At 37.6% G+C, this 57,671-nt stretch carries 39 protein-coding genes (1 of these 39 running past the window's edge); 34 read left to right on the top strand and 5 right to left on the bottom strand.

Features of this window, described 5'->3' with window-relative positions; all coding sequences use genetic code 11:
- A protein-coding gene (locus J4051_RS15610) for a CHAT domain-containing protein (RefSeq protein ID WP_208234814.1) crosses the window boundary here: on the top strand, nt 1-1,447 show its 3' portion. Its footprint begins 1,793 nt before the window's first position; the window shows 1,447 of its 3,240 coding nt (coding positions 1,794-3,240); its start codon lies off the left edge, out of view; it ends in the stop codon at nt 1,445-1,447.
- A 164-nt stretch (nt 1,448-1,611) separates the two neighbouring features.
- Here J4051_RS15610 and J4051_RS15605 read toward each other — a convergent pair whose 3' ends face one another.
- Both J4051_RS15605 and J4051_RS15600 read right to left on the bottom strand, forming a co-directional pair.
- Complete coding sequence (locus J4051_RS15605; protein ID WP_208234813.1) at nt 1,612-5,145, bottom strand: T9SS type A sorting domain-containing protein; 3,534 nt, start codon at nt 5,143-5,145, stop codon at nt 1,612-1,614.
- A 289-nt stretch (nt 5,146-5,434) separates the two neighbouring features.
- The gene (locus tag J4051_RS15600) at nt 5,435-9,106 is read right to left on the bottom strand and encodes a fibronectin type III domain-containing protein (protein WP_208234812.1); all 3,672 of its coding nucleotides are present in this window, start codon (nt 9,104-9,106) and stop codon (nt 5,435-5,437) included.
- A gap of 1,089 nt (nt 9,107-10,195) precedes the next feature.
- On the opposite strand from J4051_RS15600, the gene J4051_RS15595 reads away from it, so the two are divergent.
- Together J4051_RS15595 and J4051_RS15590 are read left to right on the top strand one after the other, a co-directional pair.
- Nucleotides 10,196-10,657 carry a ferritin-like domain-containing protein gene (locus J4051_RS15595; RefSeq protein WP_208234811.1) on the top strand — a complete coding sequence of 154 codons (462 nt, stop codon included), beginning with the start codon at nt 10,196-10,198 and terminating at the stop codon, nt 10,655-10,657.
- A 348-nt stretch (nt 10,658-11,005) separates the two neighbouring features.
- The gene (locus J4051_RS15590) at nt 11,006-11,479 is read left to right on the top strand and encodes a ferritin-like domain-containing protein (protein WP_208234810.1); all 474 of its coding nucleotides are present in this window, start codon (nt 11,006-11,008) and stop codon (nt 11,477-11,479) included.
- Nucleotides 11,480-11,562: 83 nt separating this feature from the next.
- Here the strand turns inward: J4051_RS15590 and J4051_RS15585 are convergent, their stop codons facing one another.
- A complete protein-coding gene (locus J4051_RS15585) occupies nt 11,563-13,260 on the bottom strand; it encodes a DUF2207 domain-containing protein (protein WP_208234809.1) in 1,698 nt (565 codons plus the stop codon).
- An 85-nt stretch (nt 13,261-13,345) separates the two neighbouring features.
- Nucleotides 13,346-13,900 carry a LemA family protein gene (locus J4051_RS15580; RefSeq protein ID WP_208234808.1) on the bottom strand — a complete coding sequence of 185 codons (555 nt, stop codon included), beginning with the start codon at nt 13,898-13,900 and terminating at the stop codon, nt 13,346-13,348.
- A gap of 387 nt (nt 13,901-14,287) precedes the next feature.
- Here J4051_RS15580 and J4051_RS15575 point away from each other — a divergent pair, with 387 nt between their 5' ends.
- The 31 genes from J4051_RS15575 (at nt 14,288) to J4051_RS15430 (ending at nt 56,713) form a co-directional block, all read left to right on the top strand.
- Complete coding sequence (locus J4051_RS15575; RefSeq protein ID WP_208234807.1) at nt 14,288-14,734, top strand: response regulator; 447 nt, start codon at nt 14,288-14,290, stop codon at nt 14,732-14,734.
- Between the two features lie 8 nt (nt 14,735-14,742).
- A complete protein-coding gene (locus J4051_RS15570) occupies nt 14,743-18,330 on the top strand; it encodes a PAS domain-containing sensor histidine kinase (RefSeq protein ID WP_208234806.1) in 3,588 nt (1,195 codons plus the stop codon).
- A 188-nt stretch (nt 18,331-18,518) separates the two neighbouring features.
- A complete protein-coding gene (locus J4051_RS15565) occupies nt 18,519-19,082 on the top strand; it encodes a helix-turn-helix domain-containing protein (protein ID WP_208234805.1) in 564 nt (187 codons plus the stop codon).
- Between the two features lie 11 nt (nt 19,083-19,093).
- Nucleotides 19,094-19,540: a response regulator gene (locus tag J4051_RS15560; protein WP_208234804.1), complete on the top strand. Its 447-nt coding sequence runs from the start codon at nt 19,094-19,096 to the stop codon at nt 19,538-19,540.
- Between the two features lie 31 nt (nt 19,541-19,571).
- The gene (locus J4051_RS15555) at nt 19,572-21,362 is read left to right on the top strand and encodes a CHASE3 domain-containing protein (RefSeq protein ID WP_208234803.1); all 1,791 of its coding nucleotides are present in this window, start codon (nt 19,572-19,574) and stop codon (nt 21,360-21,362) included.
- 373 nt (nt 21,363-21,735) lie between these two features.
- Nucleotides 21,736-21,861 (top strand): hypothetical protein, encoded by a 126-nt coding sequence (locus J4051_RS19165; RefSeq protein ID WP_262897805.1) that lies wholly within the window; start codon nt 21,736-21,738, stop codon nt 21,859-21,861.
- 42 nt (nt 21,862-21,903) lie between these two features.
- Nucleotides 21,904-22,935, top strand: coding sequence for a helix-turn-helix transcriptional regulator (locus J4051_RS15550; RefSeq protein WP_208234802.1), 1,032 nt, complete (start codon nt 21,904-21,906; stop codon nt 22,933-22,935).
- 561 nt (nt 22,936-23,496) lie between these two features.
- On the top strand, nt 23,497-24,078 hold the full coding sequence (locus J4051_RS15545; RefSeq protein WP_208234801.1) for an RNA polymerase sigma factor: 582 nt from the start codon (nt 23,497-23,499) through the stop codon (nt 24,076-24,078).
- A gap of 100 nt (nt 24,079-24,178) precedes the next feature.
- Nucleotides 24,179-25,357, top strand: coding sequence for a FecR family protein (locus tag J4051_RS15540; RefSeq protein WP_208234800.1), 1,179 nt, complete (start codon nt 24,179-24,181; stop codon nt 25,355-25,357).
- 182 nt (nt 25,358-25,539) lie between these two features.
- Nucleotides 25,540-28,935, top strand: a complete 3,396-nt coding sequence (locus tag J4051_RS15535) for a TonB-dependent receptor (RefSeq protein WP_317192729.1) — start codon at nt 25,540-25,542, stop codon at nt 28,933-28,935.
- 17 nt (nt 28,936-28,952) lie between these two features.
- Nucleotides 28,953-30,347 carry a RagB/SusD family nutrient uptake outer membrane protein gene (locus J4051_RS15530; protein WP_208234798.1) on the top strand — a complete coding sequence of 465 codons (1,395 nt, stop codon included), beginning with the start codon at nt 28,953-28,955 and terminating at the stop codon, nt 30,345-30,347.
- An 80-nt stretch (nt 30,348-30,427) separates the two neighbouring features.
- Entirely contained in the window at nt 30,428-31,321 is an 894-nt protein-coding gene (locus tag J4051_RS15525; RefSeq protein ID WP_236027534.1) for a PIG-L deacetylase family protein, read from the top strand.
- 11 nt (nt 31,322-31,332) lie between these two features.
- Entirely contained in the window at nt 31,333-32,223 is an 891-nt protein-coding gene (locus tag J4051_RS15520) for a PIG-L deacetylase family protein (protein ID WP_208234797.1), read from the top strand.
- A 47-nt stretch (nt 32,224-32,270) separates the two neighbouring features.
- Nucleotides 32,271-33,533, top strand: a complete 1,263-nt coding sequence (locus J4051_RS15515; RefSeq protein WP_208234796.1) for an MFS transporter — start codon at nt 32,271-32,273, stop codon at nt 33,531-33,533.
- Between the two features lie 10 nt (nt 33,534-33,543).
- Nucleotides 33,544-34,407 (top strand): ROK family protein, encoded by an 864-nt coding sequence (locus J4051_RS15510; protein ID WP_208234795.1) that lies wholly within the window; start codon nt 33,544-33,546, stop codon nt 34,405-34,407.
- The gene (locus J4051_RS15505) at nt 34,404-37,022 is read left to right on the top strand and encodes an exo-rhamnogalacturonan lyase family protein (protein ID WP_208234794.1); all 2,619 of its coding nucleotides are present in this window, start codon (nt 34,404-34,406) and stop codon (nt 37,020-37,022) included. The genes J4051_RS15510 and J4051_RS15505 overlap by 4 nt, the downstream gene beginning before the upstream one ends.
- 110 nt (nt 37,023-37,132) lie before the next feature.
- Complete coding sequence (locus tag J4051_RS15500) at nt 37,133-38,572, top strand: SLC13 family permease (RefSeq protein ID WP_208234793.1); 1,440 nt, start codon at nt 37,133-37,135, stop codon at nt 38,570-38,572.
- A gap of 349 nt (nt 38,573-38,921) precedes the next feature.
- On the top strand, nt 38,922-40,880 hold the full coding sequence (locus J4051_RS15495) for a histidine kinase (protein WP_236027532.1): 1,959 nt from the start codon (nt 38,922-38,924) through the stop codon (nt 40,878-40,880).
- Between the two features lie 3 nt (nt 40,881-40,883).
- Complete coding sequence (locus J4051_RS15490) at nt 40,884-41,642, top strand: LytR/AlgR family response regulator transcription factor (protein WP_208234791.1); 759 nt, start codon at nt 40,884-40,886, stop codon at nt 41,640-41,642.
- A gap of 816 nt (nt 41,643-42,458) precedes the next feature.
- Entirely contained in the window at nt 42,459-43,448 is a 990-nt protein-coding gene (locus J4051_RS15485) for a hypothetical protein (RefSeq protein ID WP_208234790.1), read from the top strand.
- A gap of 75 nt (nt 43,449-43,523) precedes the next feature.
- Nucleotides 43,524-44,855: a right-handed parallel beta-helix repeat-containing protein gene (locus J4051_RS15480; RefSeq protein ID WP_208234789.1), complete on the top strand. Its 1,332-nt coding sequence runs from the start codon at nt 43,524-43,526 to the stop codon at nt 44,853-44,855.
- Between the two features lie 179 nt (nt 44,856-45,034).
- Nucleotides 45,035-45,565, top strand: a complete 531-nt coding sequence (locus J4051_RS15475) for a hypothetical protein (protein ID WP_208234788.1) — start codon at nt 45,035-45,037, stop codon at nt 45,563-45,565.
- Nucleotides 45,566-45,787: 222 nt separating this feature from the next.
- The gene (locus J4051_RS15470; protein ID WP_208234787.1) at nt 45,788-46,717 is read left to right on the top strand and encodes a hypothetical protein; all 930 of its coding nucleotides are present in this window, start codon (nt 45,788-45,790) and stop codon (nt 46,715-46,717) included.
- Between the two features lie 746 nt (nt 46,718-47,463).
- Nucleotides 47,464-47,997, top strand: a complete 534-nt coding sequence (locus J4051_RS15465; protein ID WP_208234786.1) for a hypothetical protein — start codon at nt 47,464-47,466, stop codon at nt 47,995-47,997.
- A 75-nt stretch (nt 47,998-48,072) separates the two neighbouring features.
- Nucleotides 48,073-49,689 carry a T9SS type A sorting domain-containing protein gene (locus J4051_RS15460; protein ID WP_208234785.1) on the top strand — a complete coding sequence of 539 codons (1,617 nt, stop codon included), beginning with the start codon at nt 48,073-48,075 and terminating at the stop codon, nt 49,687-49,689.
- Between the two features lie 14 nt (nt 49,690-49,703).
- The gene (locus J4051_RS15455; RefSeq protein WP_208234784.1) at nt 49,704-50,321 is read left to right on the top strand and encodes a hypothetical protein; all 618 of its coding nucleotides are present in this window, start codon (nt 49,704-49,706) and stop codon (nt 50,319-50,321) included.
- Between the two features lie 25 nt (nt 50,322-50,346).
- Nucleotides 50,347-50,841, top strand: a complete 495-nt coding sequence (locus tag J4051_RS15450; RefSeq protein ID WP_208234783.1) for a hypothetical protein — start codon at nt 50,347-50,349, stop codon at nt 50,839-50,841.
- A gap of 159 nt (nt 50,842-51,000) precedes the next feature.
- Complete coding sequence (locus tag J4051_RS15445; protein ID WP_208234782.1) at nt 51,001-52,251, top strand: hypothetical protein; 1,251 nt, start codon at nt 51,001-51,003, stop codon at nt 52,249-52,251.
- A 155-nt stretch (nt 52,252-52,406) separates the two neighbouring features.
- The gene (locus tag J4051_RS15440; RefSeq protein ID WP_208234781.1) at nt 52,407-54,032 is read left to right on the top strand and encodes a hypothetical protein; all 1,626 of its coding nucleotides are present in this window, start codon (nt 52,407-52,409) and stop codon (nt 54,030-54,032) included.
- 442 nt (nt 54,033-54,474) lie between these two features.
- A complete protein-coding gene (locus J4051_RS15435; protein WP_236027530.1) occupies nt 54,475-55,902 on the top strand; it encodes a phage tail sheath family protein in 1,428 nt (475 codons plus the stop codon).
- Nucleotides 55,903-56,077: 175 nt separating this feature from the next.
- Entirely contained in the window at nt 56,078-56,713 is a 636-nt protein-coding gene (locus J4051_RS15430; protein WP_208234779.1) for a hypothetical protein, read from the top strand.
- Between the two features lie 241 nt (nt 56,714-56,954).
- Here J4051_RS15430 and J4051_RS15425 read toward each other — a convergent pair.
- A partial coding sequence (locus tag J4051_RS15425; protein ID WP_208234778.1) for a hypothetical protein occupies nt 56,955-57,671 on the bottom strand: 717 nt, incomplete at its 5' end.

The following is a 57,671-nucleotide window of genomic DNA, read 5'->3' as shown; positions in this document are numbered from 1 at the left end:
CATTCGCTCTCGTTTGAATTTAAAGAGCAATCTCACCTTCACCAATGTGCCGCAACAAATTACTGAAAGGGAAAAAACCTTAAAAACCAACCTCAGCAACTCCTTAAACAATTCAGAGGACATCGAAACGTTTTTGACTGCTGAAAATAATTGGAAGTATTTTTTGGATAGTTTAAAGGTCGATCATCCAAAATATTTTAAAATGCGCTACGCAACTATTGAACAGCCTATTGACAATTTGCAGAGCAGAATTCCAGACCACACTACACTAATTCGTTATTTATTTATTGATGACACGCTATACGCCTTCATCATTACAAAAACTGAAAAGAACCTCGTAAAATTAATTACCGAAAATTTAGACGATAACATTCTTAAATTGAATACCTATTCATTTAACGATCATGAAACGAGCTCCTATTCTGTTTCGCTTTATAACCAATTATGGAAACCTTTGGAAGATCTGGTTAAGACAAAACACGTCATCATTATTCCTGATAGGCAATTGTTCAATTTAAGTTTTGAAATGCTAACCCCTTTCAAGATTGATAATTATTCTGAAATGGCCACCAATAGTCTGTTATCAAAATACATCATATCCTACAATTACAGCTCATTATTGACCAATAAACCCAGTGAAACCAAAGAATATCACAACAATTTTGTCGCCTTTGTACCAGAGTTCAACGACCAAATGAAACGCGATTACCAGATTGCCATCAAAGACTCCCTTGAGTTGGACAAAACCTATCTGACACTCTTGCCACAACCGTTTACAAAGGACTTGGCCCATACGTCCACAAGACTATTTAAAGGGACGTCGTTCTTAAATGAAAGATCCACCAAAACATTATTCATGCACAGCGCCAAAGAGCACAAAATCATCCATATTGGCACGCATGCCGAATCGAATAATATCTCGCCAGAACTATCGCGATTGGTTTTTGCAAAATCGATGGACTCCACCTCCACGGGTACTAATTACCTGTACACCTACGAAATTTACAATACAAACTTATCGTCAAACCTCGCCATTTTAACCGCTTGCGAAACCGGAAAACCAAGTTATCAAGCTGGAGAAGGCATGATCTCCTTGGCACACGCCTTCAATTATGCAGGCAGCGAAAGCATATTGACCAGTCTTTGGAAAATAGATGAACAATCGAGTGCCAAGATTATTGAATATTTTTATGATTATCTCAAAAAAGGCTGGACTAAGGACAAAGCTTTACAACAAGCGAAACTGGATTATATTTCTACTGCCGACGGACGTACGGCACATCCTCAATATTGGGCGGGATTGGTTCTTATTGGAGATACGAGTCCCATTCAGCTACAATCCTCATCAAATCTCATCTACTGGGTATTGGGCGGCTTGTGTATCGTCATTATCATTGTCTTTTTAAGTAGACATCGGAAGACTAAAAAAAAGAGCCATTATTTCTAATGACTCCATAATTTACAATAAACCAAAAAAACAATCCCCTGAATTAATAGCATTTGGCTTATTACGCTATCATCGCAAAATTCAAAAATTGTCAGCATAAAAAAGCCACCAACCGAAATTGATGGCCTTTCTCAAAAACCTAAAAAACAAAATCTAATTCAATATTATTCTTTGACAATGCGTTTGGTCAAAACACCGGTCTTTCCTTTTATTTTCACGAAATACATCCCACTGGCGAAATTTTCCAAGGAAATCTCTTTGGACAGTCCCATTTGTTGGAGGTTGATAATGTTCATGGTCTTACCAGTAATATCAACTATGTCAGCGCTCAATAGTTCTAAATGTCCAACATTTTTAATGGTTAATATATGATGAACTGGATTAGGAAATAACAGCACATCGCTGTCACTTAATTCATAATCATCAATGCCCAATGAAAGATCATTGACCGTCAGATCAAAATTACAGGTGGCAACATTACCTGCTGCATCTGTAACAGCAAAAGTAATATTGTGGATACCATGGGTCAATTTGGTTCCTGCCACTGGCGATTGGACCACTGTAAAACTACAATTATCTGAAACCGTCAAGTCGCCTGTTCCAAAATAATCAGGAAGTGTATACTCAACGGCATTCACATCAACGGTCTGATCTGCCGGGCAGGTAACGATTGGCGCGGTGACGTCCTCTACGGTTATGGTGGCGGGAGCACTGGCTGAGTTTCCTGCTTCATCCGTTACGGTCAAAGTTACCGTATTACTGCCCAGATTACTACAATTGAAACTGGTCTTACTCAAGGTGTAAACTAAGTTGGCATTGGACGTTCCATTGTCACTTGAGCCGTTATTTACTTGAGAAGCGATAAGCGTCGCAGTTCCAGAGGCATTCAATTGCAAAGTGACATCCTGTGTAACTACTGTTGGTGGCTGGATATCCACTCGTGATGAAATAGTTAATCTTACTGCTTTATCATTCGGATAGGTGACATTAAAGGTATATCTAAAACCGTTATAATCGGCAGTTAAAGGTGTGGTCAAGCTTTTTGTGGCAATAGTTCCAGAAACTGTTGCAATGGTAAATGAATTTCCGACGGCGGCATCAAAGCCCATGGTTACATTAACATCACCATCAAACACCACATTGGTTCCGGTAATGGCCAAAAGGTCATATTCTGTGCCTTGGACCAAACCATTTAACTCTACATCCAATACAGAAGTGGCTGACGACTTATAATTTCCAACAACAGTTAACACACCTGGAGATCCGCCTGGGGCAAAAATACCGTTGTTGGTAAAGTTTGCCGCAGAAGGTAGATTTATGGTTGCTATTCCTTTTATAATAGCATCCAATTGATTATCCAAGGTACTTGAAAAACTTAAAGTTCCCGTATTGGCATCAATGATGCCCTTATTTGTCACTTCAATGCCAATATTAGATTTGTCAGAAACGATATCATTTGTAAAGGCTGTTTTGAGTAATCCTTCATTATTCAAAATCCTTGGGCTTCCACCACTTCCGGAAAAACCTGAACCGTCGCCAATAAATTGAATGACACCTGACGTCATATTATTCACCACACTATTGGTAGCGATATAAATGTCTCCTGATCCCATGAGGTTGACCTCACCTGTGTTGGTCAACACCGCACCCGAATTGACAGTAACATTATTAGTTTGAATGGCAATGATACTTTGGTTAATCAGTTCTCCACCGCTCAAATAACCACTTGTCCAATTAACAGTTTTATTCCCTGAAAAATTATAGGTCGCTGTTCCAGAAGGTATAATGGCAACTGTATTTTTCCAATTGATTGTGCCATCAACCACTCCTGTTAATGTCCCTGATAGCGTTACAGTCGAACTCCAATCTAAGACTCCGTTTGAAAAGACATTGTAAACTCCGCCGTTCAATTCTATACCAGAACTTGTCAAATCAAGTGTACCATTTTCAACCTGTATGACGCCCCCATTATTCCTTAATTCAATTCCAATAACTGCTTTATCAGTACTGTCAGCAAAACTGGTTTTTATTGTACCCTGATTGTTCAGAATTCGTGGCGCGGCACCACTACCCGAAAACCCGGCAGCATTTCCGCTAAAATCTATAATACCTGTTGCGGTGTTATTTAAGCTGGCACCTGTTGCCATATAGACATCTCCAGAGCCTACCAAATTAATTTGCCCATTATTGTTTAATGTCACACCAACAGCCATGGTGACATTATTGTTCTGCACCTTGATAATGCTATTATTGGTAAGTGCGGAACTTCCTGCCAACGTACCTGACAACCAATTTACCGTTTTATTACCTGTAAAGTTAAAGGCAGCTGGCTGATCAACAAGGACTTGAGATTTCCAGTTAAAGTTGCCATTAATAAGTCCAGATAAGGTGCCAGCCAAGGCGACCGTAGAACTCCACTCTAAGGTTGCACCCGAATACACATTATAGGTACCATCTGTCAATGTGGTGCCTGAGCTGGTCAAATCAAGTGTTCCACTCTCCACTTGAATCGTTCCATTATCGTTTCTCAATTCTACTGCAATAATAGCTTTAGCACTTATATCATTAAAGGAAGTTTTGATAAGACCTTTATTATTTAAAATTCTTGGCATTCCACCGCTGGCTGAAAAACCAGAACCATCCCCTTTAAAATCGATAATTCCGTTGGTATTATTATTAAGTGTGGCATTTGTGGAAATGTATATATCCCCAGTCCCAACTAAGATTATTTGTCCATTATTTGTTAGGGTGGTGACATTTTCTATAGTAACATTACTATTTTGTATTTCAATTTCACTTTGATTGTTGAGCGTTCCGCCCCCTGTTAAACGACCACTAACCCATTTTACTGTTTTATTTCCCGAAAAGTTAAAAGTCGCCGAATTCAATACGTTAACCAAACTTCTCCAAATTAAATCTCCTTGAACATTACCGGTTAAGGTACCAGATAAACTTACCGTGGCAGCCCAATCTAACGTTGCGCCAGATACCACGTTGTAGACACCACCTTCCAGCTCGATTCCAGCACTTGTAAAATTAAGCGTTCCGTTATTGACCTGAATTGTGCCACCATTATTAACCATCTCAACCCCAATGGAAGATTTATGCGTCGCATCGGAAAAAGATGTTCTGATAAGTCCTTGATTGTTTATAATTCTCGGTGCCGCCCCACTTCCAGCAAAACCAGAATTATCTCCTTGGAAATCTATAATGCCAGATGCAGTATTGTTGATAACACCGTTAGTTGAGATATAAATATCTCCTGAACTAGTCAATTTAATAGTTCCGTTGTTAGTTAAAATGGTGGAAGAGGCGAGGGTTACATTATTTGAGGAGACGTTGATGGACCCCATGTTATTCAAAACGCTGCCGTTTCCCGTGATCGTGCTAGTGTTCCAGTTAATTGTAGTATTGGCCTCAAACGATGATGCATTTAGATAACTTAAATTGTTGGAAATATTCAAGGTAGCGTTTCCTTGTACCACAATCGATTTGGTGGTTGCCACAACATTAATGTCAACGGTAAATCCTGTAGGGATCACCACATCATTTGCTGTTGTTGGCACGGCATTCAAACTCCAATTGGCAACCGTGTTCCAATTGGTGTTGGCTCCAGCACCCGTCCAAGTGTTGGTTTGCGCGTTCACTGTCATGTAAGAGGCACAAAACAATGAAAAAATCAGTAAAATTTGTCTCATGATTAATAGCATTTATATGGTTAAATAATTACATCGGAGCAATTTTAAAATGTGAGCATAAAAAAATGCTAATTCGAAGATTTCTTGAAAATTTCAAAGATCTATAAACTATAATGGTCTAAAAATCGGATTGTTCAGCTTTAAGATCGCATTCTCATATAGGTTTACGTGGATGCGTATAGGCCAACAATTATCCCCATCTACACAGATCGTGCGGATGGGGATAAATTAGTATTAACTTCCTTTCAAAATATATTTTAAAGTTTTACCCAGAATATTTCGAAATAGGCTACTTCTTCACAATTCTGAAGGTTTTTTGACTTCCATCGATAGAAACCTTCATCAAATAAACTGCGGATTGTAGTTGGTTAGTGTCCAAATGCACTTCCAATGTATTAGGCATGACTTCAATTACTTTTTGGCCCAGTAAGTTGTACACTTCAACGTTTTCAATCAGAACTCCCGATTGCAGCGTCAACTGATTTTTAACAGGGTTTGGATAGTAAGTGAAGTTTGGAAACACAGGATCATCCATTCCCAAAGTCATCTCAGCGACCTCTGTCCAGGCACTATTGGTACTTCCACAGGTTGAACGTACTTTAATGCTGTATCCTTGTCCTGTTGTCAGGTCGAGGATCGTCTCCGGGGTATTGCTGACCATTGCCGAACCACTATCAGTGGCATCATTGGTGTTCAGATAAGAGAGCTCCCATTGGGTTTCATTGCCACCAGGCGTCCAAGATACTGGAAGATGGGCTCCGTCTCCATCAAAAGTAACCGTTCCCAAGGTTAAGTTAGTTGGGGTTGGGCAATCTACAGGATCCACACCTGAACTGACCTTAACGGTGTAAGCCTCTACTTGTCCCAAAGATCTAGGTAATTCACAGGCATTGGGAACATATTCAGAGTTTTGATCCTCACCCCTACACATCACCCGCATTCGCGTCATTCCATTAACTGCTTCTTCTGGGACTTGAATATCCATTGAAATGACCTTATCGTCAAAACCATTAGATCTGTAAATAGTGCCTACCTCATAACGTTCATCATCATTATTGAACTCACCATCTTGATTCCAATCGATAAACACAGTAAAGGAGTTTCTATATTCTATCGTATTGCCTTCGATATTAATGGTATAGGTATCCCCAGCATTGACTTCTGCTACCATGCTGGTAAAATCTTGAAAACCAGGCCCCGAACTACCGCCAAGTTGAAGATTTTTAATAGTGGCAAATTCAACATTCGTAATCGGATGGACATTTTCGGGATACACCATGCAATAACCACCTTCTAACTCCGTAATAAATCTGGCCATAGCAGAAGACGGAATCGAACTCCGATCATCTTCAGCACATACAGCCACCACATATACCTGATATTCTTCTGCAGGGTTGAGACCTGTCAAGATGACTTCGGGGTTGCCTTGCACAGTGACCGATTCTCCTTCTCCTTTTTCAGGATCAAAACTAATTAGTCTTTCATTTTCAGGATCATAACGAATAACACCCCCATAATAGACAATCCATTCGTTTTCATTGCTTCCCGCTTCCCAAGATATTTTAGCGCTGTCGTGGCTGACGTCATCTATCTGTATATTCGTTGGACGAGGACAGCTGATTTGGGTTTTAAAAGTTTGGGGACCGACCCAATAACTTTCATCCTCAACAGCACAGACAGTTCTTAGGTACACATCATAGGAGGTCTCTGAAATTAAATTTACAAGGGTAGTATTTGAACTTCCTTGAACAGTAACGGATGTTCCATCTTCCAAATGGTTAAACCCAGATTCCCCATATAGCACTTCCCATTGATCTTGACCTGTGGAAGTCCAACTTACTTGCGCTTGACGGGTTTCTATATTATCAACCACTACTTCAGAAGGGACCGGACAGGTTCGAACCACATCAATAAAAATATCGTCCAAGTATATCCAAAACTTATCTTCATCAGAATGCGACTGAAATCCAAAATAATAAACGCCATCGTTATCTACGCTAAATACAATTTCATTTTTATGCGCATCTTTTATGCTAAACTCATGATCTGCCAATTCTTCAGTCATTGCTGAAGAATTTGCGGCGGTCCCATAAGCTACTTTTAATTTTTCTATACGTTCATAGCTATTGTTAGCATATACATAAGAAATCAAATAGTCTACTCCAGCTTCTAAATTAATGCCTTGGGTAAAATACCATGAATCAACAGGACCATCACCAACATTGGTGTTTTTATGCCTCAAAACATTACCCTTGAAACCAAAAGTGTTAAGTGAATAAGTAACCCATCCGTCACCATTGTTTGCTTCCAAAGATCCACAGTTAGGGATGTTTGGCACTGTAACACTTTCAAAGTTTTGAAGGAAAGGAGTGTCGGTAGCTGTACATCTTGTAATAAATTTCACCGGACCAGTCCATGCGCTAACCCCGTCTTCTGCGCCACAATTTACCCTCACATAGGCGTCATACGATGTATTGGATGTCAGTTGATCTAATGTTAGGGGAGAATTCACATTGCTTGCAGTAGGGGTAGTGTTTTCATTCGGAGCAGCGCCGCCAGCTTCAGCAAAATATACGTCGCTGTGATCGGTATCCGTTTCCCAACTGAAGACGGCGCTGTTCGTTGTGATGTTGGCAATAGTTGCATTGGTTGGTTCAGGACAAGGGGGAATTAGATTGACTTCAAAATCATCTAAGTGATAATCATAATAAGCAGAATTCGAATTATGCCGTAATGCGATATAGTTTCCTGAACCTGAAAGCGACACTTGATTTAGATCAAAGTAGTACTCAGTAAAATCGTTATTATCAGGATCAATGGTTGCTACAAGTTCAAAAGTACTGATATCGTTGGCATCACTCATCACGCCAACATCTATAGTTCCCGAACGTACTTCCTCTCGTTTCAAGGTGAATTTGACACGCAAATTGGAGATATCTTCTGCAAATGATGGCGATACGACGTAGGTAGGTGTGCCAGTCTGAGAATAAAATCGTAAAGTATTCGGAAAGCTTGAAGTTTGATAATGTCCACTAATTGATGGGAACATGTTAATGGCAGTACTGTTATTTACTACCGGTCTCTCCCAACATTGAGGAAACCAATAAGCTCCTGTTCCAAAGACATCAAAGTTTTCTGTATAGGGTATAGAAACAGGGTCGCATGTCGTGGAAAACCTTATTGGATCTGACCATTCACTCACCCCGTCTTGCTCACCACAATTAGCACGTAAGTAAGCATGATATTCTATTCCGGGAGTTAAATTATCTACAGTTAATGGAGCGCTTGCGTCTGAGTGAGTTGGTATACTGCTTACAGTTGGCGCTGGTTTATAGGACCTCACAAGATATATATCACCCAGATCAGCATCTGAAGCCCAGCTGAGCTCTGCACTGGTAGGCATGACGTTATCCACCACTAAATTAGTTGGTCTTTTACAAGAGGTTATATTTAAGGTATAAGGCGTCTTTTGTGGATAACGGTCAGTAGAAATTACAATATAATAGGTGACGCCTGATGTCACAGGAAGCTGGTACACATTTAAATTTTCAATATTTTGGCTCGAATCGCCACCAACAGTGCTCTCAAAGGGGCAACCAGTGAATATGAATACACCAGTATTTTCCCTCTGTTTAGTCACGGAAATATCAATAGTGTTATCTTCGGAAGGCGTGAATGCATAAACCACATCATCTCCTCTTAAAAAACTTGAAGAAGGATCACCAATCGCACCGTCGGCACGAGGCGGTTTATCTGATGAGCCATAGTGGTCTCCATAATCTCCAGTGTTTCCACTGTGTGTAAAAGGCAAGCTGGAGATTACTATTGGGTTTTCACAAACTTCACCTGCTATTTGTGCATTCGCCGTGGTAAAGGCGAAGGTAAAAACCAAAACGGTGACCAACAGTACTTTCAAAACAACCCCATGCCAAGGGAGGCCATTTCTGGTTAAATTTTTCATTGTCGAGTTTTTCATGGTATCATTTTTTGAAGATTATAAATTAGATTTTGCTCACATTACAAATACCGAGGATCAACAGTAAATTTGGGTCACATTACAACTTGCCGTTTGTACAGCGTTCAAACTCTAATTGACTATGGTATTGCTGTTGGTGTAGGCACCATCACCTGTCCTGATGTTAGCATGCGCATTGACTGTCACACAAATAGCACAGAACAGTGAGAGAATTAGTAAAATTTGACTCATGATAAATCGCAATTATTAGCCTAAATAACTACATCGGAGCAATTTTAAAATGTGAGCAGCTTTTTTCTAAAAAAATTTAAACCACTTTTATCCGTGGGACGATAGGTCTAATTTGAGATAAAAAATTGCACGTTATTATTAAGTTTGACCATTCCTAAATTAATTTGGATGCAGCAAGTTGTTAAAAGGTCATGCTCAGATAACAACAAACAGGTAGGATAAGATGGGATTCTTGCGGGAGGGATTATCCCGATAGAGCTATCGGGACAACCAACATTTTCCAATGCGCTTTCGGCTTTTGGAAAATGGGTTTAGATCCCGCACAAAAGCGGGATTAGTTCAACCAACATTTTCCAACGCGCCTTCGGCTTTTGGAAAATGGGTTTCACTAACAAAAGGCTGCCATTTCTGGCAACCTTTCACCTTAAATAAACCTTAAATTTCCCTAGCTGATCAATAGCATTATGAGGTTTACTTTAGCACATCGATGGACTTTAGAAATGACAGCAGGTATTTTTGAATAAATTTCTGTTTTAACTAAAAAATCGCCTAATATGGGGCTTCATCATACAATTACCCGATTGCTGCCAAGAATTCTCAAGACTTAAAATGGAGAGATTAAAGCATAAAGAAAGTGCAGAAGTTTTAAATCTTTCTACAAAAACTGTGGAGTCACAAATGCGGATGGTTTTTATAAAACAGCAATACTATGGTCTTCAAAATCTTAATTTAGAATTTTTATAAGCAGGACTGCAATCGTTAACCCTTTCCCAAATGTGAATTTTTTAAGAGAATTAGGGATATAATTCCTTATGTTATCCTTTAACCTAAAAATTACTAATAGTGAGAACAACCCTAGAAAAAGCTAGACAAAAAACAAATGAAAATAATATTGACGTTCTACAAGCAATTATAGAAAAGAACTATGACGCGCTTAAAGGCTACAGAAAAGCGATGATGGATGTACAGGATCCTGAATTAAAAAGCTTTATGCAAGACCAAGCACGTCAACGCAGTAAATTTACAAATGAAATTGATCAGGAAATCCGAAATTTAGGTGACACTCCGATAGAGAACGGTAGTATGGCGGCAACCTTACATCGTACCTGGATTGATATTAAAAGTCGCGTTGCAAGCAATGCTGACGAAACTATTATTGAAGAGGTGATTCGCGGAGAGAAAGCTAAAGTCAAAGAGTATAAAGGAGCTTTAAAAAATAATTTATTGGCACCAGAAACTCATAATCTTTTGCAATCTCAATTAAAAGCGATCAAAAACACCCTAAAGGAAGTAAAACAGCTTTAATAACAATTGAACATTTTAAGGTACAACTTCCAAATTGGAGGTTTTTTTATGCTTAAATGCTACTGTTAAGACCTATACATAAGGATATGAACCGGGATTTTTTTATAAAATCAGCCGCCGTTCCTGAACTTGAAAAGAAGTAAAATACCCATGTTCACAAAATATTATATGCTATAAATTTGATTAATAACAGCAATGCAGTCTTCCGGAGGGAGGTGATTAGAAGCGCTTTAACACTCTTTAAGAAAATCAATTCTCAATGTTAATCCTATCCCAAATAAGATTTCTTTAAGATAATTACACGTCTGATATTTGTAATTTAGTGATGAACTTAAAAATTATATACTCATGAAAACCTCATTAGAAGAAGCAAGAGAACAAACACATAAAGATACTGTCAATGTTTTACAAGGTATCATAGAAAAGAATTACGACGCCGAAAAAGGCTACAAAAAAGCGATGCAGGATGCTAAAAATCCAGCGTTGAAAAACTTTTTAAAACAACAAGCATTACAGCGAAGTACATTTGCCACGGCAATCGACAAGGAGTTGCGTGATTTGGGTGAAGCTCCAAAAGAAAGTGGAAGTGTCACAGGAACCTTACATCGTGCATGGATTGACATTAAAAGCTCTGTAGCTGGAAACGACGATGAAGCTGTATTGGAAGAGGTGATTCGCGGAGAAAAAGCAAGTGTTGATGAATATGAAGATGTGATGAAGAAAAACACATTAGCTCCGAAAATCCAAAACGTCCTACAATCACAATTAAGAGACATTCAAGGAACGCTCAATCGTGTAAAAACGCTTGAAGATATTGCATAATTGCAAACTGAATTAGATTATTGAAAGACCTCCTTTTAGGGAGGTTTTTTATGTTTATAAACCAATTCTTAAAAGTAAATCAACTACCAGCTCCCACCGCCACCGCCACCAAATCCCCCGCCTGAAGAACCTCCACCACCCGAAGATCCGCTACTACTTGGTGAACTGACCATGGTCGATTTGGCAGACGACATCGTGTTGGCAAAAGAATTGGAAAAACTGTTCATAGTTAAAGGCACTGTTGATGTTGAACTATACCATTGTGGTGGTGGTATATTTAAGGCATCAAATTTATTGGCCCATTTATCAAACAGTCCAAATGCCAGTGCGTAACCCATGGTCGTTTCAAAATAGGAAGGATCTTCTGCAATCAGCATTTTCAACTTATTAAGTTCAGCTATTTTTATAAATTGTTTAAATCCTTTCAGTTCAGAAAACGTAGCATTTCCCTTCGCATTCTTTTTTATCATATACTTATTCATGAAGAGCAAGAATAAGGTCAAAATGATAACGGCAAACATGGCAATAAAACCCCACACAAACAAAAGCAAAGGTGCCAACGCCAAAGCCAGTAAAACAAGCACTACATAGGTGATGATCTGCACTCGCTTCGCACCTCCATCATAATATGGTTTTGCCGCCTTCTTTAAAGTACTGCGTGCACTGCCCATTGTGGTGTAAAATTTATTTTTTAAACTACTGATGAGTACTTCTGTATCATTGGGAACGATGGAAGTTCCAAACAGCCCATCAAAAATGGTTCTTTCATAACTCGTGGCCTCATCAGGCAAAGGCTTTAAAGCAATTAATTTGGTATCGGAAGATGAAAACCAGCCTTTTTTCGGAATCTCCTCAATTCTTAAAATCCCTTTGGACCCCCAATAGGGAATCAAGGCAATCAGATCAGAAATGTCATCAGCATCGTTGATCAGAAATCCGGCCATGGCAGGATCCATCCCATCAGGCGGGAAATAACTGGTGATGCTCACCACTTTATCGTCCTTACCAAATCGCAACCAAGTCATATAAAAACCGCCAAGCAATGTAGCCAATACCAACACCCAACCGTAATCTGTCCAAAAAGGCCACAATGGTTTAATTTCTGCAATGGCGTTTGGAGGTAGATTGATCAATATAGTTACACTTTGACCTTGATAGGAAATAAAATCAGGTTTGCTTTTACCATCTATTGAGTTATTGGCAACGGTGAAATCAATCTCTTTGCTATCGGTTGTTTCACCTAAATATCCGGAATATACAAACACATCATTTGAGGCTATTGAAACTGAAGGCGGTAGATGGATGTTAAATTCAATAGTCTTAAAAATTGACGACCAATCGCTGGGTTTTAAATTCCAATAGAATTTAATGCCATCGGTTTCATGGAGAAAAGCATTGTGAACCCGGTATCTAATTTCATAGTGTTGCGGCCCCACAACGGTCTTGTTGGCGTCACCAATTTTAATTTGATAATTCGTCGACAGTTTCTGTTCAAATCCTGATGGCGCTTCAAAGTTGTGTCCAGGCACCTCAAGATCACTAATCTTAATTTTTCGGGTTTCCTGGTTGTCGGCTTCGGTCAAAAGATCGTACTTGGTCTGGATATCTCTATAAATCCCGTGCTTTGGAATTTCGAACGTAAGATCATAGTTTTCCACCACATCAAAATATCCTTCCTCGTGGATGGTAATATCCACCGTATAGTGATCGACCGTAAAATCTTGGGCATACCCAAAATTCAGGCTCAGAAAAGCAAGAAATAAAAATGATAGCTGTTTCATTGACATAGGTCTAATTTACGCAGTGAGGATGCGGTTTAAAATTAGCATATAGAAATGCTATGGGAATTCAAAAATAATTAAGTTGTTAAAAACTCACCTTAACGTTCTCCCGGCTTGCAGCATCAGCCTCAAAAAAGTCAAAATGTTGGTACTTGAGCACCCCAGCAAAAAGAGCACCCGGAAGACTTTCGCCATAAGTATTATTCTCGCGAACCGTTCCGTTATAATAGCGGCGACTCCGTTCAAGATTTTCTTCAATCTCATTGAGTTTGTTCTGCAAATCGAGGAAGCCAGCGTTTGCTTTTAAATCAGGATAGGCTTCACTCAGGGCAAAAATACTGCGCAAGGTCTGCTGTAATTGATTTTCTGCCTTTATCTGTGCATTGATATCACCATCTGGCACTTGCATAGCAGCATTACGTGCCTGAATGACCCTTTCTAAAGTCTCTTTTTCGTGTGTGGCATAACCTTTCACTGTTTCCACAAGATTCGGAATCAAATCATAACGGCGCTTAAGAGCTACATCAATATTGCCCCAAGCATCCTTCACCACATTTCGGTTTTTGGCGAAGTTGTTGAACACTGAGACCATTAAAAAAACAAGCAGGACGATGACGCCCAAAACAATATATCCAATCATAAAAGGGTGGTTTTTAACGGAAATTCCATCTTAAAACAGAAAATTCATTTATTAACAAGACACTAATATAATGATTTTTGCGGTACGGACAACGCGCGAGTGTACGGACAACTCGCGAGTGTACGGACAACTCGCGAGTTGTCCGTACGCGCGGGTTGTCCGTGCCAAAAGAAAAAAAAATTACCCTTGAACAAATTTAAATATTAACTTAGAGGTTTTTTAATGTTTATGCGGAGATGCCCATTAAAACACTTTCACGAATTTTAATCAAGAACTTCGGGGGCCGTCCGACTGACTCGGGTGAGCATGCCCAGGCGGTATGAACAAGAAATTATTTTTTCGATCGAGGCAAACCTCGTCGTACTAAAACCCACTGGTGGAAATAAAATGAAAAACACAAAGCTACACCTGTTACTTGCAGATGATGATATAGATGACTGTGACTTTTTTAGGGATGCCATAGATGAGATCTCAGACACTTTTGAGCTTACCGTATTAAACAATGGGGTTGAGCTTATGTCATTTTTGGTCACCGAGCCTGAAACCCATCCAAACCTCATTTTTCTGGATCTTAATATGCCAAAAAAATCAGGAATGGAATGTATTGCAGAGATCAAAGCTTCAGATTCCTTATCGCATATCCCAATTATCATTTACTCTACTTCTCTTGATCATATTGTGGTCAATACATTATACGATATGGGTGCTCATCATTACATCCAAAAACCAGCGGAATTCACAAGTATAAAAAGTGTTATTAAAAAAGTTATATCACTATTTGATCAGACATTATTGCAACCACGTTCAAGAGACAATTTTATTATTCAACCTTAACTCAATCCATGGATAGTAAAACTACAACATATAATTTTCTGGAAGGCGGTGGCGAAATGGGCGAGCTCATCAGAGCGAAAGATTGGAGCAAAACGCCTCTAGGAAATCCAGAAGACTGGCCAGAGAGTTTAAAGACCATGGTAAGTGTGATGCTAAATAACCCATTTGGCATGTACATAGCTTGGGGGAAAGAGTATACTCAAATATACAACGACGCCTACCGCCCTATTTTGGCCGACAACAAACATCCACAAGCTTTAGGGATCAGCACAAAGGAGTCCTTCTCAGAAATTTGGGAGATCGTAGAACCAATGTTTGACGGTGTAATGAGCGGAGAGTCTATAGGTTTTTCAGACTTTATGCTACCATTAAACCGAAACGGACAGATTGAAAACTGTTATTTTGATTTTGCATACAGCCCTATAAAATTAGCATCTGGAGAAGTGGGGGGAATCCTGGCGACCATCATAGAAACAACCAATGAAAAACAAGCTGAAGATGCTCTAATAGAAAGTAAAAATGAACTTGAATTTATCATAGAGTCCACTCAATTAGGAACTTTTGACTACAACCCTCTAACCAATAAATTCTCTGCAAATACAAGGTTGAAAACATGGTTTGGCTTGCCTACCGATGAGCTAATTGAACTCAACCATGCACTTGATGTTATTGTCAAAGAAGATAAGGAACGTGTGTTTAGGGCCATTAACAAAGTTTTACAAGATGATTCTTCGGGGAATTATGACATAGAGTACAGCATTATAAGTCCTGATTCAAGTAAACTGACCATAGTCCACGCTAAAGGAAGAGCATGGTTTAACGAAGAGAAAATCGCCTATAGATTGACTGGTACTTTAGAGGATGTTACCAATAGGGCGTTGGAAAGGAAAAAAATTGAAGAAAGCGAAAGGCTGCTTCGACTCATGATTCTTCAAGCCCCAGTTGCCATAGCAATATTTAGAGGGAATGACTACCATGTAGAAATTGCTAATAAATTGGCGCTCGAGATATGGGGAAGAACAGAAGAACAGGTCTTGAACAAACCTATTTTTGAAGCATTACCAGAACTTTTGACACAAGGCATAAAAGATTTTGTTGATGATGTGGTTAAAACTGGAAATACATTTTCTACACCTGAAATGCCCGTAGAATTTTTTAAGAAAGGGGAATTAGAAATTGTTTATATCAATTTCTCGTTTGAAGCACTTTATGATAGCGAAGGGCAGATCAATGGGGTAATGGCAATTGGTGTTGATGTGACGCCACAAGTACAAGCAAGAAAAAAAGTTGAAGAGAGTGAGCAAAGTATTCGCGCATTAGTAGATAGCGCACCCTTTCCGATTGGGGTTTTTACAGGAGAAGAGATGAGAATATCGCTTGCCAACCAATCAATCATGGATGCCTGGGGAAAAGGGAACGATGTGGTAGGAAAGTTATATTCCGATATTCTTCCAGAATTCGGAAGTCAACATATATTTGATCAGATACACAAGGTACGACATACCGGCATACCCTTTCACGCCAAAAATCAGAAAATTGAAATTGACAATAACGGAAAATTAGATGCTTTTTATTTCAATTATAATTTCACTCCATTAATCGATGGATCCGGTCATGTACATTCTGTAATGAATACGGCTGCCGATGTAACGGAACTTCACGAAGCCAAGGTAAAGGTAGAAGAGAGTGAAAAGAGATTCCGAGATATGGTCATGCAAGCGCCTTTGGGCATTGTCATTTTCCGAGGCCCCGAAAATGTGATTGAAATGGCTAACGAAAGTTATTTACAGTTAATAAATCAAACGGAAGAGCAATTTGTAGGCAAACCGCTTTTTGAAACCTTACCTGAAGTTGAAGATGCCATGGCACCCATAATTGCCAAACTCTATAAAACTGGAGACCCCTTCTATGGTTACGAATTGCCAATTCATCTTAATCGACATGGTACAACAGAACTGGGCTATTACAATTTTGTTTACCATCCGTTGAAAGAAAACAATGCCATTACCGGTATTATGGTCGTGGCTTCTGAAGTTACTGCAACGGTAAAGGCCAAGCATTTGATAGAAGAAAATGAAGAGAAACTAAAGCTTATTATTGAAGCGAGTGAACTTGGCGTCTACGATGTCAATTTGAAATCGGGAAAAATTATTGCTTCTGAGCGTTGTTATGAAATTCTAGGATTTCCTGAAAAAACCCATTTATCACATAAAGATATTATTACCACCATTCATCCTGATGATCTCATCATTCGGAAAAAAGCCTTTGAAAAAGCTTATGCAGAAGGCGTACTTCATTATCAGTCAAGAGTGATCTGGAAAGACCAATCCCTCCATTGGATAGATGCCAAAGGCAAGGTGTTTTATGACGAAGAAAACCAACCAAGCCGACTGTTAGGCACGGTCAGGGACATTACAGAAGAACACACTTTTCAACAACAACTATTGGAAAGAGAAGAAAAATTCAGACTCTTGGCCGACTCCATGCCACAACATGTTTGGACTTCAGATCCAGAGGGAAATCTCAATTATTTCAACCAATCTGTATATGATTTTTCAGGCTTGACTCCCGAACAAATTATTGAGGCCGGATGGATCCAAATTGTTCATCCTGATGACTGGGAAGAAAATATTAAAAAGTGGACCGAAGCAGTCAGAAACGGCAGTGATTTCTTAATAGAGCATCGATTCAGAAAACACAATGGTGAATATCGCTGGCAATTAAGTCGTGCAATTCCTCAAAAGGATGCCGATGGAAACATAAAAATGTGGGTGGGGTCAAGTACCGACATCCAAGAACAAAAAATGTTTACAACGGAGTTGGAAAACATGGTACAGTTGCGAACCAACGAGTTGGAGGAAAAAAACATAGATCTTGAAAAAATAAATAAGGAATTACAGTCCTTTGTCTATATCTCAAGTCATGATCTACAGGAGCCTTTGCGCAAAATCCAGACCTTTTCATCCCGTATTTTAGAAACTGAATATGAAACGCTATCGGATAATGCTAAAAAATATTTCGGTAGAATGCAAAAGTCAGCCTATAGAATGCAAAATTTAATCCAAGATTTAATCGCGTATTCCAGAACCAATGTCCAAGAAATAAAATTTGAAAGTGTTGATCTTTCTGAAGTAATCGAAGATCTGAAAGAAACTTTAAGTGAAGAATTGGAAGAAAATCACGTCACTTTTAAACTTCATGATATATGTACAATTGAAGTTATTCCTGTACAGTTTAAACAGATCCTTCATAATTTAATCAGCAATTCCATAAAATTCTCAAGAGCAGAGCTTCCAGTAATTATTGATATTAATTGTGAGAAAGTCGACGCAAAAAGCCTGGACATCGCTTTGCCATCAGATCATGAGCATTTTTACCATATCAGTTATACCGATAACGGGATTGGCTTTGAACCTGAATACAACCAAAAGATATTTGAAGTGTTCCAGCGCTTACATAGTAAAGATGAGTATTCAGGTACGGGAATTGGGCTCGCTATCGTGAAAAGAATCATTGAAAATCACGAGGGCGTTATTATTGCGAATGGAAGTCTAAACGAAGGTGCTAGGTTTGATATCTACATCCCAACGGAGTAAATTTTATTTTAAAACAGGGATTGGTTCAAACTACTAGGCTTTTGAGACAACATAGACCGTTGAAAAATATAAAAAATGTTTAAATTAGACCGCCTTTAAAACTTCTTATTTTCAGTGTGTTTGAGTAAGAAATAATGGTGTTTACAATATAAAAATAATGCTTACATTTGTAGCCTATTTCGTACGTTATGAAGATTTTTATTAAATTTGATTTTACCCGTATCTGTACCAAAGTCATTGATGAAAAGTTGATGGAGCTTGGTATCAAATATCGGATGTTGAATTTTGGTGAAATTGAGTTTTTGGAAGAAGTCCCAGCTGATAAATTGGAAGCTTTTGACGCTATCCTCAAGGAATATGGGGTAGAAAAAATAGAAAATCAAAAAGTGATTTTGGTACAAAAAATAAAAGATACCATCATTGATATGGTATTGAATGCCAATGATAACATCAACGTAAAAAGCTCAGTATATCTGTCAGAAAAACTGGGTCATAGTTATGGGTATCTTTCCAATGTTTTCTCGGAAGTCACCTACACATCCGTTGAGAATTTTATCATCCTGCAACGTATTGAACATGCGAAATCACTGATGATCAATACCGACTTATCCTTAACGGAAATTGCTTACAGATTACAATATTCGAGTGTTGCACATTTAAGCACTCAGTTTAAGAACACCACAGGCATTACGCCTACCACATTTCAAAGAATTATTACCAAAAGAAGAGAACTTAACACCAACAAAACCTAATAAGTAAAAAGATGCGAGAAGATTACACCTATGTTGTATTAGCAGACGATGATGAAGATGATCGCTTGTTTTTTACAGAGGCCTTCGAAGAATTGAAGATGAAGACTAAAGTGGATATTTATAAAGATGGTGTGGATCTTATGAACGCCTTAAACCAATCTGATTCAGTGCTGCCAAATATTCTTTTTTTAGATTTGAACATGCCCATGAAATCAGGCTTGGAATGTTTGAAAGAAATTAAGGACAATCAGAGGTTTAAAGATATCGCCATCGCCATATACTCTACTTCTGCTTCAGAAGAAGATATAGAAGATACTTTTGTGAATGGTGCCAATATCTATATCAAGAAACCAAATAATTTTAATAATCTCAAAAAAATCCTTTCAGATGTGGTCACCATGAATTGGCAATATCATACTAGCGGGTTGAACAAAGACAATTTTTTATTACGTTTATAACACCAATTAAACATTCAAATGTCGCATAAATATGCTTCTCAAATCTCTTTATAGTTCTGAACGCTTCTTAAAAATCATTTTCGGTTTGAGCTTGTTCATTGTTTTGGTCATGGGCGGCATGTCTTATCAACTCATAAGGAAACTTTCTAAATCTTTTGAAGATGTTCAACATACTTACCAGGTTCATATTGAATTAGAAAAGTTGCTTTCCGCTCTCAAAGATGCCGAGAGTGGTAAAAGAGCTTTTATCATTTCAAATGACTCAACGTTTTTGGAGCCATTATTAAACAGCGAATCTGAATTGGAAGGCAGCTTGGAGCGGCTCAAGTTTTTAACAAAAAACAATCCCGAGCAACAAAAGAACATCGCAGAATTAAAAATTAAGATTGACAAGAATTTAGAGATTTTCGAAAAAACGCTAGATCTTGCCCAATCCAATAAAATAGATTCTCCAGAGTTTATTTCAAGTTTCAAGGAAGGACGGCAGACCATGAACAGTGTCCGATTCAAGATCATGGATATGACTACTCATGAAAATCAAGAACTCGGGCTCAGAAAAGAAAAAAGTTCAAAAACGCTTTCCAATGCACCCATGTTCCTTTATTATGTTCTTATTATTTCACTCCTTATCCTTTTATTAACCTATTTACAAATCAGTAAGAATTTAAAAATTCTAAAAGAAAAAAATGAACTTCTAGAAACTTTTAAGGAATCGACTACGCAATCAGAAATTATAAGTAAACATGGCAATTGGATCTGGCACGTAGAGGACAACACCTTTGAGTTCTCAGACAACCTTTATCGATTATTGGGCGAAGAACCTCAATCTTTTGAACCTACTCTTGAAAATTTCATTGCCTTTGCCCATCCTGATGATTTGGACAAGCTCACGGAGCAAGTCAACAAAATGATGGAAAACGAAGATTTACCTTTCATCCATTATAGAATCGTTCAAAAAAACGGCACAATAAAACACTTCAAGGCCTATGGCAAAGTTTTGATCGACTCTGATGGCCATAGAAAGTTATTGGGAACTACTGCCGACATTACAGACGAAATTGAAAATTACCGTTTGATTGAAGAAAGAAACCTGGAATTGGAACGAAACAATAAAGAATTGGCGTCATTTAATTATGTTGCCAGCCACGACTTGCAAGAACCACTCCGAAAGATCCAAACCTTTATTTCAAGGTTGGAAGATAAAGAACAAGCCAACCTATCTGATAATGGAAAAGTGTATATAGGGCGCATTAAATCATCTTCGGCAAGAATGCGATCTTTAATAGACGACTTACTTCAATTTTCTAGAACGAACAAATCGGAAGAAGCTTTCGAAGATTCCAACATCAACATTTTATTGGAAACCGCCAAACATGATTTGGCGGAAATCATATCGGACAAAAGAGCGCGAATTTCATCGGATTCCATTCCTTCAATGAAAGTCATCCCATTTCAGATCAAACAACTGTTCTTAAATCTGATCAGCAATTCATTAAAATACAGTCGTGAAAACGTTGCACCAGTCATCACTATTAGTTATTCTCAAACTCATATTGATGATCTGCCAAAAGTCAAATATTCCAAACACAATCGCTACCATACGATTAGCGTAAAGGATAATGGTATTGGATTTGAACAAGAGTACGCCGAGCAAATTTTCACATTGTTTAGTCGATTGCACAACAAAAATGAATATTCAGGCACCGGTATTGGACTTTCTATATGCAAGAAAATAGTTGATAACCATCACGGTTATATCACTGCCGAAAGTAAGCCCAATCAAGGCTCTACATTTACGGTTTATCTTCCAATCACAAACTAATCAACTTCTTAACATCCTCAATTTTACACCCTATAGTCCACATATAGGCTGATTTTTCATGCTTTTATGGGAATTCTATAACCAATTCTGAAAATGCTGTAACAGAAAAAGTGGTGTGTTGTGCCATCTTTGTAAAGAATATGAGATGCGTATAAAAAATGAATGATGAATTTACTATGAAGACGATCTTTTACACAGTATCTATTCTCATGGTAGTAACCTGGGCAGTAAGTTACTTTGTGTATGCTTTAAAAACTCCTATTCATTTTTTATTATTAACCGCTGTTCTATTAGGAGTAGCAGGATTTTTGGAAAAAAAGTAAAATAACCATATAAGAACACCAAAATAAAAATCAACCAAAACCAAAGACCTATGAAAACCATTCCAGCACAACAAGAAAGACAATATGCCAAAGTAGCAAGGGTTTTTCCTAAAAATATAATCTCTTCTGCTAATGCTCGAATTAGGGTATTAAGCACAGATAAGAGTAAAAAGTAAACATTAACCAGTTTAATTAATTAACCTTAAAAATAACACGCCATGATAACAATTGCATCCAAAGTAAACGATTTATATTCTTTTTTCGACACACTTCAAAGTGAAATTGGTGGTACGTTAGCAAAAAGTACGACAGAATGTAAACTTGAAATTAAAAATGAATTGGCAAGCGGTAGTATCCGTTCAATTCTATTGGAAGATGGTATTTCTGTTCTTGAATTCGATATTCTTGCCAGTGAGACTATTAAAATTTCCATCGATGCGCTTCTCGCAACCCATGTCAACTTTATGTATTGCTCAAAAGGGAAACTATCCCATGCTTTCCATAAAGATACTGAAAAGGACAGCAATCCTGATCAAATCATTAATAATATTGATGCCTTTCAGACCAGTATCGTCGCCAATATCATATCTGGTCAGAACATCATTTTTATTGAAAAAGATGTTCAAACCGTGGCTACAATGATTTCCGTGAACACCGAGGGAAGTAAAAACTCTCAATGGAGCAACAGCTTAAAAGACGCTTTTATTTCAGAGAAAACGGACGACTATTTATACATTGGTTCTTACAACCTTAAAATAGCAGAAAGTATCAAGCAATTACAAAGCATTCAACAGGAAGGCTTGGTAAGGGAGTTATTGACCAAAGGCATTGTGAACGTTATCTTGGCTCTTGAAATCGAACATCACAATAAGGATATCAAAAACTTGGATATGGAGCCGACATCCTTAACTAAAATGGAGATAAATTCAATTGCAACTTTAACCGAGTACATCAATGAGTATCCAGATTTGGACCATAAGGTGGAAAACTTAAGTGACAGAATCGGTTTGTCTGCCGCCAAGTTGCAGGAAGGCTTTAAGTTTCAACACGGATTGACGGTTTGTGAATACATCCGCTCGGTTCGATTGACCAAGTCAGAAGATCTGATCATCAATACCGACTTGAACATATCAGAAATTGTGTACACCGTTGGATTCACCAGCCGAAGCTATTTCTCAAAAATATTTAAGGAACGTTTTGACTGTACACCAAGTGATTACAAAAAAAATAAGTTAGCTGTATCAGCATAATATATATTTATTTCGTACTTCAAGGGATTTTAGTACTTAATTCAAGAGAGCTCTAATGAAAATTAGGGCTCTTTTATTTTTATTGAGTTTTCTGCCGAAAGGATGATTGTTCTGAGACAGAGCAAGGCCACTCCAAAACTATTAGTCATACTTCTATAGGAACAAGCTCCATCAATTAATTTGACAATCTAAAACCAACTAAATTACACTTTCAATTTCTTAAATTGCCAATGTCCTGACTCCCTGATTAATTCTACTTAGACATCGAGACAATCGCTAAAACTCACCATTTAATTATACGAAAATTTACTCTTTCTTATAATATTATCCAAAATCAAGATAATTATTATACATTTAGACAGTGAGTGTTTATCCCTGTGCCAATATCTATATATTTTGAAGGGTGCTATCTGAACCTAAATGAAATCAAAAATCCATTAAGACATTATTTTTAGGATTTCAAGCCGAAGAAAGTCAAATGGAATTATAGTTTTGAAAGTAAGTATAAATTACAATTTATTTATTTTTCTCATTCAAATTAAATCGAATTAAGTAATCTAAATGGATAACAATAGTGAAAAAACACTTATCGAAGGCTTAAGAAAAGGCGATGAAGCTTCATACAAACATCTCTACACTCTTTACTACTCCGAGTTGAGGGCTTATCTCAGCACCATTTCTGGCAGTGTAGAAGTTTCAAAAGAATTATCACAACAGGTCTTCATCAAAATTTGGAAAAAAAGGGAATCGTTATCTATTAATTCTTCCTTAAAAAAATATATCTTTAAAATTGGCTATAACCTCTTCATAGATCTACAAAGAAAAAACAAAAAAGACCATCAACTTTTAGATCAATTAAAACATGATGCCGTTCATGAAATAGTAGATTTCACCAATGACGAATTAGATATAAAAATCAATTTAGTGCTTTCTGAAGTAAACAAATTACCTGAAAAGTGCAAGAACGTGTTTTTACTCGCAAAAAAAGACGGTCTTAAATATTCGGAAATTGCTGAAGAGCTGAATATCTCCATTAAAACCGTAGAAAGACATATGACTAAGGCACTACGGAGACTTAGAAAAGGTCTCAAAATAATCATACTTCTTTTTCACTTATTCCATAACCTTCACATACCTTTTTAACAAAAAACTTAAAGATTTATTAAAACTCTACAGACCAGAGTGGGGGTTTATTAAAACTCTTCCGTCTTATTGGTAAGTTTAATAATTGTTTAAGTTTAGTATGAAGGAATTTAATGCCAAAAAAATTATTGTCAAGTATTTGGCAAATGAAGCGACAACTCTAGAGACAGAGCAACTTCTCCGATGGGTAGGTTCAAAGAAAAATGAAAAGATTTTTAAAGAATTCGTTAAGGCACATCAACTCTCTAATATTACCTATAACAGTAGTGAAGCCCAAACTGCCTTTGATGATTTTTTAAGGCAAATACGCACTTCCAAATCCAAATCAAATTTCAGAATTAAGAAGTTTGTCCCTTACTTTAAATATGCAGCTGTACTTGTAGGTGTTTTATTATCAACATTGTATTTATTAAAGAAAGAAAACCACGTCAGTTCGTTTGTGGAAATGAAAGATCAGGTCACATTACAACTTATTAACGGTGACAATCAATATTTTAATATTGATACAGACAAAACAATTAAGACTAAATCCGGTCACGAAGTTGCCATTGTGGAGAATGGCGTTTTAACGTACGTAGCACAGCCTACCAACAGAAAAAACGAACCACTTCAAAACATCCTTAAAGTTCCCTATGGAAAAACATTTAATGTGGTGTTGTCAGATGGGTCATCTATACTATTAAATTCTGGCAGTCTTTTTAAGTATCCAAATGTATTTATTAAAGATGAACCAAGAGAAGTTTTTTTAGAAGGTGAAGCGTTCTTTCAAGTCACAAAAGCTCCAAATTCCTCTTTTATTGTGAATTCAAAAAATAGTATTACAAAGGTTTACGGTACGGAATTCAATGTGTCCTGCTATTCAGAAAATGATAAGACAGAAATAGTTTTAGTTGAAGGTTCTGTAGGTGTAAAAGCGAATTCCGCTATAAAGGACCAAGAGAACTATCAGATCATGATTCCATCACAAAAGGCCTCACTCTCTAATAATTCGGAAAATGTAGAGATTACCACTGTAAATATTCAAAAATATATTTCGTGGAAAGAAGGCATATTGACTTTCGAAAATGACAAGTTTGAGACGATCCGAAAAACTCTCGAACGCCATTATAATGTTAAGATCATAAATAACTTTCCTGACATTAATAGTTTCAGATATAATGGAACTTTTAAAAATGATAGTATTGAAAAAATCCTTAATACTATAAAGACCCATACTAACTTTTCCTTCCAAAGAAAAGGCGAGACAATTACTATAAATAACCCTAAAAACCCTCAATGATTATGAAGTAAATGAATTATCACTAGTACGCTAATCAATAACTAAACTCAAAATTTATAAAAAGTATGATGCAAATAATTACAACACCAAGAGTAAAAAACTTGACGAGAGCCTCTCTATTCTTGTCACTGCTTTTTTGCATAAATGTAAATGCAAACATTTTATGCGAACAGAATGAGATTGTGTCTGTTAACATCAAAAACGAACCTTTAAAAAAGGTCTTTAAGACTATTACAGATTCTGTAGGATATATGTTTTTTTATGAAACATCAGATATTGAGACCCAGAAGAAAGTAAATCTCGTATCTAATGAAGTTCATTTATCAGAGTTGCTAAAAGAACTTTCTAAAAACTCAAATTTAAATTATGAAATCACTTCTAATCAAATTGTAGTTACAAAAAAGACTGAAAATACAATTGTTCCTGAAATTATAAAAGAGAAAACTAATCTTAAAATTCAGAACAAGCTTAAAGGAACTATTCTGGATGAATCGGGCATGCCATTGATTGGAGCAACTGTTCAAGTAAAAGGCACCAGCGTAGGAGTCGTTTCCGATTTTGATGGTAATTTTGAAGTGGATATAGCGAATAGTACAGAAGTCATAATATCCTACGTGGGTTATAAAACTCAGAATATTAATGTTGAAGGAAAATCGAACATCACCATAACCATGATTCCAGATGCAGCGGCATTAGATGAAATTGTTGTTGTTGGATATGGAACTTTATCAAAGAAAAGAGTAACAGGTGCAGTTTCATCAATATCGCCACAAAGCATTGTTAACATTCCTGTCATAAGTGCAGAGAATGCAATAATTGGTCAGGTAGCAGGTGTACAGGTTCAAGAGACATCGGGTGAGCCAGGTTCAAGTCCAAACATACGGATACGTGGTTCTGGTTCCATATCAGCTGGTAACGATCCATTATTTGTAGTAGATGGTATTCCTATTTCAAAAAACTTAACAACGATAGGAATTCAAGGAGATTTAGCCAAAAGAGGCGGCAATTTTCAAGCACCTCCAGTAAACCCATTGGCAACTATTAACCCTAACGACATTGCATCAATAGAGATCTTAAAAGATGCTTCTGCAGCAGCAATTTATGGCTCCAGAGGTGGTAATGGTGTAGTTTTAATTACAACTAAAAGCGGAACATCTTCTGATGAAGGCGTTTTTTCCTTTGATTCTTTCTATAGCACTCAAAGTGTCGCTAACAAAGTTGATGTAATGAACTCACAACAGCTAATAGACTTTACAAGAGATGCAAGAAATAACGCCTATTTGCAAGATAACCCAGGTGCATCAGCAAGCGATCCAATTGGTCCAGGAGATAGAGGAAACGCTAATTATGAAATGCCAATTTCTTTTATTAATTGGGATGGCACAGATACAGATTGGCAAGATTTAATTTTTAAGACTGGAAATTCACAGAGTTATAATTTTTCTTATGCTTCTCCTTTGAAGAATAAAACAAGCTACCATGCTTCTGCAGGCTATTTTAAACAAGATGGTATTATTCCAGAATCTAATTTCGAAAGATATAACTTGATGCTTAATTTAAATTCTCAAGTGAGCGAAAAACTTAATTTAGATTTAAGAATTGCACCAACAATTACAGAAAACAAAAGACAACCAGGGTCTGCTCCATATTTTGCAACGCCTCCGGGAATAGTTTACTCAGCTTTGGTTCATTCTCCAACAGTTAAACCTTATAATGCCGATGGATCGTATAATCAAACAGACAATCAATCTCATTTAGGGGGTGGTACTACGTCTGCAAGTAATCCATTAGCGATTATTGATGCTATTGACGATAAATTATTTCAATTTCAAACAAGGGCATCTTTAGGCTTGTCTTATAAAATTCTACCAGAATTAACATTCAAGACTTTTGGAGGCACTTACGTTAATGTTTATAACAGGGATTTTTATAGAGCCAACACCCTTCTTTTTAGAGAAGCAACAGAAGGCGTCTCATATGCCCAAGCCTCATCTTCAACAGAAGTTAATTGGCTTTGGGAAAACACCCTAAATTGGGAAAAAGAAATTGACGTACACTATTTTAATGCTATTGCAGGATATACAGCTCAAAAAGATAATATTGGTATAAAGCAAGTGATGGCAGACAATTTTCCAGATGATTTAGTGCATACTATCAGTGGTGGGCAAGTCTATGCCGGTAATTCAATTAAAGAGCAATGGTCTTTAGTTTCCGCATTGTTTAGATTGAATTATAGTTATGATGACAAATACTTATTTACAGGTACATTTCGATCTGATAAATCCTCGCGATTTGGAAAGGACAATCAAACCGGATATTTTCCTTCATTTTCTGTGGGATGGAGAGTCACTCAAGAGGACTTTATGCAATCTATAGAATCAATTTCAGAGTTAAAGTTTAGATTCAGTTGGGGAGAAACAGGGAATTTTGAAATCCCAAACTATGGTGCTATTGGCCTACTCTCACCAAACAACTATAACATTAGCGGTAATGAAATCAACGGTTTAATACAATCAACGATTCCTAATCCAAATTTAACATGGGAAAAATCTCAACAAACAAACGTCGGATTAGAATTAGGCTTAATTAATAACAGAATATTCTTATTGGCAGATTATTACAGAACCATCACTTCAGATTTACTTTTAAATGTTGGTATTTCGGGCGTTTCAGGCTTTCAAACTACCTTACAGAATATTGGCGAGGTCAAGAATGAGGGATTTGAAATTGCTTTAAAAAGTAGAAATTTTGTTGGAGAGTTTACATGGGAAACGGATCTTAATTTTTCCACAAACAAAAACGAAGTATTGTCTCTTAACTCCAAAGGTGAACCTATTTTCTCATCAGGTCAGGCAGGAATCAGACATATTACTCGTGTTGGCGATCCAATAGGAAGTTATTATGGATACGTTGTTGATGGGATCTATCAAAACGCCCAAGATATCGCAAACTCTCCTGTAGATACTCAAGCACCAAATCCTGCTCCAGGAGATTTGAAGTTTAGAGATGTAAATGGTGACGGAAAAATTACACCAGCAGATAGAACTGTAACAGGGAGTTATTTTCCGGATTATACTTGGGGGATGACAAACAGATTTGGTTACAAAGGATTCGATTTCAGCTTCCTAATTCAAGGAGTTCAAGGAAATGAAATTTTAAACTTAACTAGCAGACACTTGAAAAATGGTGAGGCAAACTTCAATTCGTACGCAGTTTTCAATGACAGATGGAAATCAGAAGCCGAACCAGGAAACGGCAAAATTCATAGAGCTGATAGACTATCAGGAAATCATGGAAACAATGCAAGACCTTCATCTTTTCAAGTTGAAGATGGTTCTTTTGTACGACTAAGAAACATGACCCTTGGTTATACATTACCAGCTAAAGATCTTTTTGGAGCTAAAATTACCAAGCTTCGAATTTATATGACCGGAACAAACCTGTTCACTGAAACTGACTATTTAGGATACAATCCAGAAGTAAGTGCAAGTCCAAATAGTAGTTTAACTCCTGGTGAAGACTATGGAGCTTACCCATTGACAAAGTCATTTACTGTGGGATTGAATCTTAATTTCTAACTTAAAAACGAATCAAAATGAAAAATATAATTATAGTATTTCTATCAATGGTAGTCTTAAGTTCTTGCAGTAGTGATTTTACTGACTTAGCTCCTATTTCTAACCGGAATGAAGCAGACTTTTATAACACCGAAAACGACTTCGTTTCCGCTATTAACTCCAGTTATGCTGGTTTACAAGACAACGGCGTATATGGACGAGGCTATTGGACCATGTTTGAAATGAGAAGTGACAACACCGATCAAGGTCCAGATGCTACTGGTTTAGCAAGGGTATATGCTGAAATAAACGCATTCACTGAAGACCCTTTGAATGAGCAGATTACTGCCGTATGGACAGATTCTTACTCTGTTATTGCAAATTGTAACGTCATCCTAGATCGAATAGATGGCATACAAATGAATGCTGATGTTAAAAATAGAATTATTGGCGAAGCCTTATTTTTAAGATCTCTTATGTACTATCACTTAGCCATCGCTTATGGAAATATCCCATTACAATTAACTCCATTTTCTGTTGGAGATGAATTGACTCAAGTAGATGCGACTACAGTTTTAACACAGTTAAGCACTGATTTAGTCTTAGCTGAAAACAATCTAGGAGTTTCTTATTCTGTTGGAGATAAAGGAAGAGCTACCAAAGGTGCAGCGGCAACTTTATTGGCAAAGGTGTTATTAACACTCAACAAAAAATCCGAAGCTGAAGTAGTTTTAAGACGGATTAAAACTTCCTATGGCTATGAATTAGTGAGCGATTATGCTAATCTATGGGGACAGGCTAACGAAAATAACAAGGAGTCAATTTTTGAAGTGGAATTTATGAGTGGCGGTATAGGTCAAGGTAGTTCATTTACCAATGATTTTTCTCCAAGCGCATTTTTGCAGACAGGTCAAGGTTTTGGTAGAAACAGACCAACAGATGCTTTAGTAGCCGCTTATGCTCCTGGTGATTTGAGATTGGACCCTTCGCTGGGAACCTCTTATGTCAATGCTTCAGGTGCCACAGTAGTAGCTAAGTATATTAAAAAATATTGGAGTGATCCACCAACTGAAAATGATGCAGACAATAACTTTGTTGTATTCAGATATGCAGATGTCCTTTTAATGCTTGCTGAGGCTATTGGCGAATCTACTGAGGCTTACGATTTAATTAATGAAGTAAGAACAAGAGCAGGTTTGGCCGATATTGATGCATCATCTCCTGGTACTTTCACAGAAAAATTACTACATGAAAGACAAGTGGAATTAGCTTTTGAGAATCATAGATGGCCAGATTTAAAAAGATTTGGTGTGGCTGCTCAAAAAGTTCACGAAGCTGAACCGTTCATTGCACAAGCTGCTGTTAGAAATTTATTCTACATCCCACAAAGAGAAATGGACATCAACACCGGTTTTGTTCAAAACACAAACTAACATTACTTTCAATTGGTCACACATGAATAGTGTGTGACCAATTTCTATGAAATCATATTTTAACCTCTAAATTTTCAATTTTGAAAAATAAAATTATTCAATTGATGGTTACGTCGTGCTTTATATTTAGCCTTACGACTGTCAACGCACAAGAGAAAGTGAAGGAGCCACTAAATATTATTGTATTTGGTGCCCATCCTGATGATTGTGATAATAAAATGGGTGGTACGGCAGCATTATTTGCCGAAATGGGTCACCGGGTCAAATTCGTGTCAGTTACAAATGGAGATGCAGGCCATTATGAAAAAGGCGGTGGTCATCTTGCAAAAATCAGACGCGCTGAAGCAGAAGAAGCTGGCAAAAGATTGGGTATAGAATACACCGTACTTGACAATCATGATGGTGAACTGTTTCCAACTATTGAAGTAAGGCACCAAGTTATCAGAGAAATAAGGAAATGGAATGCTGATGTCGTACTTACGCATAGACCTGTAGATTACCACCCAGACCACAGATATACCGGTGTTCTGGTACAAGATGCAGCCTATTTGGTTATCGTTCCTAACGTCACACCAGATACACCGCCATTAAAAAAGAATCCTGTTTTTCTTTACCTACAGGATCATTTTCAAAAACCAACTCCATTTAAAGCAGATATCACTGTTGATATTACCAGTGTTTTTGATAAGAAGATGGATGCTTTGGATGCACACACTTCCCAGTTTTATGAATGGTTGCCTTGGACTGCAGGAATGCTTTCAAAAGTTCCTAAAAACGAAAAGGATAAGAGAACCTTTCTTATCAATGCCTGGAGTAGACCTGTTTCTGATAATGCACGAGCATCTTTAACAAAATGGTACGGATCAGAAAAAGCAAAAAAAGCCAAACATGTGGAATCTTTTGAGGTGTGTGAATACGGGAAACAACCTACTGATGAAGACATAAGACGACTTTTTCCAATGTTAAATAACTAAAATAAAAAACGATGAAAAAAATAGGATTTTTATTATTCACCTTTCTTATAAGCCTCCACACCTTTGCTCAAGAGAAAACAAATGCTCCGTTAAGGATCATTGCCATTGGTGCCCACCCTGACGATTGTGATTTTGGTGTTGGTGGAACTGCTGCATTATATGCTAAACTAGGCCACAAGGTCAAATTTCTTGCCCTCACTAACGGTGATGCAGGCCATCAAGATATGGGCGGTGGCGTACTAGGTAAAAGAAGGCGTGCAGAAGCTCAAAAAGCTGGTGAAATATTAGGCATTGAATATGAAGTTTTAGATAATCATGACGCCGAATTATTTCCAACCTTAGCGGTCAGACATCAAGTCATTAGGGCCATTAGAGATTGGGATGCAGATATTGTTCTTGGATTACGACCTAATGATTATCATCCAGATCATAGAAATGCCGGGATTGCAGTTCAAGATGCTGCCTACTTAGTTATTGTTCCAAATGTCGCACCAGACACACCGCCATTACAAAAGAATCCAATCTTTCTATATATGCAAGATAACTTTCAAAAACCCTATCCTTTTTCTAAAGACATCGCTGTGGTTATTGATGATGTTATGGAACAAAAGCAAAGAGCTTTTGCAGCTCATGAATCGCAAGTATTTGAATGGATGCCATGGGTCATGGGAATGAATATGGACGAGATTCCTAAAGGAGAAAACGAACGTTTTGAATGGATGAAGAATGTATTTCTTAAAGGAAGACCATTAGATAAGACAGGCTTAGAGGCTTTAAATAAATGGTATCCAAATGCAGATGTGTCAAAAGTAAAAAACGTAGAATTTTTTGAAATCTGTGAGTATGGCAAACAGCCTACTGATGAAGAAATTAAACACTTCTTTCCTATGCTAAAGCAATAGAAGCACTACATAAACACCTAACTATCCAACTAATTTAATAACTGAATATGACTAACCAAGATAAAGCAACAAAGAGATTCTACCATATCATATTATTGGTAATGCTAGTTTTCTTTGTGATCTCTTTTATAACTAACATTCTTAACTCTATAATTGTAGACGTTAAGCAGAGTTTTGATTTAAGCCTAACTCTCACAGGCTTATTGCCATTTTCGTTTTTTATTGCTTATGGCGTAATGTCCATTCCTGCAGGATTTTTATCAGAAAAATATGGCAACAAAACCTTATTGGTAGCATCATTTTTTGTGATGACCCTCGCTTCGTTTTTGTTTGCGATCAACCCGAGCTATATCACATTTACCATCACTTTATTTAGTTTGGGATGTTGTATGGCGGTCCTTCAAGTGGTTATTAACCCAATGCTCAGAGTTGCGGGAGGTGAAGAACATTTTGCATTCAATTCTGTATTAGCACAACTTGTATTTGGCTTGGCGTCTTTTGCTAGTCCTTATTTATATAAGTATTTAGTAAGTGATGTCAGCTTAAATTCACAATCCGTTGCTAGCTTGTTGAGAGACTTTGTTCCTTCAGACTTGCCTTGGGTGTCCTTATATTTTGTCTTTTCATTTATCGCATTGATCATGTTGATCGTGGTTCTTTTTATTAAGTATCCACAAGTTGAAAAGAATGAAGATGAAAGAGCTGGAGATAAAAGTTCTTATATGAATCTTTTGAAAAACAAGTGGACCATACTTTATTTTTTAGGAATCTTCTGTTACGTAGGGACCGAACAAGGGATAGGGAGCTGGATCTCTCAATTTTTATTGGAGTATCACAATGTTGACGCACAAACCGTTGGTGCAGATACAGTCTCATATTTCTGGGCAATGCTCACAATAGGATGTCTTCTGGGGCTCTTACTTTTAAAAATTATGGATAGTAGAAAACTCCTTATTCTGGCCACCGCAACGACCATCGTTACAGTTGTAGTAGCTATTACTGGCTCTCTAAATGTGGCGTTGATAGCTTTTCCACTTATAGGTTTTTTCATATCAGTCATGTGGTCCATTATTTTCTCATTGGCACTTAACTCGGTTACAAGTCACCACGGTTCTCTCTCAGGAATTTTATGTACTGGGATAGCGGGCGGTGCTATTGTCCCTTTTATCGTTGGCTGGTTGGGTGAACTTATTAGCTTAAGAGCAGCATTGTTTTTCCTCATCATTCCTTTACTGTTCATTCTATCTATTGGATTTTGGGCCAAGCCCTTAGTAAACAACAAAACCATAAGCCTTAAAAAAAGCAATTAAAATTGGGACTATGGAAATACTAGGTGTAGATATAGGAGGAACGACAATTAATGTTGGTACGGTTCAAGGTAATTCAATTAAAAATGAAGCTCATATTTTAGTTGATAGCACGGCCACTGCCGATGTTAATCTCCAAAATTTGATACAAATTATACGCGAGAATCTCACCTCAAAAGTTCTCGCCATTGGTGTTGGCGTTCCAGCAGTAGTAGATGCTGTTAATGGAATTGTGTATGATGTACAAAATATACCTGCGTGGAAGGAAATCCCATTGAAACAAATCCTTGAAAAAGAATTTAATCTTCCGGTTTTTATAAACAATGACGCCAATTGTTTCGCCTTGGGTGAATTTACATATGGTGAAGCCAAAAAGTACAGCAATGTTATAGGACTTTCTTTAGGTACAGGTGTTGGTATGGGAATAATAATTAACAAAGCTCTTTATAACGGTGTGCTTTGTGGGGCTGGGGAAATAGGAATGTTACCTTATAAAGATAGTATTATCGAAAACTACGCTGGAAGTTTCTTCTTTTCCCAACATTATAATTCAACAGCCAGAGATGTTGCAACAAATGCAGTAAAAGGACAAGAATGCGCATTGAAGGCCTTTAAAGAATATGGAGAACATTTGGGTGAAACCCTTAAATATATCTTGTATTTATTTGCACCGGATGCCATTTTTTTAGGAGGCTCCATCAGCAAGGCCTATCCTCATTTTAAAGATACCATGCTTGAAAGCTTGAGTTCTTTTGCTTATCAAAAACAAATCGAAAATTTAGTAATTGAAGTATCAACAACAAAAGGATCGGCAATATTAGGTGCAGCCTCTTTATGCATCCAAAAATCAAATAACAATACGATAATTAGAATATGAAAAATAGAATATTATTGTTGTTAGCACTAATCATAACTTTTAATATTAGCGCGGCAATCCAAAAACAAGTCCCTATAAAAATTGAAAACAATAAAAAAGGGGCTCCGATAACCTTAGGAATTCCGTTCCCGAAAGGCGAATTATTTTCAGTTGATAATGTTAGGATGCTAAATAGTAAGGGGAAAGAAATTGTATCTCAAACTACAGAAGTTACAACATGGGAACCGGCAGACGACAGTATTAAATGGATTTGGGTATTCTTTTTCGCAGATGAAGCCTCTAATTATACTTTGGAATATGGCGAAGGCATCTATCCAATGGAACCAGAAAATCGAATTGTTTCTTCAAATAATATGAGACCTACTGGAGGTATAGTGGTAAACACCGGGACCTTAAAATTTAATATTAATAAGAAAGGACATGGTTTTTTAGATGAAGTATATATAGATAAAAACGGTGACAAAGAGTACTCAAAAGATGAATTGATTGCATCTGCTCCAGAAAACTATAGAGGTACTTTTTTAGACATATTAGACGATTCTGGAATTGATCTTTCAAAAGCCATCGTCAATGAAGTTTTCAGAGAAAAAGGTTCCGGACCTTTACATACCATATTTAGAATAGAGGGCACATATAAATATAATCAAAGTGACAATAACGATTCGCCTTTCACATTAAGAATTCACGCCTATGCAGGAAAGAGTTACATTAAAGTACTGCACACGCTCACTTATACCGGTGTACCAGATAAACATAAAATTCAAGAAGGCGAATATGCCAATATTGCTACTCAAAACACAAATATTATTTCAGAAGCCTCAACTGACGATATAGGATGGACCCAGCCTAATGACCAAATTGCAGGATGTGGTTTAACCTTTAAATTTCATTTAGATAAAGAGGTTCAATTTTCTACTTCAACCAACACCGATAGGGATTTAAACACAACTCAAGCTTATGACGCATTTGAAGCGCCGCTTGTCGATAAGAAGATGGGAGTTTTACAGATAGGACCTCAGCAAAAGAAAGCTATGGAAACTTCCACTTCCACAGAAAGAGAAAAAGGATTTTCCGCAACGGTTTTCAATGGTAAATCACCCCTCGTAAATGCAGAAAGGGCAAAAGGATGGATTGATATTTCTGATAAGTCAAAAGGGATTAGCATAGGAATAAAGAACTTTCTTCAGGAATATCCCAAAGAATTAGAAATTGACCCCACTACTAACTCGATTAATGCATATGTATGGCCAGCCAGTATTGATCCTATGAGTTTTGAACGAGCGAATACAAAGATAGATAGTGAAATGTTAGCCAACTTCGCTCAAGGAATTACTAAAACTACGGAGTTCATTTATTACTTTCATACTGCGGAAAAAATAGAAATCATTGAAAACACAATGGATTTTGTGTTAGATCCTCCTATTGCCCATGCAAGTCCAAAATGGTATACCGGTTCTAAAGTTTATGGAAATATGGCACCTTATAGCACCAAATTTCCAGAATTTGAAAATGCCTTACAATATAAGTACGATTGGATGGCCTTTAATCAAGAATGGGAATCTTGGTACGGTATGTTTAATTATGGTGATATGAAAACCTATTATTTCAATGATCAATGGTATATGTGGAACAACAATGAGCCGACCGCTGATTTTAGTTTATGGACAAATTTTATGCGAACAGGCAATCCAAAATACTATCACATGGCCGAAAGCATGAGTAAACATACCATGGATGTCGATAATATTCATTGGCCTAAAAAAAGAACTTATATAGGAGAACTTAACGAGTCAATAGATTTTTGGAATTATCAAGATGAACCAGAATCAACACCCTATTTAGGAGTTGGCCTCAGACACGCTAGTGAGCACTGGAATGCCGTCTTGAGTGCCCATGTTTGGATTCAAGGTTGGATAGCTTCATATTATATAACAGGAGATCAAAGAGCGCTGGAAGTTGCCAAAATGACCGGAGACACCTATATAAAAAGAATTTGGGGAGATCACGATTTAAGAGGCAGAAGATTATATTTGTCTGTCCTTAATTTAATGGAACTCTATGACGCTACCAAGTTAGAAAAATATAAAACTGAACTGGATGATCGTGTAAGAATTTTGCTGGACCTTCAAAAAGAACAAGGCGGAAATATTTTATTGGACAGATATGGCTATTCACAAACCTATGTGGCTCAAGGCTTATATAAATACTATCAATTAACTGGAAGTGAAGAAGTGAAGAAAGCACTTATAGATCATGCCAGATGGGTTAAAAACGTACCGCCATTGAACCACAAAATGGAGTCCTATTTAGCCACTATCTATCCACTAATTCTTGGATACGAATTAAGTGGGAACAAAGCTTATTTTGAAGAAGCCCAAAAAAGGGCCGAGATGTTAAAAGTCTCAAAACTTCCAATAACAATAAGTAACGCAACTACTCAAAAAGAATTTAGTGATGCTTTATTGGAAATCTCAAGATTACCAGAGGATTCAGATAGAGCTGCAATTTGGGAGTTAAATATGGGTCTTCGAGTTTTTGGATGGACGCATGCAAACAATATTCCTTATTTGCTGTATTGGTTAGAAAAAACTGAGAAAGAGAAAGTTTCTAAATAAAATGAGGTTACGGTAAAAATTATCAATGAGCCATACTATTAAGTATGGCTTATTAGTAATTATAATGTTTTCATCGTCCTAAGCTTCACAGCGTATAAATACCACATTCAATGACATTCCCTAAAAAAACTATAGCTCTAATCCTTGGGCCGTTATCCTTTTTTATCCTAACACTTTTAGACAAACCTCAAGGCATGCCTGAAAATGCCCATTTTATGTTAGGAGTCACTATTTGGGTAGCAATATGGTGGACAACAGAGGCTGTTCCTATCGCAGCAACAGCACTATTACCCTTAATCTTATTTCCTTTAACAGGTATTATGAGAATCGAAGATACTACTGCCGCCTATGGTGATAAGTATGTGTTTCTTTATTTGGGAGGGTTTTTCTTGGCAATTGCTATCGAAAAATGGAATTTGCATAAACGCATCGCTTTATATATTATCAAAGGAATTGGGACCAATATCTATAAAGTAATTCTTGGTTTTATGGTGGCCACTGCATTTCTATCCATGTGGATTTCGAATACTGCTACGGCAGTCATGATGCTACCTATGGGGATGTCCATAGTTGCTCAATTGAAAGACAACCCTACAACCATAGAAAATGAGAATACTAATTTCGGAAAAGCTTTAATGCTCAGTATCGCCTATTCAGCGTCAATTGGTGGAATTGCAACGCTAATTGGTACACCACCCAACTTAGTAATGGCAGGGTTTGTTCAAAAAGCCTACGGCATAGAAATCACCTTTGGGCAGTGGATTCAATATGGACTGCCAATTTCAATTATATTATTAACAATTGCATGGTTTTATTTAACACGTGTGGCTTTCAAGTTTAAACAAAAAGAATTTCCCGGAGGGAAAGGAGAGATCAATCGATTAATAAAAGAATTGGGACCAATGCAATTTGAAGAAAAGCTCGTTTTAATTGTTTTTATTTTTACAGCAATCTGCTGGATCACACGCTCCTTTGTGCTTCAGTCCATAATTCCAGGAATAGATGATACGATCATAGCGATGAGTGCTGCCATGATTTTATTTATTTTACCTACAAAAAATAAAAACCAAAGAATTATCGGTTGGGAAGATGCTGTAAAAATTCCATGGGGAATCATTTTACTTTTCGGTGGAGGCATGGCTTTAGCTGCAGGTTTTAAAGAAACTGGTTTAGCGTTATGGTTGGGAAGTCAGATTGATTTATTAATTGGAGTTTCTCTGTTTTTATTGGTTTTTATTATTATAGTTGCTGTAAATTTTTTAACGGAAATAACTTCCAATTTAGCTACCACAGCTATGCTATTACCAATTTTAGCACCAATTGCAGTGAGTTTAGACGTTAACCCCTTTGTGTTAATTGTAGCAACCACAACAGCTGCGTCATGTGCATTTATGTTGCCTGTAGCTACACCACCAAATGCCGTCGTCTTTGGCTCTGGTTATTTGAGAATCATCGATATGATTAAATCTGGTTTTTGGATGAATCTGATATCAATTATTGTTTTAACCTTATTTGTTTATTATATCCTACCCATATTGTGGGGTCTATAAAATAAATTCAAGTAAAAAAACGAATAGGTAATCAGACCGAATGTTTTAATAGTGAATATCACCATAAATGTCAAGTTTCCTCTGTTTTCAGTAGTATTATCCATGATTAATTTTAAAAGCGCACTAAAAGAAAATTCTTAGAAATCAATAATTATATAATGATTCGTTAGTTTAAACGGTTTCGAGGTCAGAAAAAACTCAGAACCTACCAAATACTAAATCAAAGGAGCTAAATTCTAAACCATGGTCTATCTTTTAAAAATAGAATGGTATTTTAGCTACAATGAAAATCCTTGCGTTCATAATTTGCTATTTATCATTGGGTTTTGCTCAGATCTCTGGGCAGATTATGATCGATTCTATTCCAAATAAGCTCAATTTACTGAGCAATACACATGTTAAGGCTGTATTTTCCGATCGAAGTACATCATTTCAAGAGATTCGGCAACACGCTGTTTGGCAGCCTTATGATTCCAGCTTCATTGCTTCCGTGAACTCATCGGTTTGGCTCCACTTTGAAATTGAGAACCGATCGCAAGATACTGTTGAAGTTTATCTAAAAAGCCAGTTGGATTACACGACGATTTATCAACAAACAGACGAGGGCTATAAAGAATTGAAGAATGGGTATTATGTAGCCTTGTCAGAACGAGCAAATAAAGAAGAACGTACATTTACCCAATTGCGTTTCCCACCATTACAAAAATCGCAGCTTTATCTCAGGCTTGACGTAAATTCTGAAAACTCCAGATATCCTCCCATTATCTATTCTGAAAGAGGCTATTGGAAGTTTTCATCATTAGATTATAAAGAACAACAGATGTCCATTGGTTTTCTTTATTTCTATATTATTTCGCTTACCACCATTTTTATATTTGCGCTCGTTTTTTGGTTGCGTCTGCGCAATATGCTCTACTTCTATTATTTAGGATACCTGTTTTTTCAACTTATTTATGGATTTCTTGTACTCCGATCCACTTCTGCACCAATCAGCAACTTTTTTGAGCATATCCCAAAGCTTGCCTTTAGCTTATTTGAACCCGTGCAGTTCATCTTTATAGGATTTTACATCTTATTTATTATGAAGCTTTTACAGGTGAAGAATTATGATAGATTGCTGGCAAAAATTCTTTTTTACTTGGGCCTCTTCTGTTTTTTATATGCTCTGACCAATTTTGTCTTTACGCATTTTTTACTTGGTGGAAAATATTCGGTCCGAATTTTTTATATGATTCGTTACTTTATTCTTCCTCTAAACTTTATTTTAATATTCTGGGTCATTTATAAAGTAAAACACCCCTTGTTGGTCTATTTTATAATAGGCCAATCATTCTTTTTCATAGGAGCTATCTTAAGCACTTATGTAGCCTATAACTCGCTGCATTTTGTTCGAGGACATTTTTTTAGCTTCAAGGAATCCCTCAATATTATTTTTCAGATTGGCTTGTTGGTCGAGGTGTATTGCTTTTCATTGGCTTTAGGGAAAAATGTATTTCTACTCCAAAGAGAGAAGGAAGAAGCTACGACAGCCTTGATCAATCAACTAAAGACCAACCAGCTCATGCAGGAGGATATGAACCGCGAACTGGATACCAAAGTCCAAAAAAAGACCAGTGAGCTTATTGCGCTCTATTCAGAAATAGAACGTGAACGGAATCAAAAGATCAAAGACGATTTTAACATTCGCATCAAGGAAACGGAGATGATGGCCTTGCGCTCTCAAATGAATCCGCATTTTATTTTCAATAGCATGAACGCTATAAAAAATTTAATCATGACCTCCCGAAATGAAGACGCCATAGCGTATTTGGACGATTTTGCCAGTCTACTGCGTGGCATCTTACAAAACAGCAACCGGAAAAAAATAACCGTGGAAGAGGAATTGGAAATTTTAGAATTGTACCTTTCTTTGGAACAAAGCAGAATGGGTGAGAATTTCAATTACACCATACAAGTCGATTCCAAAGAAGCGCTTTCACAATACCAAATTCCACCGCTACTCTTACAGCCTATTGTGGAAAATGCTATTTGGCACGGACTGCAACCAAGTTTAAAAGCCGAAAAAAAATTGATGATCATTTTTGACACTACCAATGATTTAAAAATAATTATAGAGGACAATGGCATAGGCCGAAAAGAAAGCGCCAAGAACAAAAAATTGCACAATTCCATGGGTACGACCATAGTACAGGACCGATTGACATTGTACAATCATTTGAACGACCACACCATTTACCTTCAAATTACCGATCTTGAAGACGACGACAGAACTTTAGGAACACGCGTTACATTAACTTATAAATATTGAGACATGACCAACATAATAATTATAGACGATGAAGACCATTGCACCAATGTCTTGGAGAACTTGATCAAAAAAGTCCATGCTGATTATAACATTATTGGCATTTTCACAAATCCGCTTGAAGGATTGGAGTTTATAAAAAACAATCCACCAGATTTATTGTTTCTCGATATAGAAATGCCCAACCTCAACGGATTTGCACTCTTGGACAACCTGCTGCCCATTGATTTTGATGTCATTTTTACGACCGCTTATGATCAATATGCTATTAAAGCGTTCCAATACAGCGCAATGAACTACTTACTAAAACCGATCACCGAAAAAAATATTGTAAAAGCACTTTCCAATTGGGAAAAACGGCGTGATAAAACGAGTTTGGAACAATGGCAACTCTTACAGGACCATTTGAAAAAATCCAATAAGAATTGTTCGCAGATTGCCTTACCTACGGGTGTTGGTTATCAAATTACAGAAATTCAGAATATTGTCAGGTGTCAATCAGACAGTAATTACACCTATATTTTCTGTAAGGATGAAAACAAAATTTTAATCAGTAGGACCCTAAAAGAAATAGAGGAACTGCTACAAGACCATGGTTTTGTCAGGGTCCATCAGTCGCACTTGATAAATCCCCAGTTTGTAAAAGGGATCTTAAAACAAGATGGCGGCAGTCTTATTATGCATGATGATGTAGAAATACCTGTTTCAAGACAGAAAGGGCAACAGATCAATGAAATACTGGAAACCATGATCCGTTTTAAGTAATTGAATAGCCATCCTTTATTGTGATTTGATTCGAAAAATACAGTAAAAAAATAAGCTTCAGATCCCTATTTAGCTTTTTCAAAAGTACCATTCTTAGAATGTGAATTCATCTCTTCGCCTCAATTTATACCGATTATGATTTTAAATGTTGCATAAATGCTCCTTAAAATCTATATCGGCATTATCCCACAAAGGAATAATCACCCAAATAGAAAATTAAACTGGTATCACTTAAAAATGGGCAAAAGTCTTTTTGTAAATAGCTATGCTCCTGAATTCTAAGTCAAACTTGTCAAATACTCAGTCTAAAGCGCCAAACTCTGATTTGGCCTTGTGTAAGAAAATACATCGACTACCTTTAGATTATAGTATTTTAAGTTCAAAAATAACTATCCATCTGAATCCCCCCTGTTTTAGTAGTATTTCTAAAGAAAGCAAAGATCCCTTTTTTGCATATCGGCTCTTAGTCATAAGAACTGAAAATACAATACCGATTTTTTGTTTGCCCTCCCGACAAGTATCGGGACTAAAGAGAGCAAAAAATTTCAAATGATTAATTAATTTAAGAATAAGCCACCCTTTAGGACCGGGACAATACTTATTCGGATTTTAAAAGAGCAATCTCATTTTTTAGGATTAATTACGGATATGCAAATCCGTTTTTAACAAAACGAAGGAAAATTTTTATGCATCTAAAGTTTTATTTGGTCCGTTTTTATTAATCTGACCAAAAAAAAAATTGCAGGTGTTTAATCCAAACTGGTTAAAAAAAGGTCCATGACATCAGCTAATTATTTGTCTAAACTCTATTAAAACATGAAAACAATGCCGTCTATTTTCAAAACCCTATTGGTTTTACTAGCTATGGGGACATTTTTTTTAAGCGCCATGCCATCTTTTGCACAAAACTTGGAAGGGAAGTGGAATATTGCCAAAATAGATACCCGACATTCAACAGTGATAGAGTTTACCAAAGACAGTTTGATATTTTATGATTTTGACGACCACCAATCGGCAACCTCCTACCATATCAAGGATAATCGCCTCGCTGTGGCGGACGGTTCAATTCCTATTGGAGGAGAGTTTCTGTTTATAAGTCCCAATCGCTTGCGTTTAAAGCCAGATCGTGCAAAGAGCCCTATTGATTTTGTGCGATTGCGCCCCACAATAACGACCTTGAAAAGTGCAGAAATAGAGAAACTGAATTTCGAAATAAATTATCAAAATAATATCCTCCCGATACATTTTAATCAAGCAGAAGATGAATCTGGAAAAAAGGTCCAGTTGGAAATTATAGACTCCACCTATTTTCTCTCTTTTTATCGAAATGCCAAAAGAATGGGAGCTATGCCGATTGAGCAGGTAACCTCTGAAAAAATCATGGTTTATGGGTTTCCCGTAGAACCGTTTATGGTTACAGGTGAACGGGTGTTATCCCATAAGAACCCTGCCATAATGAATAGCGCCTCCCCTTCAACGGGAAAGCTGATTACCGCAAAAGCAATCTTAGGCAAATGGTTTTATAAACATATTCAAGGGCGTCCATCATTATCCGATTGCACTAAAAAATCCTTTTTTGAATTTACAGACGACTATGACTTACACATAAAACCTTATGCCGAAGACCATAGCAATGGCGACTGTATTGCTGGCGCCACGATAAGTGCAACTTATAACATTCTCGGTGACGACCAAATCAAGGTCACCGAAAATGGGAACAGTGTTATTTGGGAAATCCAATTCCTTTCACCAACAGCGCTTGTGGTCCAACGAGACGGGGAGACCTTGACGCTAACAAAAAAATAAGGACGGCTTGAGGTCTAAAGTAAACGCTTGAAAAATAATTGCAAGAGATTCAAAATTCAACAAATTATATTACAGATGAAAACACTAAAATTCAAAACCGTATTATTTATCCTTTTCATTGGCTTGGCCTCTGCAAGCTGTGGTGATGATAAAAAGAAAGAAACGAGCTCAGACCCTGACATATCATCTACAAATACGCCAGCCACAAACACTAGCGGTGACCAGAATGTCCCAACTACGGAGCAAGAAAACAAATCGCAGCTTGCGCCGGATCCCGCTGGTGCCTCCAGTCCTGATTTTTCGGAAGCCAAGACGGCGGCGATTTTGTTGGACTGCAACTATTTTAGTCAGAATCCGAATGCCGTGTTAAAAGATAATCCCGATGCGGCCATAGATTATATTATTCCGTGTATAGCAAGAATTGATGGAAAATTGACCATTGAACCCGGAGTAACCATTGCTTTTGAACAAAATGCAGGCCTGAATTTTTCTGATAAATCGTCAATTAAAATGCAAGGTACTGCTGAAAAACCCATCTTGCTTACCGGAAAAGAACACATAAAGGGCTATTGGAAAGGTGTCGGCACCGGAAGTAATGGGATGAGCAATACCATGAGCTACGTTACCATTGATTATGCAGGAGGTTCAAAAGCTGCCTTGGAAATCTATACCGAAAACACCATTTTAAACCTTGAGCATTGCACGTTTTCAAATAGTAAAAATTATGGCATGATCACCAACAGTAGAGTAGGAAAAGACGTGAACAATATAGTCATGGAGAATTGCACGTTCACCAAGAACAAAATTCCATTTAAAACTGATGTCACCCGCTTAAGGCTGTTTAATGGCACCAATACATTCTCAGGAAACGAGAACGATTATATAGAGCTGGATGAAGGGAGTCTTTTTGGCGATGCCACCTGGGCCAAATTGGATGTGCCCTATTTTCTTCAAGGCAATTTAAACATAAAAGAAGGCGTGTTTACCGTAGCGCCCGGTACTGAAGTAATCATGTCTTCCCAAAAATGGATGCATATAGATGGCAACGCTTCCTTGGTCATGGTGGGGACTGCGGACGACCCCATAACCATTAGAGGCGAACATGATGTGGCTGGATTTTGGCAGCAAATCAATGTGAGGTCCAGCAGCCCCTTAAATGAAATTGGTCATGTGATCATTAAAAATGCGGGCAGGACCACCAAAAAGCCCAATGGCGCCATTTTTCTGGAAAGCTCAAGGTTTTTGAATATCCATAATGTCGTTTTCAGCAATTGCTTTGAGTATGGAATAAGTGTTCAAAACGCAGGAAAATCGCATTTGAAACACGCCAACCTCAGCTTGGACAACACCCCAAAATTGTTCTCCGATTGGAACGGAAAAGAGATTCCTGCACCTGAAAGCTTGTAAGAATTAATATTAAAGGATGATTCTTAAATAACAGATCAAAGTTTATAATTGATGTGCATTAAAGAAAAACACAACAGATTGAAAATTGATGGTTTGATGCATGATAGACTGAACGTCTGCCTCTTAAAAAAGCTACAAGAAATGACACGATTTTAATCTTTAACTAAATAATACATACAATGATGTTCAAAATAAGACACTTATGGTTGATTTTAGGAGTTTTGGGAATGCTGCTACTAAGCTGTAAAGACACCTCAGAACACAAAGGAGCCACAGACCAAACGACAAAAACAAAGGATAAATCCGACGCTTATGCCTCCATTCATTTGGATGATGGAAGCACCATTGACTTAGACGTCCGCAGGCAATCGGGAAAAGTAAGCTCTTCCACAAGTTTGACTGCCAACCTTTCAGATTATGGTCTCATAGTCATGCTCCGGTTGAAGACACATGATCAACCCATAAAAGAGAAAGACTACACCAACCCTGAAGCCGATATGACCATAAAGAATGTCACCAAAGACGGACCCCTGGATGAAGAATATCGTTCCTATTATTATACGGACGCCGATGGAAAAGAAGGCAGTACAAAAATCACCATCACAGAACTGAGCGAAGACCATTCAGAAGGATCCTTCTCGGGTACCTTATATTCCAAAAGCCATAGAAAAATGACGGTTGAAGGAAAATTTAATACAAAAAAGAAATAATTAGTGGCAATTTGTTCCTGATAGTTTCTAAAACGCCACATAATAAACCATCATGGATTGAAAAATCCGCAATTTTACTACTTGGCAAACTCAAGTCTGATTCATGAAGTAGATAGTAAAGTATAAAAAAAATTTATTGGCGTTACCAATTGCAATTGGGACGTAACTAAAATGATTCCCGTTAGGGAACAGGATTCTAATCTTTAACTAGAATAATAAACAATGAAAAACATATTTTTTCTTATCGCACTGATCGTCGGTTTTAATGCTCTCAATGCACAAGATCTTGACAGCTATAAATATATAATTGTTCCAAAAACATTTAAGATTAATGATAAGGTAGATGCCAACGGACTTACTTCTCTCACGACTAAATTATTCGAACAAGAAGGTTTTACAACAATAATGAAAGGCAGCAGAATTCCTGAAGAGCTTAAAAAGAACCCGTGCTTGGGACTTCATGCAGATGTAGATGAAGTTTCCAAAGGCACTTTAAACAAACTCATATTAAACTTGAGTGATTGTAATGGCAAGGTCATTTTTGAGAGTGGGCAGGAAGGTCTCATTAAAAAAGAAGGCAAATCGACCTATCACGAAGCTCTCACCAACGCCTTTGCACCCATCAAAGGATTGAACTATAGATTTTCTAAGTTAAAATTGAATTCACAAGGGAAATTCAACAAAGTTCAAAAGCGTCAACAGAAAAAACTTTCCAACAGCAATACGGAGAAAAAAGGGATTGCAACTCCTGATCATTGGCATAACCCAAACGATAAAGCAGAAGAAATAGGCATCGCGGTGCCTGACCATTGGCATAATGTCAACGCTAAAAAAGCAGAAAAAAGTTTGGATGTACCTGATTTCATGAAACACCCTTATTTTAACACAAGGGCGATCAAAGCGCCAACACAGCTGAGTCTTAAAAATATTACCTATGAGGTGAAGCAAGACAAAAATGGATTTTATCTTTATAAGAAAGGTGCCTCCAAGGCTTATGCCGAATTGGTGCCTTCTGCAAGCGAAGGGTATTATATATATTTTAACCTCGAAAATAAGGGGATAGCCCATTTTGATTACAACGGCAACCTCGTTGTCAGGTATTTAAATGCTGACACAGGTAAAAAACAAGAAATACGATTTCAATCTCATTAAACCCTATGCCGCGAATGAGATCAGATAATTGAAAATCCACAGTTTTATACTGGCAGAATGATAATCTGCTTCGTGAAATAGCTGGTAAAGGACATTAAAAAATCACCTTATTATTCGTGTACCCACCCCTATCTGGTCGGGCAAGTTCGAGGCTAAAACAACTCAAATCAAAGTAACTGATTTGAAACCCGATTGGAGCAGCGTTTTAATTTTTAATAGATAATAAAGTTGAGGTTCAAGACCGTGCATTTCTGTGTTTGGTACTTTATTAGCTCATTTCTGAAACAACCCTCTTACTGAATTCTAAGTCAACCTTGTCAAATACTAAGTGTCGCATGCCAAATTCTGACTTGGTCTTGTGTAAGAAAATACGTCCATTATATTTGTAGATATAACTAATCTTAGTTTTTTTCTTAAAAATTAGAAATTGACGGTCGTTAAATTTAAATATTAATGACAATTAGCTTATCCATCGCATTTAAGAGTTGAATCCCCAGTTCAAGAAAATGAGTTAAAAGCCTAGGCTTTACGCTCACTATTTTTAAAACCTTTAAAAATGAACTCGTTACGATGCCGTTGAAACACCATATATTCCTTTTAACCACCACCTCTATTTTTAACTAAATTTAGAAATGATGCCCTATCTCCTATTGATTTATAAGTAATTAGAGAGCAAACGACATCTTGTTGCACCAATTATTCTTTATTAGAACGTCAAATAATTGCGCACAATTAAATTTAAAACAATGAAAAATTCATTCTTTCTATTCGCAATTTTATTAAGCGTCTTTGCTTGCGGAAACTCTGAAAAATCCAATTCAGATAAAACTCAGGATAGCTCAAATAAACCGCTTTCTCAATCGCCTTGTGAACTGTTGTCCGAAACAGAAATTAAAAACGCACTGTCTATTCCTACAGAAACTGAAACAAGTATGAAAGAAAAAAACACAACTTTTCCCTCCTGTTTTTACAAATGGGAATCCATCACCTGGCTTTATGAAGTGATGAACGGCCACATGGCAGATTATGCAGCCGAAATGAGCATTGTACAGGTTACTAAGATTAAAGAGGCGCAGTATGAAACTTCTGTATCTTATTATAAAGATGGCGAAACCATTGATGGCATTGGCGATATGGCGACCTGGAGTGCGAAAAAAACCCAACTAACCTTTTTGTACAAAGGAAATTTAATCCACGTACACGCAAAAACATCTGCGGATACCGCTTCCAACAAGACAAAAGCATTAAATATAGCGAAACTTATTATTGATAAACTCTAAACGCAAAATTCAAGAAAAATGAAGTGGAATAATTGAACACACAAATAACCAAGAAAAACCTCAAAACAAAATAACATGAAACAACAACTACTTAACAAGAAAACAGGAAATCTTAAAACCATGGCATTCATGGCTCTGAATTTATTTTTTGTCACCCATCTTATGGCTCAAACGCCTGCACTGGTTTCTTCAGATGCAACAAATCCCAAATATTTTACTGAATATGACGGTAAATTATTCTTTAATGCCAAAGATACCGACAATAAGGAATGGCTTTGGAGTACCGATGGTATCGGAACAACAGCACATAAAGGGACGGTGCCGGTAGATCATCCAGGTTCCCAACCTCAAGACCTAACCGTATTTAATAACCAATTGATATTTAGTTCCGTTTTAAAAGAAGGCACTAAATGGAATCGAGAACTCTTTGAGTTTGACGGTACGGCACCGAGTCTCATCAAAAATATTCAAGCCAATGGAGAAAGTGCACCTGCTGGTTTCGGTGAGTTTAAGAACAAACTTTATTTTGCCGCAGATGATGGTCAGGTCGGGACAGAACTATGGACCACAGATGGCACGTCAAGCGGAACGCAGCTATTGGCTAACCTTGCACTCGCCTTAGACCATAGCAACCCTCACAACTTCTTTGAGTATGATGAAAAACTACTATTCGTCGCAAACGATTATTATTTTGGTCATGAACTTTATAGCACCGATGGCACGACGTCCGGTACATTAAGAATCACAGATATCTTGCCCGGTTGGGGAGACACGTTAATAGACGAATTTACATTATTTAAGGATAAGGTTTATTTTGTTGCTTATGAACTGACCCACGGCAGAGAACCTTGGATTACTGACGGGACAGAAAGCGGGACATATATGTTGAAAGATATACGTCCAGGTCTTACGTTTAATTACCATAAAAGCGAATTCACTGAGTATGAAGACAAGCTCTATTTTACCGCCATTGATGACACGCACGGTCAAGAAATATGGGTTACCGATGGCACAGAAAACGGTTTAGAACTATTTTTAGATCTCTATCCAGGAATAAACAGTAGCGCTCCCACTGGCTTTACTATATATAAAGACAAGCTTTTTTTTGGTGCTCGAAGTGCCGGCAATAATCGGGGTCTATTTTTAACTGACGGCACAGAAGCTGGAACCTCGATAGTGAAAACGGCATCTTCCAAGGCCGAAAATCTTTTTATTTATGACCAAAAATTATTTTTTACAGCGAAGGATGGCTCAAACGGCCGCCAACTTTGGCTAAGTGATGGCACTGCTTCAGGGACGCAAATGGTTATGACAGTTGATCCGCTTAATAAAGATGCGATTCCTGAAGATGATTTCGAATATGCCGTTGTTGATGGGACGCTGTATTTTACGGCAGATTACGACGGGAGTGGCTTGAAATTGTGGAAACTCACCGGTGCCGCTCTAAACGTTGAAAATCAAACAAAATCGGAATTTTTAGCCTATCCCAACCCTGTCCAAAATATTCTACACGTGGCGTCTACACCTGAGAATATTCAAAAAGTGGATCTTTTTTCCATCACCGGTCAAAGTTTAAAAACCTGGAAGAAACAAATTGATATAGACATGTCAGAATTTGCGCCTGGACTTTATTTTATAAAGATTACCACTATTGAAAACCATACAGCAATAAAACAGATCATCAAAAATTAGAAAAAATACGATATATGAAAAATATAAGATTTACACCATCTCTCCTACTCCTCATCTGCCTAACAATGGTCGCTGGCTGCGGCAATAGCAACAAATCAAAAGATACAATCGAAGAGCCTGTTGAGGCCCCTGTTCAAGAACGTCAGGAGGATTCGCAAGGGGAAAATCACACCTATGACATTACCATAAACCCAGGAAGTGCCAACGAACGCCATTTAAAAGGAGACATTATAAATGTGTCAAAAGATGATGGCAGCATGAACAACTTTTCGGCCTATAGCAATACCGAAAATGGTAAGGGCATTGTTTTACGAATAGGTAATGATGAACTTCTCATCAACGGACTCTTTTTTCAAAATGCCGATGGGTCCGTTGCCGACTTATTTGATGGTTCTGAAGATGATTCCGAAGAAAGATCCAATCTGATTATTTCAATCGCACCGCCTTCCTCTGATGTACAGAACAGTATGTCGGGTGAGGTCAAATTATCCAATACCACCTATGGCGTGAAGAGTCATGAAGGTGGATCATTGGGCTATACCTTAGATTTTGATGGTCAGTTTGAAGACTATGAGGAGAACATTTCCCAAATTAAAGGACGTTTGGTGATTAAAGTTCCAAATTATTTATAATGATCATCACCAAAAAACTCACCTTATGAAAGACTTAAAATTTACAAGCATCATTTTAGTTCTGGGGCTTTGCATTATGACCATGAGTTGTGTCACCCTGCAACAACCATTGCCAGGGAGTCTTTGGGGTGACTGGGCTTTTATAAAAACGGGCACCATTATCAATGGTTCTAACGAACGGCTTTACAATTATCAAAATGTGTGCAACAGAAACAATGATCAATTGCGCTTTTCGTCCGACGGTAAAATGAATTTGCGCTGGTACGATGAACGTTGCGCCATCTATCAATATCTGATTGGACGATACCATGTGGAAGGCAATACTTTAAAAATTGATTTGGCCGATAACAGTCCATATCAAGACAGTCCGTTTCCACCGATTAGAGAATTCAGGATCATTCAAATTAACCAGACCACCTTAAAACTTGAGGAGATTCCAGATGCGGAAAGACGTGAGAGATATCAAGGTACACCATCTGGTCCTGAAGTCTTGGTTTTTGTTTTTATGCGAGTGGATTAAGTCCATTTTCACAAGCTAAAAGCATTTTCAAATTAGATTTAAATTGATTAAAACCCGACTGATTAATAACCGACTAAAAAATATCTGATACGCTCAGTATTAACACGACATAATAAGGAATTATCCCGAAAAAAACAGTAATACCTAAACCCATTTATCATGAAAAAAACAATTTTAACTGTAGGATCATTTTTGTTCTTAATCATCTCAACCCAGATGTATGCGCAAAAAACTTTAGGCAAACTTAGCAAACCTACAATAAGCGCCAGCTCCGAGCTGTCCATTACATCACCAAATAATAATGCTAAGGTTTCATCACCGCTTACCATTGCCGGTACGGCTTCAAAAAACGCCAAAGTTACCCTTAACGTCAAAGCAACCTTCACGGAAGGCGATCAGGATTTGGGGACATTTGTCATAACCTCCAATAGTAATGGAACATGGCAAAGCATCCCTATCAATTTGTGGGCACCGGAAGGCGTAAACAACTTACAATTTGAAATCATGGCTTCAGAATCGGTGGTAGAGAAATCGAAGATGAAACGCTTAAAGAAACCCAGCTCAAAAAAAATAACCGTTTCTCCCACCAGCAATATCCAAAGAATTGATCGTGTTGAAATGACCGCGAAGAAGATAAAAGAACTCAATCCTCAGTTGATTGAGGTGCGAGAAAGAGTGTCTCACACCCCAATTGATCCAAGAACTGGACATCAACGACCTCAACGTCCGTCTTCAAATGAGGTGAACACCTATATTACCTCCCCAAAAAATAACGCTCATGTTGATTTTCCATTGATGATTACCGGAACTGCCCAAAAAAACAGTGAAGTTAAAGTCCTAATCACCCGCAGTTACACCCAATACGGCCAAAATACCGGTAAGGCCACGAAAACAAATGTCACTACAGATTCAGAAGGCAACTGGAAAACCGGCAAGCTATACTCCATCCAAGCAGATGCAGCGGATGCTAATGTTACTCTTGAGATCACGGCCGTTCGAGTTATAAACGATTCAGAAAAAGGAAACAAAGCTACGGTAACGGTCAACTCGCAAGCCAAAGAAAAATTGGGACTGAAAATAACCTCACCAGAGAGCAATCTGTATCAAGGCGATAAAGTCAGGTCACCGATCACGGTCAAAGGACGCGCCATCAAAAACCATACGTTGGAAATCCGTGTACAAACGGGTCAAGGCACTGCTGGAAACTATCAACAGCAGAACAACGGAAGAGTCATTAAAGATTGGACCTCGGTTCCTGTAAATTCTACCGGACATTGGAGTACACAATTAAATACGGGCCAACCAAAAACCACAAATGGACGTGCTCCACAAAAAGAATACACACTCACCATTTTGGTTCGTGATAAAAGCAACCCTTCTGAGATCAAAACATTACATCTAAGACGATAACATCGTACCAACATGAGCTTTGCAATGAGAGCAATCTTTTCGGAACGCATAACGCAGTCTTGAAACCCGAAGAAAATATTTTTAGCCTTTTGTGTTCCATGGCTCAACCCGGGGTATTATCTCAAAAATTAATATTAAATCAAAAACCATTTATCATGAAAAAAATAATTTTACATTTAGGAACCTTGTGCTTCTTGCTAATGGCAAACCCACTGCAAGCACAAATAAAAAAGACCTACGAAAAACAGCAAAAAAGCAAGGTCACGCCAAAGGTTTCTGCAAGGCCTATGTTAAAATTAAACAAGGTAATTGGCAGTACCTTGCCGACAATTATTTCTCCTGCAAATAATGAACAAGTGGCATCACCCTTGATCATTAATGGAACCGCCAGTGAAAACATTCAGATTGAAGTGACTGTTGAAGCCGTTTTTACTGGTGGTAGTCAGGATTTGGGGACCTTCAAAACAAATGCTGACAATGCAGGCGAATGGAGTACCATCCCCATAAATTTATGGGTTCCAGAGGATGCCAAAAATGTGAAGTTTCACATTTCAGTCTTACAGAACTTGGACAATAATTCTTCAGAAGGCGAACGTATTACAGTAATTCCAAAGCAGAAGGTTCAAACCGTAGCGCGCGCCCAAATCAATGGAGATATGGTCATGCAACTCAACCCGAGCGTTTCGCAGAAACAGTTGAATCAAAAAGCGACTTTAAAACCCCGATTTAATGCCGCGGACATAAAACTCCCCCCGCCACCGAGTATTAACTCTCCAAGTAATCAAACCGTAATCACAACACCGCTCGTCATTGAAGGTACAGCTCAAAAAAACACAACGATTGATTTAAACATCGAGTCGAATATAGCTTTGCCTAATTTCAACATTAAATCCGTCAGAACGAAAGCCGATGAAAATGGGAATTGGAAAACAGACCCTATCCACCTATGGTTATTTGAAGGTGAGACCGATGCGCGATTTAAAATAAAAGTAACTGAAATAGACACCAAAACGCACGTTAGGCGTCAGTCACAACCAATTACGGTTATCCCGTCAATTGATCAGAGTTTCCCAAGACGTCCTGTTAAGCCCTGGGGCATTTCACATAGCCCTAAATCCGGCACGGATGCTGTTTCTCCAGTAGTCATAAGAGGCTCAGCTGGACCAAATCGGACCGTTCAAATTTTTATGACCAGCCGTTACACAGATGCCGAAGGGAAAAGAGTTGATCTACCACATACAAGAACTGCAACAACTTCTGATAATAATGGAAAATGGAGCACCAATCCCATTGTGTTGCCCACACCCCTAACCGAAAAACAGCTAACGCATAACGTTCAGGTAAGCCAGATAGGTCTTGGTCATCAATCAGGAAATTTCAGCTTCAAAATGACATCGGATCCTAATCGCGTCGTACCGCCAGTAATGACTAACCCAAATTCATCACATTCTATTGGAAGAACCCAAGTTGTTAAAGGAACGGGGGTTCCTGGTCGTTTTGTAGAAGTGACGGTAACGAGATCTTGGGAGCCGAAGAAAAGAACGAATCCTCCAAAATTCAGGAATAAAGAAATTGGAAAACATATAGTAAAGGTAGATGCGGATGGCAATTGGAAAACACCTGCAATGAGTATGGGAAATGATAAGGATAAGGATTTGATTTTTGGGTTCACCGCTGAGCAAATATTCCGTAAATATGATCAAAAAAAGAATGACGGGACCTATCCTGAAGTCCGTTCGAAATCAACCGGAATTAGATTGCGGCAAGCTGTAAGTTTTTAGATAAAATTCACGAGCTAGGTTAAATATCATTTATAATTTATTGTGAGGATAGAAATAATAGTTTACGAAGTTGGTTTCTTAGAAGGCAACAAATATGCTATTATTTTTATCCATACTTAAAAACGATCGATGGTTATGGAAAATCTCATTATTCTATTCACAGGCCGCGAAGAAAACTTTAAATTAATTTGAATTTTGACAAGACCAACTAATTTCTGTGGTATCAAAAATGATTATCATATCAATAAAAATGATCAATAGAAGCTCTACTAGCGAAAATATAAACATCAAAAATTAATGCGATATGGTGAACAAAACATTCATTTTGTGTCTTATCCTTTCTTTCATTTTTTCCTACCCTTCTTTCTCACAGGTGAGGAACAAGACAACACAGGAGAAGGCAAAAACAGAACGCAGAGTTCCTCAAAAAAGGATAAAGAAGATGCATAAAGTTGACAATAGTGGTAAACTGACCAATCCTAAGAAAAAAGTCAATACTCCAGGCGTCTATGTCCAAGAAACATCAAATTCTATCCCTTCAATTACTCAGGTAGAAACAGGCATTCCAGTGTTTATAGGATATACCGAAAAAGGCTCCAATATCCCTACAAAGATCAGTTCTATGCAGGACTATAAAGCCAAATTTGGTGGGGCTTCCAATGAAGACATAGGGGAATTTCTGATAAACAGTGACGGAAGCATCACTTCACCAAACATTTTGAACACTCCAAAATACAAGATGTATTATATGTTGGAACTATTTTTTGACAATGGAGGTAGCGATTGCTTGATCACTTCTGTTGGTCATTATAATAATTCAATAAGAAATGAAGACCTATTGGATGGTCTCGCATTACTTGAAAATGAAGATCTACCCACTTTACTTCTTTTTCCGGATATTACCAGCTCTGAAAACACAGGCGATCCGGCAGAAGTCTATAAGGCAGCGCTCGCCCAATGTGCTGAAAGAAACGATCGTTTTCTGATCTGTGATGTCAAAGCATCTCATGGTGATATTTCAGAATCGGTAGAAAAATTCCGATTCTCGATGGGAACCGAAAACCTCAAATTCGGAGCTGCTTACTTTCCACCTTTGTTAACGACACTTAATTACCGTTATTCTGAAGACAGGATTCAAGTAAAGTTAAATAATAAAAGATTGGTTTTGAGACATCCAGAAACAGAAATTTCAGCCAACCCAAATAAAGCTGACACGTCATTATATCATGTTGAGAATGGAAGATTTAGAACGCAATATCAAGACATAAAACAGCTGATACATGCCAAACATCTCGAATTACCGCCCAGTGCTGCCGTTGCAGGTGTTTACGCCAAGATAGATACTTCCAAAGGCGTTTGGAAAGCACCGGCCAATGTGTCTTTGAACAAGGTAACAGCACCAACAATGGAAATCGACAATAATGCACAAAACAATCTTAATGTTGACAGCTCCGGCAAATCCATTAATGCGATTCGAAGCTTTAAGGGAAAAGGCGTCATGGTGTGGGGGGCCCGCACTTTGGCTGGCAATGATAACGAATGGAGATATATTCCGGTAACGCGATTGGCTATGACCATCGAAACCTCTGTGAAGAATGCTTTGGAGCATTATGAAAACGCTCCAAACGATCCCGAGACTTGGAACAAGGTGAAGGCAATGACCACAAATTACCTCACTACACTTTGGCGAGCGGGCGCGTTAAATGGTACTAATCCAGAAGCAGCCTATTTCGTAAGGGTCGGCTTGAATGAAACCATGACCGAACAGGATCTAAATAACGGAAAGATGATTGTAGAAATCGGAATGGCGTCATCGAGACCAGCAGAATTCTCTTTACTAAGAATCTCTCAAGATATGAATGGCAATTAATTAGAATCTAGTATGCAGTTTGGCGAATTTCAAAATACCCATAATTAGAACTCGGCTACTGATGGCACTTTGAACAGCCATTGGCATGAGAAGTCAACAGCTCCTTTATTAAAACTGAATTACATTAAAATCGATTAAAAATAGAACATTACATATTAACTTAAAATAATACATTATGAAAACGAAATTATTAGTGCTAGGAACATTAGTAGTAATGCTGATGACCTCCCCGTTATATGCACAAAAAACCTCCAAGAAGGAGAAAGAACGAAAAGTTAAGGTAGAAAAAAGCCAAAAGGCCAAGACGATGGAGAAAAAGGAAATGAAGCAAATTAAAGCCGTTCCACGTTCCAAAACACAGGTGATCCCTATAAAAGAAAGAGTGAAACATGGGCATATTGACCCGGTTACTGGAGAACAGATCATCACCCCGACACCTGAATCGATTTACGTTACAATTACATCCCCAGAGAGCAATCTTTCAGTAGGAGAAGGTTTGAATGGAAAAATAACGGTAGAAGGTCGTACAAACAAACGCCAATGGATTGAAATCAGAGTGCAATCAGGAAAAAGGACTATTGATAACTATACCGATTCAGATCGCTATTATAGTAAACTTATCGAGGATTGGAGGCCCGTTGAAGCCAACGGCTTTGGGGATTGGAAAACCATAATCGATGTAAAACTGCTTAGCTACAGCGCTGGAGCAGATTATGATAATGTGGAACAACATTATTTCACCATTTTGGTTCGTTCCAGGAACGATAGATCAAAAATTGAAGTTTTACATTTGCAAAGATTTGATAACTAAAGTGATGACGTTTAGAACAATATTTAATTAGTCTGAGGCTGCTATTATCAGTCCCATCAATTAGATTAAAAACCCCTTCGGATATAAATATCTGAGGGGTTTTTCTATGTGTCAACATGAGTATGTGCTTTCGATAAATCGGTTTTTATGGTGCGCTGGTTCTTAGGACGCGCAATTAATAAACACAAAAAAGACTGCCTTATAACAAGACAGCCTTTCAGCAAACACAACAAACCGAAGTTTAGTTAGAGCCGATATTTCCTTGGGTCAATAAAATTCCTAATTCCGTAGCGCTTTTATGTACATTGATATAACCGTTATAAGTTAATATATCATCGTATCCAAACGCACTATCATCATCCTGTTTAGCGATGTTTGTCATGGACATACCGCTAGCTCCATCTACTGGACTAAGACTTACCGTAATAGCGCCAGGAGTATTAATATCACCCATATGAATATGAGACGGATGACTGTTTCCATTCATGGTTCCCATCACGTCGATGACCAATAAAGCTTCGCCATTCATTCTTTTGTAAAAGGTCGCCTCACCATCGACACCTAAATTGCCAACAGGTCCTAAAGTATAAGCCTTAGTATCTCCCGTTAATTCATTTTGTCCAATGTCACCTTGAGCGATTAATGTTCCCAGGTCTTCCGCACTTTTGTGAATATTGATATACCCATCAAAATCCAATAGTTCTTCATAAGTAATGGCTGTCCCATCAGCTAACATGGCAACTTGCGTTTTGCTCATACCTGTAGCGCCATTTAGAGGCGTGAACGTAACGGCAATGTCCCCACCTTCGGCAGCAGTATTCATATGAATATGACCTGGATGCTCATCGCCAGCGGAAGTACCTTCCAACATGACCTCTATCAAGGTTGTGCCATTGACCCGTTTTGTGAATTTGGCATCGCCCATTATACTTGGGTCAGACTGACTATTCAAAGTATA

This window comes from Gelidibacter pelagius (assembly GCF_017581925.1).
Lineage (GTDB): Bacteria > Bacteroidota > Bacteroidia > Flavobacteriales > Flavobacteriaceae > Gelidibacter > Gelidibacter pelagius.
This window is presented reverse-complemented; position numbering and strand designations above follow the sequence as displayed.

Excerpts from the sequence above, each read along its gene's own strand:
- J4051_RS15450 (WP_208234783.1), top strand. The coding sequence starts at position 50,347 with ATGAAAGACTTAAAATTTACAAGCATCATTTTAGTTCTGGGGCTTTGC.
- J4051_RS15430 (WP_208234779.1), top strand. The coding sequence starts at position 56,078 with ATGAAAACGAAATTATTAGTGCTAGGAACATTAGTAGTAATGCTGATG.
- J4051_RS15480 (WP_208234789.1), top strand. The coding sequence starts at position 43,524 with ATGAAAACACTAAAATTCAAAACCGTATTATTTATCCTTTTCATTGGC.
- J4051_RS15475 (WP_208234788.1), top strand. The coding sequence starts at position 45,035 with ATGATGTTCAAAATAAGACACTTATGGTTGATTTTAGGAGTTTTGGGA.
- J4051_RS15515 (WP_208234796.1), top strand. The coding sequence starts at position 32,271 with ATGACTAACCAAGATAAAGCAACAAAGAGATTCTACCATATCATATTA.
- J4051_RS15580 (WP_208234808.1), bottom strand. The coding sequence starts at position 13,900 with ATGATTGGATATATTGTTTTGGGCGTCATCGTCCTGCTTGTTTTTTTA.
- J4051_RS15585 (WP_208234809.1), bottom strand. The coding sequence starts at position 13,260 with ATGAAACAGCTATCATTTTTATTTCTTGCTTTTCTGAGCCTGAATTTT.
- J4051_RS15455 (WP_208234784.1), top strand. The coding sequence starts at position 49,704 with ATGAAAAATATAAGATTTACACCATCTCTCCTACTCCTCATCTGCCTA.
- J4051_RS15520 (WP_208234797.1), top strand. The coding sequence starts at position 31,333 with ATGAAAAAAATAGGATTTTTATTATTCACCTTTCTTATAAGCCTCCAC.
- J4051_RS15600 (WP_208234812.1), bottom strand. The coding sequence starts at position 9,106 with ATGAAAAATTTAACCAGAAATGGCCTCCCTTGGCATGGGGTTGTTTTG.
- J4051_RS15605 (WP_208234813.1), bottom strand. The coding sequence starts at position 5,145 with ATGAGACAAATTTTACTGATTTTTTCATTGTTTTGTGCCTCTTACATG.
- J4051_RS15510 (WP_208234795.1), top strand. The coding sequence starts at position 33,544 with ATGGAAATACTAGGTGTAGATATAGGAGGAACGACAATTAATGTTGGT.
- J4051_RS15495 (WP_236027532.1), top strand. The coding sequence starts at position 38,922 with ATGATCGATTCTATTCCAAATAAGCTCAATTTACTGAGCAATACACAT.
- J4051_RS15560 (WP_208234804.1), top strand. The coding sequence starts at position 19,094 with ATGCGAGAAGATTACACCTATGTTGTATTAGCAGACGATGATGAAGAT.
- J4051_RS15545 (WP_208234801.1), top strand. The coding sequence starts at position 23,497 with ATGGATAACAATAGTGAAAAAACACTTATCGAAGGCTTAAGAAAAGGC.
- J4051_RS15485 (WP_208234790.1), top strand. The coding sequence starts at position 42,459 with ATGAAAACAATGCCGTCTATTTTCAAAACCCTATTGGTTTTACTAGCT.
- J4051_RS15460 (WP_208234785.1), top strand. The coding sequence starts at position 48,073 with ATGAAACAACAACTACTTAACAAGAAAACAGGAAATCTTAAAACCATG.
- J4051_RS15435 (WP_236027530.1), top strand. The coding sequence starts at position 54,475 with ATGCATAAAGTTGACAATAGTGGTAAACTGACCAATCCTAAGAAAAAA.
- J4051_RS15500 (WP_208234793.1), top strand. The coding sequence starts at position 37,133 with ATGACATTCCCTAAAAAAACTATAGCTCTAATCCTTGGGCCGTTATCC.
- J4051_RS15490 (WP_208234791.1), top strand. The coding sequence starts at position 40,884 with ATGACCAACATAATAATTATAGACGATGAAGACCATTGCACCAATGTC.
- J4051_RS15590 (WP_208234810.1), top strand. The coding sequence starts at position 11,006 with ATGAAAACCTCATTAGAAGAAGCAAGAGAACAAACACATAAAGATACT.
- J4051_RS15445 (WP_208234782.1), top strand. The coding sequence starts at position 51,001 with ATGAAAAAAACAATTTTAACTGTAGGATCATTTTTGTTCTTAATCATC.
- J4051_RS15505 (WP_208234794.1), top strand. The coding sequence starts at position 34,404 with ATGAAAAATAGAATATTATTGTTGTTAGCACTAATCATAACTTTTAAT.
- J4051_RS15575 (WP_208234807.1), top strand. The coding sequence starts at position 14,288 with ATGAAAAACACAAAGCTACACCTGTTACTTGCAGATGATGATATAGAT.
- J4051_RS15550 (WP_208234802.1), top strand. The coding sequence starts at position 21,904 with ATGATAACAATTGCATCCAAAGTAAACGATTTATATTCTTTTTTCGAC.
- J4051_RS15470 (WP_208234787.1), top strand. The coding sequence starts at position 45,788 with ATGAAAAACATATTTTTTCTTATCGCACTGATCGTCGGTTTTAATGCT.
- J4051_RS15540 (WP_208234800.1), top strand. The coding sequence starts at position 24,179 with ATGAAGGAATTTAATGCCAAAAAAATTATTGTCAAGTATTTGGCAAAT.
- J4051_RS15565 (WP_208234805.1), top strand. The coding sequence starts at position 18,519 with ATGAAGATTTTTATTAAATTTGATTTTACCCGTATCTGTACCAAAGTC.
- J4051_RS15440 (WP_208234781.1), top strand. The coding sequence starts at position 52,407 with ATGAAAAAAATAATTTTACATTTAGGAACCTTGTGCTTCTTGCTAATG.
- J4051_RS19165 (WP_262897805.1), top strand. The coding sequence starts at position 21,736 with ATGAAAACCATTCCAGCACAACAAGAAAGACAATATGCCAAAGTAGCA.
- J4051_RS15530 (WP_208234798.1), top strand. The coding sequence starts at position 28,953 with ATGAAAAATATAATTATAGTATTTCTATCAATGGTAGTCTTAAGTTCT.
- J4051_RS15555 (WP_208234803.1), top strand. The coding sequence starts at position 19,572 with ATGCTTCTCAAATCTCTTTATAGTTCTGAACGCTTCTTAAAAATCATT.
- J4051_RS15465 (WP_208234786.1), top strand. The coding sequence starts at position 47,464 with ATGAAAAATTCATTCTTTCTATTCGCAATTTTATTAAGCGTCTTTGCT.
- J4051_RS15570 (WP_208234806.1), top strand. The coding sequence starts at position 14,743 with ATGGATAGTAAAACTACAACATATAATTTTCTGGAAGGCGGTGGCGAA.